Raw genomic sequence first — 55,511 nt, 5'->3', positions numbered from 1 at the left:
TCGCGCTTGCCGGCAACACGGCCATCCCCGCGGCCGTGCTGCGACGCCTCGCACTGCACCGCGACCGCGACGTCGCTGCGGCAGCACGCCACCAGTACGCGGGGCAGGGCGGCGTCAAGGGCGTCCTGGCCAAGCTGACTGGCGGCTGAGCGTTCAAGCGCCGGGTGGGCATGCGCCCGACGCTGAGACGGCTACCCGCCCGACGCGCTTGACGCCGAGGTCACCTGGGCCTTCAACTCGCCACGGGCGAGGCGCACGTGAAGCGGCGTGCCCACCGCGACGGTCGACGCGTCGCGCACGACCGCGCCCGCGTCGTCGCGGATCACGGCGTAGCCGCGGTCGAGCGTCGCCTGCGGGCTGAGCGCCCGCAGGCTCGCCGTGAGTTCACGCACTGCGGCATCGGCCGCGGTGAGGAGCCGCACGAGCGCCTCGCCTGAGGCGCGCCGCGTGCTCGTGAGGCGCTCGCGATGCGGATCGAGCATGCGCAGCGGATGCGCGAGCACAGGTCGGGTCAGGAATGCCTCGAGGCCTCGGCGCTCGCGCTCCACGCGGGCCGCGACCGCCGCTGCGGCGAGCGCGCGTGCACCCTCGAGCTCGCGGCGCTCCTGCGCGACGTCCGGCACGATGCGCTTGCCTGCGTCGGTGGGAGTGGAGGCGCGGTAGTCCGCCACCAGGTCCAGCAGCGGGGAGTCTCTCTCGTGCCCGATCGCGCTGACCACAGGCGTGTCCACTTCCGCGATGGCGCGCACCAGCTCCTCATCGCTGAATGCGAGCAGGTCCTCGAACGCGCCGCCGCCGCGGGCGACGACGATCACCTCGACCTCGGGCTTCGCGTCGAGCTCGCGCACGGCCGCGAGCACCTCCGGGACCGCGCGCGGGCCTTGCACTGTCACGCGACGGATCTCGAACCGCACCGCGGGCCAGCGCCGCTGAGCGTTCTCGACGACGTCGTGCTCCGCGTCGCCCTGGGTCGCGCACACGAGTCCCACCACGCGCGGCAGGAAGGGGAGCGGGACTTTGCGCGCCGGATCGAACAGTCCCTCGTCGGCGAGCGCGGCCTTGAGCAGCTCGATCCGCGCGAGCAGATCTCCCAGGCCCACCGTGCGCACCTCGCGGCCCTTCATCTGCAGCGAACCCGACTTGGTCCACCACTGCGGCTTGGCGTGCACCACCACCCGCGCGCCGTCCTCGAGGGGCGTGCCCAGCGCGTCGACTGCCGCGGCGGGCAGCGTCGCGCCCAGCGACATGTTCTCGTCGGTGTCCCGAAGTGTGAGGAACACCAGGTCCCGCCAGCGCTTGACCCCCAGCACTTGACCCTCGACCCACACGGGAGACATCCGAGCGATGTACTCGCCGATCTTGGGACTCAGATGCCGCACCGGCCACGGGCGATCGGCCGAGGTCTCGGCCGCCGTGCCGGGAAGTGTGACGGGTGCGCCTGCGCCACCGACGGCGTCCGCGGCGTCCCGGCCGGGAAGCGACGCGGCGCCTCGGTCGTTGTCCTCGTAGATGCCGTCACCGCCGCTCACGCCCACCAGCCTGCCACGTAGGATGTCAGCCATGCCCAGCACCGCCGAGAAGAAGGTCCTGCTCGCCGCTCCCCGCGGGTACTGCGCGGGCGTGGACCGCGCCGTGATCGCCGTCGAGAAGGCTCTCGAGCTCCACGGAGCGCCCATCTATGTGCGCAAGGAGATCGTGCACAACAAGTACGTCGTGGAGACGCTGTCCGAGCGTGGCGCGATCTTCGTCGAGGAGACGGACGAGGTGCCCGAGGGTGCGCGCGTCGTGTTCTCCGCTCACGGCGTCTCGCCTGCGGTGCGGGAGTCTGCCGATTCGCGCAACCTGCTGACGATCGACGCGACCTGCCCGCTCGTGACGAAGGTGCACAAGGAGGCCGTGCGCTTCGCGAAGTCGAATCAGACCATCCTGCTCATCGGCCACACGGGTCACGAGGAGGTCGAGGGCACTGCGGGCGAGGCTCCCGAGCACACGATCGTCGTGAACTCTCCCGAGGATGCGGACCTCATCGAGGTGCCTGACCCTGACAACGTCGTGTGGCTGTCGCAGACCACGCTCTCGGTCGACGAGACCATGGAGACGGTGCGCCGACTGCGCGAGCGCTTCCCGAACCTGCAGGACCCGCCGAGCGACGACATCTGCTACGCCACGCAGAACCGCCAGGTCGCGGTGAAGAAGATCGCGCCCCAGGCCGATCTGGTGATCGTGGTCGGCTCGGCGAACTCCTCCAACTCGGTCCGCCTCGTCGAGGTCGCTCTGCAGTCGGGTGCGGGAGCCTCCCACCGCATCGACCGCGCGACGGAGATCGACCCCGCCTGGTTCGACGGCGTCGCGACCGTAGGCGTCACCTCGGGCGCCTCGGTGCCGGAGATCCTGGTGCGCGACGTGCTGGACGCTCTCGCGACCCGCGGCTACGAGACGGTCGAGGAGGTCCGGACGGCGACGGAGGACCTCATGTTCTCGCTGCCACGCGAGATCCGTGCCGACCTCAAGGCCAAGGAGGCCGCCACGCGCGCCTGAAGCGTGTGCGTCACGCGTCTGAGTCAGGATCCGCCTCAGTCGTCCCGCCCTCCACGAGCTCCGGCGCGGTGAGCTGCCGTACCGTCCCCTCGACCTCGCGCGTCTCGAAGGCGTCGTCGAGCCGCTGCAGCGACGCGAACCTGCGGGCTTGCGGCAGGACGCTGCGCTCCATCGACCCGATCGTGCGGTTGTAGGCCTCTCCCGCTTGGTCGATCGCCTTGCCGACCTTCGCAAGGTGGTCGCCCATGGTCGAGAGCCGCTTGTACAGCTCCTGACCCGTGTCCAGGACCTCCTGCGCGTTCTGTGCGAGCGCCTCCGCCTTCCACGTGTGCGCGACGGTGCGCAACATCGCCACGAGCACGGTGGGTGTCGCGATGATCACTCCCTGGTCGTACGCGTCCGTCATCAGGTGCGGGTCGTGCTCGGTGGCGACCTGCAGGAAGGACTCCGCGGGAAGGAAGAGCACGGAGAAGTCCACGGCGGAGCCGAACTGCTCCCGGTAGGCCTTCGAGCTGAGCTCCTTGACGCGCTGCCTCACGTTCCGCACGTGGCGCTCGGCGTGCTCCTGCGCGTGGTCGGGGTCCGCATCCATGTCGAGCAGCGCGTCCAGCGGCGTCTTCGCGTCCACCACGATCCGGCGTCCGCCCGCGAGCGTGACGATCATGTCGGGACGCAGCCGTGCGCCCTCCGCGGTCGTGTCCGACGACTGCTCGTCGAAGTCGACGCCGTTGACGAGGCCGGCCACCTCGACGACGCGCCTGAGATGCAGCTCGCCCCAGCGCCCCCTCACCTCAGGGCGACGCAGCGCGCTGCGCAGGCTCTCGGTCTGCTTGCCCAGCTGCTCCGAGCTCTCGAGCATGCGCCGCACCTGCTCCGACAGCTGCGCCTGGGACTGGGCACGTGCGCGGTCCGCCTCCGTGGTCTGACGCCTCACCTCGTCGAGCGCCTTGGTCATCGGTTCGACGAGGCGCCGCACCGCCTGCTCGCGCTTGGCCGATTCGGCCTCCGCCGCAACCCTCTCCCGCGACAGTCGCTCCTCCGCGGCGGCGAGCAGCGTCCGCTGACTGCGGTCCAGCACCTCCGAGGACAGCGCCTGGAACTGCGCGCGCAGCGTCTCGTGATCCCCTCGCAACTGAGCCACGTATCTCTCGTGCTCGGCGCGAAGGTCCGTCTCGCGTCGGGCGGATGCGGCGACCTCCGATTCGAGGCGAGCGCGGACGCCTGAGGCGCGCGCCCCCACCACGAGCGCCGCGATGAGCGCGCCCAGCGCGGCGCCGACGAATGCTCCGATGACGATCTCCATGCGGCCACTGTGGCATCCGTCCCTGACATCCGCGTCTCAAGGCCGAGGATTCCTGCGCAAAGGTCCCAATAGCGCAGGATTTCCCGCATTCAGTGCCAGTTCGGTTACATTTAGGCCACGAAACATCGTGATTTCGCGATCTGTAACGCAGGCGTCACAGAAGGCTACCTACGATGTTCGGCACGCGGGGAGACACCCCGTGGCAAGCGTGCGCGCCCCGGCGGGGAACCACATCAGCGACACTGGGGCCGCGACACGATGATGGAAAGGAGTCGAGTATGAAGCTCGGCGCATGGAGTAAGGGTCTGGCGGTCGCCGCGGCGTCCACCCTGGCCCTGGCAGCTTGCTCTGCACAGTCTGCGATCGTGGAGAACACCGCGGTCACGGTGGCCTGGAACCAGCCGTTGTACTCGCTTAACTCGAGCACCTCGTCCGGTAACGCCACTGCGAACGCCGTCATCCTCTACATGACGCAGCAGAGCTTCAACTACTACAACGCGGACCAGGAGCTCATCGACAACACGGACTTCGGCACCATGGAGCTCGTCTCCGAGGAGCCGATGACGGTGTCGTACGACCTCGCCGACGGCGTCACCTGGTCGGACGGCGTCGCCGTCGACAACGCGGACCTCCTCCTCAACTGGGCAGCGCTGTCCGGTTACTTCAACGAGGGTGAGCCCGAGTACGACGAGGAGACCGGCGTCATCGTCCCGAACGACGCGCAGGTCTGGTTCGACTCGGTCGTGTACGGCACCGCCATCTCGAACACCGAGCTGCCCGAGATCACTGAGGACGGCACGTTCGAGCTCACCTACACCGAGCCCTCCATCGACTGGAAGCTCAACATGACCGGCGTGGGCGTCCCTGCCCACGTGGTCGCGCAGCGCGCGCTCGGCATCGAGGACGCGGACGAGGCCAAGCAGGCCGTCATCGACGCGATCATGAACTCGGACACCGAGACGCTGGTCAAGCTCGCCAACGTGTGGAACCTCGACTTCGACATCGTCGAGATGCCCGCCGAGGAGGACCTCAACCTGCTGGTCGGCAACGGCCCGTACGAGATCACGGACTTCGTCCAGGACGAGTACATCACCCTGTCCGCCCGCGAGGGCTTCACGGCCGGCCCCGCGCCGTCCGTCGAGACCATCACGGTTCGCTACGTCACCGACCCGCTGGCCTCCATCCAGGCCATCCAGAACGGTGAGATCTCCATCACCCAGCCGCAGGCCACCTCGGACATCCTCGAGGCTGCGCAGGCCCTGGGCGACTCGGTCGTCGTCGACACCGAGCCGGAGGCCGTGTACGAGCACATCGATCTCAACTTCGCCAACGGCGGCCCGTTCGACCCGGCCACCTACGGTGGCGACGCCGAGACCGCGAAGCTGGTCCGCCAGGCCTTCATCACGGCGATCGACGTCAACGAGGTCCTCGACAAGCTGATCGTCCCCCTCCAGGAGGACGCGAAGTGGAACCAGTCGCAGGTCTTCCTCCCCGGTGCCCCCGGCTACGAGGACTCGATCGCCAACAACGGCTCCGAGGTCTACGGCCAGGGCGACGCCGAGGCTGCCCTCGCGCTGCTCGAGCAGGCCGGTGTCGAGACGCCTGTCGACGTGAACATGCTGTACGCGTCGAACAACACGCGTCGCGTCAACGAGTTCACCCTGTACCAGGCTCAGCTCGCTGAGGCCGGCTTCAACCTGATCGACGGCGGCAACGAGTCGTGGGGCTCCCTCCTGGGCACCCCGGACTACGACGCGTGGTTCTTCGGCTGGCAGTCGACCTCGACGTCCCCGCTGGGCGCCGAGTCGATCTTCCGTTCGGACGGCGGCTCGAACTTCACGGGCTACGCCAACGACGCGGTGGACGCCGCGTACACCGAGCTGTCGACGACGTTCGATGAGGACCGCCAGATCGAGCTGCTTCAGCAGATCGACGCGGAGCTCTGGAACGACGCCTACGGCATCACCGTGTTCCAGTTCCCGGGTGTGACGGTGTACGACGCCGACATGACCGGTGTGTCGACGTCCCCGCTGTCGCCGACCATCTTCTGGAACTACTGGGAGTGGGGCGTTCCGGCCGCTGAGTAAGCCTCGGCGACCAGCGTTCTCCGGGACCCCGGCGAACGCAGGGCCCAGGGATGGGGCCGCCGCACGTTGTACCCTGACGTGCGGCGGTCCCATCCGCCGTCCCAGACCGGAAGCTCTATTACCCCTATGACCCGCTTCATCTTCAAGCGGCTCGGCATCGCCCTCGGCGTGCTCGCAGCCGCCACGTATCTCTTCTTCCTCCTCGCCGCCAACGCGGGCGACCCGCTGGATGATCTCCGCGCGTCACAGCAGAAGAACCGCGACGAGCTCATCGCAGCTCGCACCGCGGAGCTCAACCTCGACGTCGCCGTTCCCGTTCGGTATTTCTACTGGGCCAGCGACGCGATCCGCGGCGATCTCGGTACCGACTACCGCACGGGCCAGGAGGTGACCGACATGATCGCCACCGCCTCCGGCCAGACGCTCAAGCTGATCGGTTTCTCCTCTGTCGCCGCGATCGTCCTTGGCGTGATGATCGGTGTGATCTCCGCGCTGAGGCAATACACAGGCTTCGACTACGGCGTGACCGTGGTCAACTTCCTCCTCTACTCCCTTCCCTCCTTCTGGGTCGCGGTGCTCCTCAAGCAGTGGGGAGCGATCGGCTTCAACGACTTCCTCGCCGACCCAGTGATTCCACCGCTCGCGCTGCTCATCATCGGCGCGGGTCTTGCCGTCGTCGTCGGCGCGGCCGTGGGAGGCAAATGGAAGACGCGCCTCCTCGCGGGAGGTGCCTCAGGCGTCTTCGCGATGATCGTGCTGGGCGTCATGTCCGCGACCGGATGGTTCACCGACCCGAGCCTCGGCCCGATCGTGATCCTCGCGCTCGGCGCAGGATTCGCTGTCGCCGTGACGTTCCTTTCGGCTGGTCTCGGCAACCGAAGGGCGCTCTACACGACGCTCGTCATGGCCCTCGTGGGTGGCGTCGCGTGGTTCCCCATGCAGACCGCATTCGGGTACACCGACGGGCTCGTCGCCTTCCTCCAACTGCTCGCGTTCATCGCCGCCGGATACGTCGTCGGCCTGCTCTTCCGCGGCCCGGACAAGAAGGTCTCGGCTCGTGCGGGTGCGATCACCGGTGCGCTGGTCTACGGCCTGCTGTGGCTCGACTACCTGATGAGCTGGTGGCTGCCCTACAACGAGACCGCGGCCATCAACGGTCGTCCCATCGCCACGGTGGGCTCCTCCACGCCGCAGCTGTCCGGCAACACGAACTACTGGGTGGGCACGCTCGACACCTACACGCACATGATTCTGCCGATCATGGCGATCATCCTGATCTCGCTCGCCGGCTACACGCGCTACATGCGCGGATCGATGCTCGAGGTGATGAACCTCGACTACATCCGCACGGCGCGCGCCAAGGGTCTGCCCGAGCGCACGGTCGTGATGCGTCACGGGTTCCGCAACGCGCTGATCCCGCTCGCCACCATCATCCCGGTCGACCTCGCGAGCCTCATCGGCGGCGCGGTCATCACGGAGACGGTGTTCGGCTGGAACGGCATGGGCAAGCTGTTCGTGAACGCACTTCATGAGGCGAACACGAACGTGCTCATGGGCTACTTCCTGGTCACCGGCGTGCTGCTCGTCATCGGAAATATGATCGCGGACATCCTCTACGCGGTCCTCGACCCCCGGATCAGGGTGGACGCATGACAGACTCGAACAACACCGCGACCGCACCAGTGGTCGACGACACCGAGGGCCTCTCGATCGGCAAGATCGTCTGGGGCCGCTTCATCCGCCACAAGGCGGCCATGGTCTCGGCCGTCGTGCTCGCGATCACGGTCGTGATCGTCTTCACGTCGATCGGTGTGGCGGGCATTCCCGGCTGGTGGAAGTGGGGCCCGAACGACCGCGCGGACATCGTCAACCCCAAGGGTGCGCCCACGATGGGCTTCCAGGACGGCTCGTTCCAGATCGGCGACCACCCGTTCGGCCAGGACGAGATCGGACGCGACATCTTCGCCCGCGTGATGCAGGGCGCGCAGGTGTCCGTCCTCGTGATGGTCATCATGGGAGTCGTCGCCACCGCGCTCGGCGTCGCGATCGGCGCCTACGCCGGTTACTACCGAGGCTGGCTCGACAACGCGCTCATGCGCATGACCGAGGTCGTCATCGCCATCCCGACGCTGGTGGTCACCGCCGTCGTGGGGCGCATGCTCTCGGACAAGTCCATCGTGTTCGGGCCCATCTCCATCACCACCAAGGACCCCTGGGTGTTCGGCCTCGTGCTCGGACTGCTTCTCTGGCCCGGGCTCGCCCGTCTGGTGCGTGCCGAGTACCTGTCCTTGCGCGAGCGCGAGTTCGTGGACGCGGCGAAGGTGGCTGGCGCTGAGGACCGCTCGATCATGTTCCGGCACATCCTGCCGAACGCGATGGGCGTCATCATCGTCAACGCCACGCTGCTCATGGCTGCGGCCACGATCCTTGAGGCCGCACTGTCATTCCTCGGTTTCGGAATCCAGGCGCCGAACGTGTCGCTCGGAAAGCTCATCTCCGAGTACAGCACGTCGTTCCAGGTGCGCCCGTGGCTGTTCTGGTGGCCCGGCCTGTTCATCATCACCTTCGCGCTGACCATCAACCTGATCGGTGATGGACTGCGCGACGCCTTCGACCCGCGCCAGAAGCGCATCCCGAAGGCGCGCGAGTTCGCCAAGCGAGCCGCGACCAAGAAGGAGTCGGAGGTGGGTTCGTGAGCCCCCGTAGGAATTCCGGCGAGAAGCCGGCGGCATCGGACGTGACCCCCGCTGACGAGGCCGTTGTGGAGACCGAGCCGACCACCGCGTCGGACGCCCCCACGGACTACCCCGACGAGCTGCCGGTCGAGGGCATCGGACACAAGGTCAAGCCCGGTGACCTGGTGCTGGACGTGGACGACCTGCACGTCGACTTCTACGTCGAGGGCGAGTGGGTCCCGGCCGCGATCGAGCTGACCTATCAGGTCAAGGCGGGCGAGGTCCTCGCGATCGTCGGCGAGTCCGGCTCGGGCAAGACTCAGTCCTCGATGGCGATGCTCGGCCTGCTGCCGCGCAACGGTCGCCACTACGGCTCGGCCAAGCTCAACGGCACTGAGCTCGTGGGGATGTCGCAGCGTGCGCTGTCCAAGGTGCGCGGGCCTCAGGTCGGCGTCATCTTCCAGGAGCCGATGACCGCGATGAACCCGGTCTACACGGTGGGCTTCCAGATCGTCGAGACGCTGCGTCAGCACACCGACCTGAACCCGACGGACGCCAAGGCGCGTGCCATCGAGTTGCTCACCATGGTGGAGATCCCCGAGCCGGAGCGCCGCTTCGACTCGTACCCCCACCAGCTCTCGGGCGGTCAGCGCCAGCGCGCGATGATTGCACAGGCGCTGGCGTGCGACCCCGCGCTACTGTTCGCGGACGAGCCCACCACGGCGCTCGACGTGACGGTGCAGGCCGAGATCCTCGAACTCATCCGTGACCTCAAGCACCGCATCCACGCGGGCATCGTCCTCATCACGCACGACATGGGCGTGGTGGCGGACATGGCGGACCGCATCCTCGTCATGAAGGACGGCCGCCAGGTCGAGGAGGGCCTCACGGCCGAGATCTTCGCCAACCCGAAGCACGAGTACACGAAGGCTCTGCTGAGCGCGGTGCCTCACCTGGGTGCCTCGCTCAAGGACAAGGTTGACAACCGCATCCCGGAGACGGCCGACAAGGTGCTCGAGGCAAAGGGGCTCGTTATCGAGTACCCCAAGAACGGTTCGACGCCGGCCTTCCGCGCGGTGCACGGCATCGACCTCGAGATCCGCAAGGGCGAGATGGTCGCGCTCGTGGGCGAGTCGGGCTCCGGCAAGACGACCGTAGGCCGTTGCGCCGTCGGTCTGCTGCCCGTGCATGAAGGATCCCTCACGGTCAATGGCAAGGACATGCATGGCATCTCCCACCGTGACCTGGCGGACCTGCGCAAGTCGTTCTCGATCGTCTTCCAGGACCCGGGCTCGTCGCTCAACCCTCGCTGGCCCATCGGGCAGTCGGTGGGTGAGCCGCTGGTGCTCGCGGGCTGGAAGAAGGACAAGGTCACCGCTCGCGTCAACGAGCTGCTCGACCAGGTCGAGATCCCCCGCATGTACCGCAACCGCTACCCGCACGAGCTCTCGGGCGGTCAGCGTCAGCGCATCGGTATCGCGCGTGCGCTCGCGCTCGAGCCCAAGCTGCTCATCGCTGACGAGCCGACCTCGGCGCTCGATGTGTCGGTGCAGGCGCGCGTGCTCGAGATCTTCACGGACCTCCAGGCCGAGCACGGCTTCGGCTGCCTGTTCGTGAGCCACGACCTCGCGGTCGTGGAGCAGCTCTCGGACCGCATCGCGGTGATGCGCAACGGCGAGATCGTCGAGCAGGGCACCACCCGGCAGATCATCTCGAACCCGCAGCACGAGTACACGCAGAAGCTCATCGCCGCGGTTCCGGTTCCGGACCCGGCGGAGCAGGCGCGTCGTCGCGAGGCGGCTGGGGTCTGATGGGCGCAGGCGCCTAACGCGCGAGTTCAGCAATGTCGAGAGGCGGGGTCCGGGTCACACCGGGCCCCGCCTTCGTCGTCTCTGACCCTCCCGCCGCATCCCAGTAGTCATTCAGGGCTGATCGGAAGCCGTTCGCCGACTCTGATTGACTACCAGGGCGCGCGGTTACTCGTCGGCGAATGGTTCGAGCTCATCCAGCCCAGGGATGACCACACCCTCGGGCGGGTTCGGCGTCTTGTCGGCTGGCGCAGGCAGTGACGGTGGCGTGAGCCTGTCGCGTGCCTGCTGCTCGCGCATGGCCTGCATGCCCGGCACGAAGATTTCCTCCCACGTCATGCCGCAAGGCTAGCTGCAGCGTCGGGCGTGCGCCGTGTGAGGCGATCAGTGCTCGGACACGCACCATGGCGCCACTGTGGGCCTCACAGAATGCACACCGGACCTCCGGCGGGCGGCGCGCCCGGGCGCGCCGGTAGACTGTTCGCCCGTGGCTCTCACTATCGGAATCGTCGGACTGCCCAACGTGGGCAAGTCCACCCTGTTCAACGCTCTGACCCGCGCGGAGGTGCTCGCGGCGAACTATCCGTTCGCGACGATCGAACCCAACGTGGGAGTGGTGCCGCTGCCCGATGCGCGGCTCCGCAAGCTCGCGGAGATCTTCCACTCGGAGCGCGAGCTGCCGGCGACCGTGTCCTTCGTGGATATCGCAGGCATCGTCAAGGGTGCCTCCGAGGGCGAGGGTCTGGGGAACGCGTTCCTCGCGAACATCCGTGAGGCCGACGCGATCTGCCAGGTCACCCGCGCCTTCGCAGACGCGGACGTCACCCGGGTCGAGGGGTCGGTCGACGAGGCGGGCGACCTCGAGACCATCTCGACCGAGCTGATCCTCGCGGACCTCCAGACGATCGACAAGGTGGTTCCGAGGCTTGAGAAGGAGGTGCGCGCCAAGAAGGCGGCGCCTGAGTTCCTCGCTGCGGTGACGCAGGCGAAGGAGATCCTCGAGGCGGGACAGACGCTGTTCGCCGGCGCCGCGGCCGCCGGTCTTGATATCGCCGACCTCAAGGAGCTCAACCTCCTCACCACCAAGCCGTTCATCTACGTGTTCAACACGGACGATGCGGGCTTGCTGGACGAGGACAAGAAGGCGCAGCTCGAGGCGCTCGTCGCTCCCGCGAAGGCGATCTTCATGGACGCCAAGTTCGAGTCGGAGCTGATCGAGCTGGATGAGGACGAGGCCCGCGAGATGCTCGAGTCGACCGGCCAGACCGAGTCGGGGCTGGACCAGCTCGCACACATCGGCTTCGACACGCTCGGCCTGCAGACGTACCTCACCGCGGGCCCCAAGGAGGCGCGTGCGTGGACCATCCGCAAGGGCTGGACCGCGCCGCAGGCAGCCGGAGTCATCCACACCGACTTCGAGAAGGGCTTCATCAAGGCCGAGGTCGTCTCGTTCGACCACCTGGTCGAGGCTGGATCGATGGCTGAGGCGAAGGCCAAGGGCTGGGTCCGCATGGAGGGCAAGGACTACGTGATGCACGACGGCGACGTAGTCGAGTTCCGCTTCAACGTGTGAGTTTGACGCCCGGCTCGACGCATCATCCCTGGTGATAGCGTCGGCGACATGACTCACGACGCACCTGTGGATCTTGCTGACAAGTTCGCCCTCTTCGCTGAGCACTGGTCGCCCAAGCTGGTCGCACGCATCAATGACTACGACATCAAGATCGTGCGCATCCTCGGGGAGTTCGTGTGGCACACGCACGAGGACACCGACGAGCTGTTTCTTGTGCTGGAGGGGACCCTGACGATTCAGCTTCGTGATCGCGACGTGGTTCTTGAGCCGGGACAGCTCTTCGTGGTGCCTCGCGGGGTCGAGCACTGTCCCAAGGCCGAGGGCGAGGTCAAGGCGCTCCTGTTCGAGCCCGAAGGTGTCGTGAACACCGGCGACGCGGGTGGCGAGCTGACGGCGACAGTCGAGGAAGTCTGAGGTCTTCATGCACGACATCGTTGAGCGCTACCTCGAAGCACTGGCGAGCGCGGACGTGGATGCGGTTCTCGCGCTCTTCGCCCCCGAGGGCGTGGTGCACTCTCCGCTCTACGGCACGATGAGCGCGCGGGAGTTCTACCCGCTCCTGTTCGCAGACACCGCCGAGTCGCGCCTCACGCTTCGCCAGGTGTTTCGCGACGGCGACCGCGGAGTCGCTTTCTGGTTCGACTTCGACTGGACGCTACGCGATGGCACTCCCGCTCCGTTCTCGGTCGTGGATGTCGCCGAGCTCGACGTCGATGGCCGCATTGAGAGGTTGCACATCGTCTATGACACGGCGCCCCTGAGGGCTTCGTTCGACCATGCGACGGTCGCGAGACGGCAGTAGCGGAGTAGCGGGGCACGCGGGTGTGGCGAGCGCGCGTACGGTAGAGGGGATCACGATCAGGGGGAGAGTGACGCTCACATCATGCAGGTACCTGCACGCCGGTCGTCGACGGCGAAGTTCCTCGTGTCGATGGCCATTCTGTTCGGTTCACTCTGTTCGACGGTGATCGTGCCTGCGGTGGCGACCTATCCGTTCGGAGGCACGACAGACCTGCGGCTCGCCTGCGGGATGGGTCGTACTGAGAGCCCGCCGTCGATGGCGGTCTATGAGGCAGCGGGTCTGGACCCGGAAACTGCTTTCAGACACCTCGATGCGTCCCTCACCTCTGTGCTCGCCCGGGTCGACTGCATCTACAGGGACGAGTCGGGTGAGGTGTTCTGGACTGATCGGATGACGCTTGTGCCTGCGCCCCTGATGGCCACCATGTGGCTCACGGTCATCGCGTCTGCGGCAGCTGCGTGGAGGAGTCGCCCGAGGCGGTGGAGCGGTGTGGCCGACAAGACGGATCGCCGAGGAGACGCGCAAGGCCGCGCGGAGCGGCAGCGGGCGCTAGGGGCTGTGTGATGCGGCCCGTGAAGCGAGTGGGGGGTGCCCTGGGTGCGGTGGCGCTGAGCATTGCGGTGGCGGGCTGCACGATCCACCGGGGGCCGTCCGAGCCGGTGGGGACCGTGGTGACGCTTGAGGCGACTCCGTCCCCCTCACAGTCAGAGGCGATCCCCGGGAGCTCTGAGTGGGTTCCAGACGGCTACATCGATCTGGGCTACGGGCAGGCCGTCCCGATCGACAGCCTCGATGGCTGTGAGGCTCCCGCCGATCTGTTCATCGGTACGCGCGATGGTGAGGTGATCACCGAGATCCTCCTTCCCGAGAACCTCGTGGACACGGGTCCGAGGGAGTTCGCGATGGGCGAGGTGGGCTACGACGACGAGGGCCGCATCGCCACCTACACGGTTGCGCCCGGCGACGTGGAGGGCGTCATCGGCGAGAGGCTGTGCATCTTCAACGGGGGGATGATCCCGCATCTCAACGGTCATGCGGGGTGGCAACCGATCCAGCCCGGCGAGGTGCTGGTGATCAATCCCGACGCTGTGCCCGGCTTCGTCTACGAGGATCCGTACGACTGACCTCCAGGCCGTGACGTGACGCAGCGCGCCACCCGTGTCAGGGCCAGGCGAGCGAGCGCGAGCTGGTGTAGTCGCGAGTGGTGCCGTCGAGGGGATCGATGAAGCGCAGTCGGCGTGCCACGAGGCGAAGCGGCTCGGAGAAATCGGCCGACTCGACCTCCAGTACCTCGGGGTAGAGCGGGTCGCCGACGAGCGGAAGTCCCGCATCGGCCATCTGCACCCTGAGCTGATGCGTCTTGCCCGTCACCGGCGTGAGCCGATAGCGCGCCCACGGCCCGCGCGCCTCGAGCAGTTCGACGAGCGTCTCCGCGTTCGCCTCGCCCTCCACGAGTCGCGCCTGAAGCGAACCTTGTTCCTTGACGATGCGTCCCACGAGCCGGCGCGGAAACTCGAGCGACGGGTCGAACCGCGCGATCGCCTCGTAGGTCTTGGTGACGTCGCGAGACTGGAACACCCCGGCGTACGCACCTCGCACCTCCCGCCGCGTGGTGAATATGAGGACGCCCGCCGTGAGCCGGTCCAGCCGGTGCGCGGGAGCGAGCTCGGGGAGATCCAGGGCGAGCCGCAGGCGGACGAGAGCCGTCTCGCGCACGTGCGCTCCCCGGGGCGTGGTCGCCATGAAGGGGGGCTTATCGACCACAACGATGTTCTCGGTCCGATCGATCACGTCGATGGAGAACGGCACCGGCACCTCGGGCGCGACAGCCCGGTGGAACCACACGAACGCATGGGGGCGGTAGGGCTCGTCGCCGGTCCACGCGCTTCCGGAGGCATCGACGAACTCGCCCGCCGCGAGACGCGCCTCGACGTCAGCATGAGAGGGGAGCCTCTCGAGCAGGAACTCGCGCATCGTCGCCCACGGCGCGGGCTCGGGCGCGGTGTTCGGGGTGCGGATCCACGCGGCGTCGATCCCGTCGCGCTGCGGCAGCGGTGAGCGCGGCGGCATCAGCGACGTGTCTCCGACAGCGCGAGGGGCATGCAGAGCATCGTACGGAGCCGCTGTCAGTGGCGCGTCCTACAGTGGCCTCATGGCCACCTCGCGGCAGACGATCGACCACCTGCTTGAGCAGCTCGCGCCGCTCGATGTGCGCGCGAAGGCCATGTTCGGCGAGTACGGCTTCTACTGTGACGAGGTGTTCGTCGGGCTGGTGTGCGACGACACTGTCTATCTCAAGCCGACGCCCGCGACCGACGGCTTCATGACGGGCGCACCGTATCCGGGTGCGAAGCCGCATCCCATCGTCGATGCGGATCTGCTTGAGGACCCCGAGGCGTTGCAGCGCCTCGTTGCGGAGACGGCTGCCGCGCTCCCGCCGCCAAAGCAGAAGCGCTAGCGCCGGCGGGGTCCAGTGCTGGTCCTGAGGCTCTGGTCATCATGGCTGGAGGCGCTTACGGTGAGCGCATGAGCGCGCGCACCCTGATCACCTCCGGCGGACCCTGGGAAGAGCAGGTCGCGTACTCGCGCGCCGTGGTCCAGGGCGACTGGGCGTTCGTCTCCGGCACCACGGCGCCGGGCGATGGAATCGCTGCGCAGGCCGATGCGGCGCTCGCGAGGATCGCGGCGGCGCTCGAGGAAGGTGGCTTCACGATGGCGGAGGTGGTGCGCGTGCGCTACCTGGTGCAGGAGGTCGCCGAGTTCGAAGCCTGTTGGCCGGTGCTGCGCCGCTGGTTCGGCGAGGTGAGGCCGGCGGCCACCATGCAGCAGTGCGGTCTCATCGACCCGTCGCTGCGGATCGAGATCGAGGCGACTGCCTTCCGGGGCTGACATCGTCCAGGCACGGCAGCATGCCTACAGTGGCGCCATGGCCAAGTACATGATCTCGTTCCCCTCCGAGGCGATGGTGTTCCCCGAGGAGGACCTGCCACAGGTGGCGGAGGCGGCGCACCAGGTGATCCGCGACATCAAGGCGGCGGGTGCGTACGTGTTCGGGGGAGGGCTGGACGAGGGCACAGCGCCCGTGCGGGTGCAGGCTGACGGCATCGTCATCGACGGCGCGTACCCGCAGACGGCTCACCTGTGGGGTGGCTTCACGATCGTCGAGGTCGCTACGCGCGACGAGGCACTGCACTGGGCGCAGCAGATCGCTATCGCGTGCCGATGCGATCAGGAGCTGCGCGTGTTCCAGTACGACCCGGAGTCGTAGGGGCAGAGCACAGGCTCAGCGGACAGCGCGCCGCGCCAGATCGGCGATCGTCGCCTCCACGGTGGAGTTGATCGCCGTGAGTGCGTACGACGTCGGCCGCTTTGCCACCGCCCTTCTTCGCGCGTCGGGATTCTGCGACGACGCCGGCGCCCCGCTGAGGACGCCGGCGTCGGATGGCGCGGCGGAGGTCGAACCCCCGACTGCTACGCCGCGTCGCCCCCGTTCGCGAGTGAGCCGCGCAGACGCTCCCTGAGCGTGTTCAGCTCGCGATGGATCTCGTGGGGGACCTTCTCTCCGAAGGTCTCGAGGTAGCGCGCGGCGTCCTCGGACTCGGTGAGATGTGAGCGGGCGTCGACCCGCATGAGTTCGGCGTACTGGGACTCGGAGACGCCTGCGCCGTCGAGGTCGATGGCGCCGGGCGCTGGCAGCGTGCCGACGGGGGAGGTCACCCCGTCGGCCTCGCCGCTGAGGCGGCCCAGTATCCAGGCGAGCACGCGGATGTTGTCGCCGAATCCTGGCCACAGAAACTTCCCGTCGGCGCCCTTGCGGAACCAATTGACCTGGAACACGGCGGGGGGCCGCTGGCCCGCCTTGCGCACCGCGGCGCCGACGTCGAGCCAGTGCTGCCAGTAGTCGGCCATGTGGTAGCCGCAGAACGGCAGCATCGCGAAGGGGTCGCGGCGCAGCTGCCCCACGGTGCCCTCGGCCGCGGCCGTCTGCTCGGAAGAGATCGTCGCGCCCATGAACACGCCGTGCTCCCAGTCGCGGGCCTCCGTCACGAGCGGCACGTTGGTGGCGCGCCGTCCTCCGAAGATGATGGCGTCGAGCACCACGCCTTCCGGGTCCTCCCAGTCGTCGGAGATCGTGGGGCACTGGGCGGCGGCGACGGTGAAGCGCGCGTTCGGGTGGGCCGCGGGCCTGCCCGACGCGGGGGTCCAGTCCTCGCCCGTCCAGTCGGTGAGGTGCTCGGGCACCTCGTCGGTGAGGCCCTCCCACCAGACGTCGCGGTCGTCCGTGAGCGCCACGTTGGTGAAGACCGTGTTGCCCCACAGCGTCTTCACGGCGGTGAGGTTGGTGCTCTCGCCGGTGCCGGGCGCGACGCCGAAGAAGCCCGCCTCGGGGTTGATGGCGCGCAGCCGCCCATCGGGGCCGGGTGCGATCCACGCGATGTCGTCGCCGATGGTCTCGACCTTCCAGTCCGGCAGCGTCGGGGCGAGCATCGCGAAGTTGGTCTTGCCACATGCGGAGGGGAAGGCCGCGCCGACGTGGAACACGCGCCCCTGGGGGTCGGTGACCTTGAGCAGCAGCATGTGCTCGGCGAGCCACCCCTCGTCGCGGGCGATGACCGAGGCGATGCGCAGGGCGAAGGCCTTCTTGGCGAGGATCGCGTTGCCGCCGTACGCGGATCCGAAGGACCAGATCTCGCGCGTCTCGGGGAAGTGGCAGATGTACTTGGTCTCGTTGCAGGGCCAGGGCACGTCCTTCTGGCCGAGCGACAGCGGCGCTCCGACAGAGTGCACGGCCGGGACCCAGTGCGTGCCGGGGCCGATCTGCTTGAGCGCCGCGTCGCCCATGCGGGTCATGGTGCGCATGCTCGCGACCACGTAGGGCGAGTCGGTGACCTGCACACCCAGGCGCGCGAGCGGGCTGCCGACGGGGCCCATGGAGAACGGCACGACGTACATGGTGCGGCCGCGCATGACGCCGTCCATGAGCGCGGTGAGCGTCTCGCGCATCTCGCGCGGCTCCGCCCAGTTATTCGTGGGGCCGGCGTCCTCCTCGCGGTCGGAGCAGATGAAGGTGCGCGACTCGACACGGGCCACGTCAGAGGGGTCGGAGCGCACGAGGTAGCTGTCGGGGCGCTTGCGCGAGTCGAGCCGGATGGCAGTGCCGTCGGCGACCAGTCGGTTCATGAGTCCCTGAAGCTCCGCCTGCGAGCCGTCGCACCAGACGACGCGATCCGGGCGGGTCAGCGCGGCGATCTCCTCGACCCACGCGACGACGCGACGGTCGGCGTGCAGGGGGGCGCTCGCCGTGGCGAGGGTGGAGTGCGCGGTGGCGGTCATGGGGGACTCCCTCGGTACTTTGCGCGATTCTTGCTTCCTGGTTCGACGATAGGCATCGTTCCGATCATCTGGCGACGATTTCTGCGCGTAAGTTCTCGTGAAGTTTCTGTATGGTGAAGTCATGGCTGATCTTGCAACCCTCGGTCGCCGGGTGCGGCACTATCGCACCGCGGCCGGGCTCACTCTCGACCAGCTGGGTGGCGACGTCGGACTCGCGGCGAGCCAGCTGTCCCTCATCGAGAACGGCAGGCGCGAGCCGCGCCTGAGCCAGCTGGGAGACATCGCGCGCAGGCTGGGTGTGGAGGTCTCGGATCTGCTGGACTCGTCGCCGCCGGACGAGCGCTCGGCGCTGGAGATCGAGCTCGAGCGTGCGCAGGCGAGCCCCGCGTACCGCGAGCTGGGCCTGCCGTCGCTGCGGGCCGCCAAGTCGATGCCCGACGACACGCTGCGCACCCTCGTGGGGCTGCATCGCGAGCTGGACCGCCGCGCGCGTCAGGCCATCGCCACCCCGGAGGCCGCCCGCCGTGCCAACACGCGCCAGCGTCGGGCGATGCGGGAGGTCGACAACTACCTGCCCGAGATCGAGGCGATCGCCGACGAGGCGGTGGCCAGCGTCGGGCATGTTGGTGGTGCGCTGACGCACCGGTCGGTCGCGGAGATGGCGGAGCGACTCGGCCTGGAGATCGTGCACGTGGACGATCTGCCGCACTCGGCGCGTGCCGTCCTCGATCCCGACCGGGGCCGCATCTACATCCCGCCCGCCTCGATTCCCGGCGGGCACGGCCTGCGGTCGCTCGCCCTGCAGGCGATGGCGCACGTGGTGCTGGAGCATCGGGCGCCGGTCGACTATGCCGACTTCCTGCGACAGCGGCTCGAGGCGAGCTACTACGCGGCCGCGTGCCTCATGCCGCGCGGGCCGTCGGTGCAGTTCCTGCAGCGCGCCAAGGAGGAGCGGCGCATTGCCATCGAGGACTTCCGCGACGCATTCGGCGTCACTCACGAGGCGGCGGCGCTGCGGTTCACGAACCTTGCGACGTCGCACCTCGGCATCCGCCTGCACTTCGTGCGCGTCACGGGCGACGGCGCCGTGGAGAAGGTCTACGAGAACGACGACCTGCCGCTGCCGGTGGACGTCACGGGGTCCACGGAGGGCGAGATCGTGTGCCGGCACTGGAGCGCGCGCCGTGCATTCGCCCGGACCACGCGCACCACGGAGTACTACCAGTACACGGACACCCCGGTCGGCACGTTCTTCGAGTCGACGCAGACCGGCACGGGCCCGCTCGGCGACTACTCGATCACGCTCGGCGTGCCGTATGCGGAGTCGCGGTGGTTCCGCGGGCGAGAGACCTCGGAGCGCGCGGTGTCGCGCTGCCCTGAGCTCAGCTGCTGCCGCGCGCCCGATGCGGAGCATGCCGCGCGGTGGGAGGGGCGGGCCTGGGCGAGCGCCCGGGTGCATACGCACACCTTCTCGCCGCTGCCTCACGGCACCTATCCGGGAGTGGACGACCGGGAGCTGTACGAGTTCCTCGCCAGCCACGTCGACGACGAGGGCTGAGTCGCGCCGGCCCGACGCGGCGGCCGGGTCAGTGGTCGCGCGTCAGTCGCTCTGGCGTGCGCGGAACGCGGCCTGGGCGGCGCGGTTGGTGCAGGTCGTGGAGCAGTACTTGCGGGAGCGGTTGCGCGAGAGGTCGAGCACCACGCCGTCACAGTCGTCCATCTCGCAGCGGTCGAAGCGGCTCATCTCGTCCGCGCGGATGACGTCCGTCATCGCCATCGCGGTCTCCACGAGGATGCGCTCCGCGAGCGGGCGGTCGTCCGTGGTGGCGTGGATGTGCCAGTCGACATCTCCGTGACGTACGAGCCGGGGGAGGGCGCCCTGCTCGGCGAGGATCCCGTTCACGAGCGGGACCGCGCCGTCCCGTGTGGCCTTGAACAGCGCGTGCAGGCGGGGGCGGATTTCGCGGACCTGCTCCAGGTCGGCTGCGGTGGGGCGATCCCCGGTGTATTCGTGCGCGTCGAAGAACGTGTCGAGGTCGTCGAAGGTCGTCAGCGTGTCAGGCTCGAGCCACGAGTTCGCGAGGAACACGGCGGACTCGAGGGCCGCGATCGTGTCAGGAGTGAAAGGCACTTTGACACATTACCATCCAAGGTCTAGTGTCAGGAGTCATGCAGACGTTGACTCATGACGCGCCGGTGGGGCGCGTCGCCTCCGGCGTGGGCCTCGCGATCGTCTCCGCAGGGTCCTTCGGGATGTCCGGCCCGCTCGCGCGCGGGCTCATGGATCTCGGATGGACCGCCGGGGCCGCGACCCTCGTGCGCGTGAGCATCGCGGCCGCAGTGCTGCTCGTACCCGGCATCGTCGCGCTGCGCGGCGACTGGGGTGCGCTGCGTCGAGGTGCGCGGACGATCCTCGCCTACGGCGCCTTCGCCGTCGTCGGAGCTCAGCTGTGCTACTTCATGGCGGTCGGCACGCTCGACGTCAGCGTCGCCCTGCTCATCGAGTACCTCGCACCCGTCGCGGTGGTGCTGTGGATGTGGCTGCGCCACGGGCACCGCCCCGCGCGCGCCACGGTCGCCGGCGCCGCGCTCGCGGCGATGGGACTCGTGCTCCTGCTCGACGTGCTCGGCGGCGGCATCGTCAGCGCGAGCGGCATCGCGTGGGCGCTCGGCGCGATGATCGGCGCCTCGGTGTACTTCGTGATCTCCGGAGACACCGGCACCGGGCTGCCCCCGATCACGCTCGCCGCGGGCGGCCTGCTGGTCGCGGTCGTCGGGCTCGGAATCGCCGCCGCGACCGGCGTGCTCCCGGTCGAGCTTGCGATGGGAACCGTCGACTTCATCCCGTTCGACGCTCCCGTGTGGGCCGTGCTCGCCGCGCTGGGAGTCATCACCGCAGGCGTCAGCTACGTGACCGGCATCGCAGCGACGCGCCGCCTCGGCGCACGCCTCGCAAGCTTCATCGCGCTCAGCGAGGTGCTCGCCGCGACCCTCTTCGCATGGTTCCTGCTGGGACAGGCCCCCGGCCCGATGCAGATCGGCGGCGCCGCCCTCGTGCTCGCCGGCGTCGTGGTCGTCAAGCTCGGCGAGCGCGACGTCGTCCCGCCCGTCGCGGCCGAGGCGCCGGTGCTCGAGCCGAGCGTCGGCGAGCAGCTCGTCGCCGAGGCGCTCGGAGCCGACCCGGCCGTCGCGACGGACGCAGGCCAGACGACCGACAGCCCGCACACGATCGGCGCCTGACCCGGCCAGAGCGTCGGGCGGGCAAGGTTCAGACCTCGAGTGGCTCGTCGGGCTCGCCGAACGTCAGCCAGCCCTTGTCGATGCGGGCGGCGCGCGGCGTGACCCACGCGGTGTCGATCGGTCCGTAGATGTGAGGGAAGAGTTCGTCGTCGCCCTCGTAGCGCACCTCAGTACCGGCAGCGCGCACCGTGTCCTCGTCCATCACGAGCGCCACGAGTGGCTCGGCGACATCGGAGTAGAAGCGCTTCGCAGTGCCCGGCAACTGCATCCAGGTGGAGCAGTGGATGAAGCCTTCGGACTCGAGGGTCATGCCGCGCCCGGAGATCCGGTACTCCCCGGCGGCAAGCGCCGCGTCCCAGTCTGATGCGAGCGCAAGGTGAATGATGTCCATGCACCCAGCCTGCCACCGCGTCGGGCGTGTTCGGCTCTCCTGCCGCTAGAATGGAATGTCGGCCCAGGGAGGGACCGGCTCCCTCCCTTACGAAACGAGTTCTCGCATGCCCCTGCGCTCAGACCTGCGCAACGTCGCGATCGTCGCCCACGTCGACCACGGCAAGACCACCCTCGTGGACGCCATGCTCGTCCAGGGCGGCGCCTACGGCGACCACGCCCACGTCGAGGACCGCGCCATGGACTCCGGCGACCTGGAGCGCGAGAAGGGCATCACGATCCTCGCGAAGAACACCGCCATCCGCTACACCGGTGAGGCGGCCCCCGAGGGCGGCGCGACGATCAACGTGATCGACACCCCTGGTCACGCGGACTTCGGCGGCGAGGTCGAGCGCGGGCTGTCCATGGTGGACGGCGTCGTGCTCCTCGTCGACGCTTCGGAGGGTCCGCTCCCGCAGACTCGCTTCGTGCTGCGCAAGGCGCTCGCCGCGAAGCTTCCGGTCATCATCGTCGTCAACAAGGTCGACCGCCCCGACTCCCGCATCGACGAGGTCGTCGAGGAGACCCACGACCTGCTGCTGGGCCTCGCCTCCGACCTCGAGGACGAGGTTCCCGACCTCGACGTGGACGCGCTGCTCGAGGTCCCCGTGGTCTTCGCCTCCGCGAAGGCAGGCATCGCCTCGCTGACGCAGCCCGCCGACGGCTCGCTCCCCGAGGGCGACTCGGTCGAGCCGCTGTTCAAGGTCATCATGGAGCGCATCCCCGCGCCGTCCTACGAGGATGGCGCCCCCCTGCAGGCGCACGTCACCAACCTGGATGCCTCTCCCTTCCTCGGACGCCTCGCGCTGCTGCGCGTCTACAACGGTGAGATCCGCAAGGGCCAGCAGGTCGCGTGGGCCCGCCAGGACGGCACCCTCAAGCAGGTGAAGATCACCGAGCTGCTCGAGACCAAGGGCCTTGAGCGCGTCCCCGCCGAGAAGGCCTTCGCGGGCGACATCGTCGCGATCGCGGGCATCGAGGACATCACGATCGGCGAGACGATCACGGACCTCGAGGACCCGCGCCCCCTGCCGCTCATCACGGTGGACGACCCGGCGATCTCGATGACCATCGGAATCAACACCTCGCCGCTCGCCGGTCGCGTCAAAGGCGCCAAGGTCACCGCGCGCCAGGTCAAGGACCGCCTCGACAAGGAGATCATCGGAAACGTCTCCATCCGCGTGCTGCCCACCGAGCGTCCGGACGCGTGGGAGGTGCAGGGCCGCGGCGAGCTCGCGCTCGCGATCCTCGTCGAGCAGATGCGCCGCGAGGGCTTCGAGCTCACCGTCGGCAAGCCGCAGGTCGTCACCAAGGAGATCGACGGCAAGGTCCACGAGCCCATGGAGCACATGACGATCGACGTGCCCGAGGAGCACCTGGGCGCCGTCACGCAGCTCATGGCCTCGCGCAAGGGCCGCATGGAGTCCATGTCGAACCACGGCACCGGCTGGGTCCGCATGGAGTTCATGGTTCCCGCGCGCGGCCTCATCGGCTTCCGCTCGACGTTCCTCACCGACACGCGCGGCACGGGCATCGCCTCATCGATCGCGGCGGGCTACGAGCCGTGGGCCGGTCTGATCGAGTACCGCACCAACGGCTCGCTCGTCGCGGACCGCTCGGGTGCCGTCACCTCGAACGCGCTCATGGCGCTGCAGGACCGCGGCACCTTCTTCGTGGGCCCCACGGAGGAGGCGTACGAGGGCATGGTCGTCGGCGAGAACAACCGCAACGAGGACATGGACGTCAACATCGCCAAGGAGAAGAAGCTCAACAACATCCGGTCCTCGACCGGTGAGGAGCTCGAGCGTCTCGCCCCGCCGCGCCGTCTGACCCTCGAGGAGTGCCTCGAGTTCGCCCGTGAGGACGAGTGCGTCGAGGTGACGCCGGAGAACGTCCGCATCCGCAAGGTGATCCTGGACCAGACGGTGCGCGGCCGTGAGGCCTCGCGCGCCAAGCGCCAGAACGCCTGACGCCTCGCGACTCGCTCCACAGGGCGAACGGACCCACCAGGCATCGACCGTAGAGTGGACGCCATGACTCAGCGCATCCTCGGCCTGCTCGCGGTGCTCGCCCTGGGCGGCGTGGTCGGGCTCGTCGGCGTGCTGGCGCATCGTGCCTACCCGTGGTTCGGGCTCGTTGCCGTCCTGGTGCTGACCCTGGTGGCGGCGGTCTTCGTCCGCGCGTGGTCCAGCTGGCCGGCCCTGGGGGTCTTCACGGCGGGCCTCGCGATCGCGGTATCCGTGTTCGCCCAGGAGGGGCCGGGCGGCGGGCTGCTGCTCGTCGAGGACGCGCTCGGCTGGACGTATCTGGTCGGCGCTGCGGGAGCGGTCGTGCTCGCGGCGGTGATCCCCGCCAAGGTCCTCGTGGGAAGCCACGATGTCGCGTAGGCGCAGGCTCGAGCGCGAGATCGCTCAGGCGGAGCTCGCCGCACGTCGCAGGTCCGTATCCCATCGCAGGCTGCGGGCCAGCGCGGCCGCTCCCGCAACGTCCGGAGGGGACACGCCCGACGCTGGCTCGAGCCCGGTCGCGAGGCCCCGGCGCGCGCCGCGCACTATGGCGATGCCCCCCGTCGCGCCGGTGAAACGCCCCGCCGAGGCGACGCCTGACACCGGTGCCGCACGCGAGGATGACGGCGCGGTCGTCGTCCCGTTCGACGCAGGGCTCGAGACGGATGCGGTTGCGGTCGTCGAGCCTGACGTCGAGGACGTCGAGGACGTCGAGGACGTCGAGGACGTCGAGGGCGTCGAGGGCGTCGAGGGCGTCGATGACGAGGCGGAGCCGGATACGGAGCCTGAACCGGAGCCTGAGCCCGAACCGGAACCGGAAGCCGAACCCGAACCGGAGCCGGAAGCCGAACCCGAACCGGAGCCCGAGCCTGCCGAGAGCCGCTACGCGGAGCTCGGACGCCCCGACGAGGAGCCGTTGCCCGAGTTCCTCACGAACCGCCCTGCGCCGGAGCCTGAAAGGTCTTCGCGCGTCGGCCGGGTCCTGGTGCTCGTGCTCGTGATCCTGGGCCTCGCCTACGTGGCGGCGGCATCGCTGCTCGCGGATCTGGTGCCGCGCGGCGGTGAGGCGCTCGGCGTCGCCGTGGGAGGCATGTCGTCATCTGAGGCACTTGAGGCGCTCGATCCCGTGGCGGACGACGCGAACGCGAATGCGGTGGCGTTGAGCGCAGGTCTTGCCTCGCAGGTGGTGTACCCCGATGACCTGGGTCTGCAGGTGGACGCGGAGGCGACGGTGGCCCAGGTCACCGGTTTCACGCTCAGCCCGCTGCGACTGTGGGACCACATCGTCGGCATCGACGAGATCGAGCCGGTGCTGGAAGTGGCGGACGTCGCGCTCGACACGGCGACGCGCGACGCCGCGACGGTGCTGAGCCGCGAGGCCACGGATGCGCGCGTGACCGTCAAGGACGGGGCTGCGGTGGCGCATGAGGGTGCGATGTCCACGGTGGTGGACCCGACCTCGGCGCGTGACGCCATCCTCGCCGCGTGGCCCGCGGGCGAGATCGCCCTGCCGGTCTCGCACGAGTCGCCTGAGCTGACGGTGGATGATGCGCAGGCGTTCGCGGATGAGCTCAATGCTGGGGCGTTCGCGAGTTCCACGACCGTCACCGCAGAGGTCGGCGAGTATGAGATCTCCGGGGAGCAGATCGCGGATGCCGCCTCGGTGTCGGTGGTCGCCGGGGCCTATGAGCTGAGCCTCGATGGCGTGGAGCTCGCCGCGACGTTGATGGCGGACCACCCTGAGCTGGTCGTGGAGTCCAAGCCAGGGACGGTGTCGTTCGACGCGGCCCACCAGATCGTCATCGACGACGGCGAGCCGGGCACGGTGGTCGACGGGGAAGCACTGGGAGACGCGGTCGCGGATGCCGCGACGGGTGACCACTCCGCAGAGATTCCGTTCACGGTCGCCGAGCCCGTGATGCCGGCTGGCGCCGAAGACTTCCGCACGATCATCTCGTCGTTCGACACGCCGCTCACGAACGAGTACATCCGCACGCGCAACCTCACGACCGCGGCCGCGGACATCGCGGGCACGGTGCTCGCGCCGGGCGGTCAGTTCGACCTCTACAAGACGCTGTCGCCGATCACGGTCGAGGAGGGCTACGCCGATGCGCATGTGATCGTGGACGGCGTGCTGACCCAGGGCATCGGCGGTGGCCTGTCGCAGATGGCGACGACCACGTACAACGCGGCGTACTTCGCGGGCTACGACATCGAGCGCTTCCGTCCCCACAGCGTGTGGTTCCCTCGCTATCCGGCGGGACGCGAGTCCACGCTGTACGGGGACCAGATCAACGTCGAGTTCACGAACGACACTCCGTACGCGGTGATCTTCAACAGCTACGTCGAGAACGGGCGCCTGCACGTCGACCTGTGGTCCACGCCGTACTACACGGTCGAGACCCAGGCCTCGGACAGGACGAACTATCGGCAGCCGGGCGTGACTGAGGTGACGGCCGCGAACTGTGAGGCGAAGGGGCCCGGCCAGCCGGGCTTCACGATCACCAACTACCGCCAGGTGTTCCTGGAGGGCGAGCAGGTGAAGGATGAGAGCTTCCGCTGGACGTACAAGGCTGACAACGCGATCAAGTGCGTGTCTGAGGACGGCTGAGACCAGCGTCGGGCAGGCCCGAGTAGCCCGCAGGACCGCTGATACGGGCGGGGGCACCAGGGCTTTCCGGGCCCCATCCCGGCGGTATGATGCGAGTGACCTTCAAGCCCCTAGGGAGGAGCCTCGCCGTGACGTATGTCATCGCCTTGCCGTGTGTGGATGTCAAGGACAAGGCCTGCATCGACGAGTGTCCCGTGGACTGCATCTACGAGGGCGAGCGGTCGCTGTACATCCACCCGGACGAGTGCGTCGACTGCGGCGCCTGCGAGCCGGTGTGCCCGGTGGAGGCGATCTACTACGAGGACGACGTCCCCGACAAGTGGTCCGAGTACTACACCGCGAACGTGGAGTTCTTCTCCGAGATCGGCTCGCCGGGAGGCGCCGCGAAGATGGGTCAGATCGCTCACGATCACGACATCATCAAGGCGCTGCCGCCGCAGAACTGACCGATGGGGCTGTTCCCGGGCGCGCTGCCTGACTTCCCGTGGGATTCGCTCGTGCCGTATCGCGAGCGCGCGGCCGAGCACCCCGACGGGGTGGTTGACCTCTCGGTCGGCACGCCCGTCGATCCCACGCCCGCGGTCGTCCGGGAGGCGCTCATCGCCGCTGCGGACTCGCCCGGCTATCCGACGACCTGGGGGCCCGCCTCGCTGAGGGAGGCCGTGGCGGCCTGGTATGCCCGACGCCGTGGCGTGCCTGACGTGGATCCCGCCGCGGTCCTACCGACCGTCGGGTCCAAGGAGCTCGTCGCGCTGCTGCCCGCCCTTCTGGGGCTGGGCGAGGGCGACACCGTCGTGCACCCCGCAGCCGCGTACCCCACGTATGACGTCGGCGCCCGCCTCGCAGGGGCGACCCCGCGCCCGGCCGACGCCGTGGCCGAGTGGGAGGGGGACGCGTCGGTCCGGCTGGTGTGGGTGAACTCGCCGTCCAACCCGACCGGCGCGGTGGCCTCGCGCGAGCAGCTGCGCGAGATCGTGGAGGCGGCACGCGCGATCGGCGCCGTGGTCGCCTCGGACGAGTGCTACGCGGAGCTCGCGTGGAGCGAGCCGTACGCGAGCGCGGGAGTGCCCTCGATCCTGGATCCCGAGGTGTGCGGTGGCAGCCACGAGGGGCTGCTGTCGGTCTACTCGCTGTCGAAGCAGTCGAACCTCGCCGGCTACCGGGCAGCGTTCGTCGCGGGCGATCCCGCGCTGATCGCGCCGCTGGTCGAGGTGCGCAAGCACGCGGGACTGATCATGCCGGGCCCCGTGCAGGCGGCGATGGCGGCGGCGCTCGCTGATGACGCGCACGTGGACGCCCAGCGGGAGGTCTACCGTGCGCGCAGGGATGCGTTGCGGCCGGCCCTCGAGGCTGCGGGCTTCCACATCGACGCCTCGGACGCGGGCCTGTACCTGTGGTCTTCCCGCGACGAGGACTGCTGGGATAGCCTGGCCTTCCTCGCTGAGCGGGGCATCGTGGTGGCGCCGGGGGCGTTCTACGGTGAGGCCGCGCGGCGTCATGTGCGCGTCGCGCTGACTGCGACCGACGAGAGGGTCGCGGCCGCGGTTCACCGCCTCGCAAACGGTGGGTAAACTGGCCGTCAAGCGAACACCAGGGGCAGAGCAGCCCCACCGAGACGATGGCGCAGCCGCGCCGTCGGGAGGGAGCCGCATGGTCCACGTCGAGGAAGCGAAGCTGACGGTAGACGGAGTGACGCGCGACCTGGGAATCGAGCGCGCCTCCGTCGGCAACGACGGCATCGCCATCCCCACCCTGATGAAGGACACGGGCCTCGTCACGGTCGACCCCGGCTTCATGAACACCGCGTCGTGCTCCAGCTCCATCACGTACATCGACGGCGACGCGGGCATCCTGCGCTACCGCGGCTACCCCATCGAGCAGCTCGCGGAGCACTCCACGTTCCTCGAGGTCGCGCACCTGCTGATCCATGGGAACCTGCCCACAGAGGACCAGCTCGCAGCGCTGACCAACCGAGTCTCGCGCCACATGCACCTCCACGAGGGCATGAAGGCGTTCCTCAACGCTTTCCCGCGCGACGCGCACCCCATGGCCGTGCTGTCCGGTGCGCTGAGCGCGCTCAGCACGTTCTATCCCGAGTCGGTGGGGCGCGGCGAGTACGAGACCGAGCTCGCGACCGTGCAGCTGCTCGCGAAGACCGCCACGGTCATCGCGTACCTCCAGCGCCGCGGCCGCGGCGGCGATCTCATCGAGCCCCGCCGCGGAGGCGACTACGTCGGCGAGTTCCTGCGCATCGCGTTCTCGGACGGCACCGGCGAGGTCGACATCGACCCGGAGGTGCGCCGTGCCGTGGACCTGCTGCTGATCCTGCACGCGGACCACGAGCAGAACTGCTCGACGTCCACGGTGCGCATCGTCGGCTCGAGCCAGGCCAACATCTACGCCTCGGTGGCCGCCGGTGTGACAGCGCTGTCCGGGCCGCTGCACGGCGGTGCCAACGAGGCCGCGCTGCGCATGTTCGATCAGATCAAGGAGACGGGTGACACCGTCGAGCAGTTCGTCGCGAAGGTCAAGGACAAGGCCGAGGGTGCGCGCCTCATGGGCTTCGGCCACCGCGTCTACAAGTCGTACGACCCGCGCGGCGCCGTCGTGAAGGGCGTCGCCGACCGCGTGCTCGAGAAGCTCGGCGGTGACAACGAGACCTTCGACATGGCCAAGCGCCTCGAGGAGATCGCGCTCAGCGACGAGTACTTCATCGAGCGCAAGCTCTACCCGAACGTCGACTTCTACACGGGCCTGCTCTACTCGGCGATCGGCTTCCCTCACACCATGTTCACGCCGCTGTTCGCGCTCGGACGCATGCCAGGCTGGATCGCGCACTACCGCGAGATGATGGTGGACCCGGCGACCAAGATCGGCCGCCCGCGCCAGATCTACACGGGCGTCGTCGAGCGCGACTACGAGGACATCTCCACGCGCGAGGGCTGATTCCCGTCACTGCTTGCGGTCACTCGCGAGGCGATGCCGGAGCCTCGGCCGCGCGGATCTCGATGCGCACAGCTGCGCCGAGTTCGGGAACGCCTTCGGCGACCATCCCGTCCGCGACAGTCCAGGTGCTCTCTGAGGTCGTGACTGCGATCGCGCCGGTGGAGCTCGCTGTCGCCACCGCCCATGCGGCGAACTGATCTCGGGTCACCTCGGTGCCGTCGAGCGCGGTGACGTCGATCCGCTGCGCGTCCCCGATCCCCGTGACGGCCACCTGGTACATGCCCTCCCCGAAGTCCGCGGTCAGGCGCGCGAGGTACGCGGCGGGGGTCGAGGCGTCGGGCGTCGAGATGTCGCACGTGACGGCGGCGGGGCCGCCATACCCGCGCAGGCCCGTCGCCCACAGCCGTGCCTCCGGCTCGTGGTCGGCGTACGCCTCGGGGAAGCCACTGCGCTGGACGGCCTGCGCGGCCACCGTGATCTCGGCGTCCTCCCAGCCGCTCACCTTGACGAGGCCGGCGTAGAACGCGTCGGCCGCGTGCCAGGGATCCATGACCTCCTCGACCGTTCCCCAGCCCTGCGAGGGGCGCTGCTGGAACAGGCCCAGCGAGTCGCGGTCGCCGTAGTCGATGTTGCGCAGGCCGGACTCCTGGATGGCGGTCGCGATGCCGATCGTGGCCGCCCGCGCCCTCAGCCCCCTCGCGGCGGAGCGCGCGGCGATGAGCGCGGCGTTGTCGGCCTGCTCGGCCGTGAGCGTGTCGGACTCGCCGTCGAAGCTCACGGTGCACCGCTGAGTCGAGAGGCGGTCGCCGTGCCGTTCCCACAGCTCCGGCCCCCAGATCACTCCTGCGGTCGCCACCGCTGCGAAGATGAGGAACGCTGCGACGCCCCCGCCTCGCCGGCGGCGGCGCGCCATCAGTTGGCGTGCAGGGCCGCGTTGAGCTCCACGCCCTTGCCCTGACGCTGGACGGCCTCGAGCGCGCCCGTGACGGAGTTGCGGCGGAACAGGATGCCGTGCTGGCCGGCCAGGTCGCGCGCCTTCACGTAGATCGGGTTGCCCTCGTCGTCGGTCTGGCCCACGAGCAGCACCTTGGAGCCTGCGGTGACGTAGAGGCCGGCCTCGACGATGCAGTCGTCGCCCAGGGGGATGCCCAGGCCCGAGTTCGCGCCGAGCAGCGAACGCTCCCCGATCGAGATGACGTGCTTGCCGCCGCCGGAGAGGGTGCCCATGATGGAGGCGCCGCCGCCCACGTCGGACCCGTCACCCACGACCACGCCGGCGGAGATGCGTCCCTCGACCATGCTGACGCCGAGCGTGCCCGCATTGAAGTTCACGAAGCCCTCGTGCATGACCGTCGTCCCCTCCGCCAGGTGGGCGCCGAGGCGCACCCGGTCGGCATCGGCGATGCGCACGCCGGAGGGCACCACGTAGTCGACCATGCGCGGGAACTTGTCCACGCCGAACACGGTGACGTGCTTGCCCGTCGCACGCATGCGCGCACGCACGCCCTCGAAGTCGTCGACTGCGCATGGTCCCTCGGATGTCCACACCACATTGGTGAGAACGCCGAAGAGGCCCTCAAGGTTCACGCCGTGCGGCTGCACGAGGCGGTGGGACAGCAGGTGAAGGCGAAGGTACGCGTCGGGCACGCTCTCCGGCGCCGCGTCGATGTCGATCTCGGTGAACACGAGCTCGACGCTCACACCGCGGAACGTATCGCGACGCTCCGCAGCCTTGAGGTCCGCGGGGGCGGCGAGGTCGGTCGGCGCGTCGCCGAGCAGGGGCGCCGGGTACCAGGTGTCGAGCACCGTTCCCGCCGAGTCGATCGTGGCCAGTCCGTATCCGTATGCCGTGCGAGTCATGGCCACAAGACTACGGGGCGCGCGTTGCTAGCCTGGCGGCATGACCCTCGACCTCGCCCTCCCCGTGGAGGACCTCGCCAAGGCACTTATCGACATCCCGTCCGTCTCAGGCGACGAGCGCGAGATCGCGGATCAGGTGGAGGTTGCGCTGCGAGCGTGCGCGCACCTGGAGGTCACGCGCCTGGGCAACAACATCGTGGCCCGGACGACGCTGGGGCTCGCCGAGCGCGTCGTCGTCGCCGGGCACCTCGACACCGTGCCGATCGCCGGCAACGTCCCCGGCTGGTGGGACGAGGGCCGCTCCACGCTGTGGGGCAGGGGAGCAGTCGACATGAAGGCGGGCGTCGCCGTCCTGCTCTCGCTCGCGGCCTCGCTCGAGCGCCCGACGCGCGACGTCACCTGGGTCTTCTACGACCAGGAGGAAGTCGAGGAGACGCGCAACGGGCTCGGGTTCGTCTCGCGCGAGCGCCCGGACTTGCTCGAGGCCGACTTCGCGGTGCTCGGCGAGCCGACCGGGGGCGTGATCGAGGGCGGATGCAACGGCACGCTGCGCGTCGACGTGACAGTGCTCGGCAAGGCCGCGCACTCCGCGCGGTCGTGGAAGGGCATCGACGCGATCCACCGTCTCGCGCCACTGCTGCAGGCGCTCGCGGACTACGAGGCGGCGACCGTCGAGGTCGACGGGCTGAAGTATCGCGAGGGGCTCAACGCTGTGGGGATCACGGGCGGCATCGCAGGCAACGTCATCCCTGACCGCGCGACCGTGACCCTCAACTACCGCTTCAGTCCGTTCTGGACGCTCGAGCAGGCACAGGCCAACGTCGAGCGGTTCGTGAACGCGGCGCTCGCGGAGCCGCCGCCGAGCGACGAGGCGCCTGAGGTGTCGACGACCGGGTACGTGATCGAGTGGACGGATCTCGCACACGCGTGCCGGCCCGGGCTCGACGCGCCGCTCGCCCAGTCGTTCGCCGCCGCAGTCGAGGCCACCGGCGTGGAGCCGCCGCGTGCGAAGCTCGGCTGGACGGACGTCGCGCGCTTCGGAGCGCTCGGCATCCCCGCCGTGAACTACGGCCCCGGCGACCCGGAGCTCGCCCACGCCGACGACGAGCGCTGCCCCGTCGGCCAGATCCGCGACGTGCGTGCGGGCCTGGAGGCCTGGCTCACGTCCTGACGTACCACCGGCCCAGGCCGGCACCACGAGGAGGAACCATGTCCGAGTACCGCAAGGGTCCCGTGCTGCTGCGCGGACGCAACGTCCCCGAGTCGTCCACCTCTGGCCGTCTGCTGGGCGACCAGCACACGCCCGACTGGCTGCACGAGGATCCGTGGCGCGTGCTGCGGATCCAGTCGGAGTTCATCGAGGGTTTCGGCGCGCTCGCGGAGATCGGTCCCGCGATCACCGTGTTCGGCTCGGCGCGCTCCAAGCCGGGCGCGCCCGACTACGTGCAGGGGGAGCGCATCGGCGGCATGCTCGTCGACCGCGGCTACGCGGTGCTCACGGGCGGAGGGCCCGGCATCATGGAGGCGGCCAACAAGGGCGCATCCGATGCAGGAGGCGTGTCCGTGGGGCTCGGCATCGAGCTGCCCCACGAGCAGGGCGTCAACGAGTATGTGAACCTCGGCATCAACTTCCGCTACTTCTTCGCGCGCAAGACGATGTTCGTCAAGTACGCGCAGGGCTTCATCGCGCTGCCCGGCGGCTTCGGCACCATGGATGAGCTGTTCGAGGCGCTGACGCTCGTGCAGACCCGCACCATCCAGCGCTTCCCGATCGCGCTCGTGGGCCACGCCTACTGGGACGGGCTGATCGACTGGCTGCGCGACACCATGGCGACGGACGGCAAGATCGCCGAGACCGACCTCGACCTGCTGTTCGTCACCGACTCCGAGGAGGAGGCCGTCGCGCACGTGACCGAGGATCTGTCGGTAGCCATCGACTGAGGCGAGCCTTGCGGTCGCCCGCTCCAGCGTCGGGCGTGTGTGAGATTTGGGGCCGCTCGTGCGCGCCGCGTAGAATGTCTCCAGTGCCGCGCGCCGCGTGGCCGCACATCTGCCAAGGAGTTGCACACGATGGCCGCTATGAAGCCTCGCACCGGAGACGGCCCGATGGAGGTCGTGAAGGAGGGACGCGGCTACGTGCTGCGCATGCCTCTCGAGGGTGGCGGCCGCCTTGTGGTGGAGATCAACGCCGACGAGGTCCGCGAACTCGGCGAGGCCCTCAGCTCCGCCCTGCAGTGACCCTTGGGCCGCGCGTCAGCGCGCGGTCATCGCGACGCACAGTCCGTCGCCGGCGGTGAGCAGCACCGTCGTCAGGCTCTCGTCCTCGCGGATCGCCTTGAGCGTCATGCGCACCGCAGTCGTCTCCTCGTCCCGCTGGGCAGGATCTGGCACGCGCCCGTGCCACAGCGCGTTGTCGATCGCGACCATGCCGCCCGGACGGAGCAGTCGCAGCGCATGCTCCAGGTACATCGGGTACTCGACCTTGCGTGCATCGATCAGCACCAGGTCATAGCCGCCGTCGGTGAGCCGCGGCAGCACCTCGAGCGCGCGACCCGTGATCATGCGCGCCCGCTCCGGCGCGAAGCCCGCATCCGCAAGAGTCCTGCGCGCCGCCTTGTGGTGCTCCGCCTCGCGGTCGATCGTCGTGATCACTCCTGCGGGGTTCATGCCGCGCAGCAGATACGTCGTGGACACGCCGGCTCCCGTGCCGATCTCCACGACGTGGCGCGCATCCAGTGCGCGCGCGAGCACCTGCAAAGCCTGGCCCGCGCCCGGCAGGACGGGGACGCACCCGAGCTCGTCGGCGGCGTCGCGTGCCGACAGGATCACCCGGTCCTCGACCAGGAAGTCCTCGGCATACGCCCAGTTCGCTGCCTCGTTGCCCATGGCACCTCCTCTTCAGGGGCATCGTATCGGCAAGCAACCTGAGAGTTCCCGCAGAGAGGCCCCTGGACCGTGGCGCTCGTCTGGGGCCCATGGGAACATGGATGCAGTGCACGACGTTCACCGAGCGTGAAGGAGGCCGAGCGATGAGCACCACCGCGACACCTGCCGCGATGACGCCTGCCCCGACGGCGCTGCCTCCCGAACTTAGCTGGGAACGCATCGTCGAGGAGCATTCGGGACGGGTCTACCGCCTCGCGTACCACCTCACGGGCAATCAGCACGACGCCGAGGACTTGACCCAGGACGTGTTCGTGCGCGTCTTCAACTCGCTGTCGCAGTACAAGCCCGGCACGTTCGAGGGCTGGCTGCACCGCATCACCACCAACCTGTTCCTGGACCGCATGCGCCGCAAGAAGCGCATCCGCTTCGACTTCATGGCGGACGACGACGCAGGTGTTGCGACCTCGGACAGCTTCGACCGTCACGAGCGCTCGGGTCAGCCCGAGGACGCGTTCGATATGTCGCACCTGGGTGACGACATCGTGCAGGCGCTGGCCGAACTGCAGCCCGAGTACCGCGCCGCCGTCGTGCTCTCCGACATCGAGGGCCTCAGCTACGAGGAGATCGCCGCGACGCTCGGCATCAAGATGGGAACAGTGCGCTCCCGGCTGTCCCGCGCCCGCGCCAAGCTGCGCGAGTCGCTCGCGCACCGCGCCCCGGCGCGAGGCGACGCGTGACGTCCAAGCACCTCGGCCGCTCCGTCCACGATCTGCTGGACGGCCGCCTCGGCGCCTCCGCCTCCGCCGAGGCGATGGCGCACCTCGCCGAGTGCGAGGAGTGCGACGCGCGCTTCCGCGAACTGCGCGACGCGCGCGAGCGACTCAACAGCTCGGACGTCGGCATCGACATGGCCTTCGCGCAGGCGCTGCTCGACCGCGAGCGGATGGCCACGATCGCCGCCAACGAGGACCCGCACCACGCGCGTGCGGTCCGCCCCCCTGACCGCAGGCCGGTCTATCTCGTGCTGGGAAGCCTCGTCGCCATCGCAGGCGGAGTCGGCGTCGCGTATGCGGCGGGAGCACCCCAGACCGTCACCGTCGAGACCGCATCCGGGGAGACCCCCGGGGCCGCGGCGGTGGCCTACATCGGATCGCAAGAGGTCGCGTCCGATGCGCAGCTGAGTGCGTGGTCATGCCCTGACTGGCACGAGGCCGGACTCGATCCGGTCTATGCCGAGGTCAAGGAGATGCCCAACGGGACGGACCAGCTGTTCCTCGCCCTCGTCTCCGGACTCGATCGCGTGCTCGTCACCGAGCAGCACGGTCGGCTCGCCTCCGCATGGGGGGATGTGCCGACCGTCCAGCAGGGAGACCAGGTGTTCCATGTGATCCACGGGACCCCCACCAGCCTCGTCTGGGAGGCAGGGGACCTCGTGCTCACCGCGTCGTGCGACTGCGAGGTGTCCACCCTCGTGGACGTGGCCACGGCGTTCCCGGCAGACGACGAGCCAGGCGTCGTCGACCGCATCTCGGCAGGACTTGGCCAACTCGTCGATGAGATCATCGGCTCAGACTGAAAGAGATCCGTTCTCCCATGACCGACACCCCCCACACCCCTGACTCCGGCGTGCCCGCAGACGGCGAGGCCCAGGCCCCGTTCGCGCCGCCTTCGGGCTCCGTCCCCGTCACCGCCGGCGCGGTCGAGCGTCGCGAGGACGAGCCCGCCGCCGGCTCCGCCGCGGCGGAGACCGACCGTCCCGCGCCCTCCGCCGGCCACGACGTCGCTCACGACACCGAGCCGTTGCCCACCGCCTCGCCGTGGGACGCTCCCGCGTCGGGCGTTCCCGCCGACCAGGCCACGTCCGCCGAGCCGCCCGTCGCTCACGCCGCGCCGCCGGAGCAGTACGCGAGCGCGCCACAGGCGGCCGCCCCGCAGCCGCCCGTAGGGCGCGTGCGTACGAGCACGGTGGCGTTCATCGCCGCCGGCGCGCTCATCCTGGGCGGCGGCGCCGGCTTCGGAGGCGCCTACCTGTACTCGTCCCTCAATGATGACCAGGGCGGCTCATCTGCGAGCCTGCCCACGTCGTCGATCACGAACACGTCGTCGAACGCGAGCAGCGCGATCGACGTCGTCGACATCGCCGCGGCCGTGACTCCCTCGGTCGTGCAGCTCGAGGTGCTGAGCGGCGGCCAGGTCGCTTCCACGGGCTCAGGCTTCGTCATCCGCGAGGACGGCTACCTGCTCACCAACGCGCATGTCGTCGCGGACTCTGACGGCACCGTCAACGTCGTCATGTACGACGGCTCGGAGTACGAGGGCACCGTCGTCGGCACGTCCGTCGAGTACGACCTCGCGGTCGTCAAGATCGACCGCACCGGCCTGACCCCGCTGGTGCTCGCCGACTCCGACGAGGTCGTCGTGGGTGAGGGCGTGGTCGCGGTCGGTTCCCCGCTGGGGCTCGAGTCGACGGTCACGACCGGCATCGTCTCGGCGCTGCACCGCCCCGTCACCACCTCGGATTCGACCTCCACCGCGTTCATCGACGCGATCCAGACCGACGCGGCTATCAACCCCGGCAACTCCGGCGGCCCGCTGCTCAACGCGCAGGGCGAGGTCATCGGCATCAACTCCGCGATCGCGACGCTCTCCGGCGCGACCAGCGGCACAGGTTCCATCGGACTCGGCTTCGCGATCACGTCGAACCAGGCCCGCCGCACCGCGGAGGAGCTCATCGCCAACGGCGTCGCCACATACCCCGTGATCGGCGTGCTGCTCGACGGCAACTACACCGGCGAGGGCATCAAGGTCGCGGACGACGAGACCGGCGTCGTCGCGGGAGGCCCTGCGGATCTCGCGGGCATCCAGCCCGGCGACGTCATCACCGCGATCGACGGCCGACCCGTGACTCAGGTCGACGAGCTCGTGGTGGCCATCCGTGCGCTCGCGCCAGGCGACGACGTGACCCTGACCCTCAGCGACGGCGACACCGATCGCGATGTGGTCGTGACACTCGCCGCCTCGGACGACGTCACGTTCGCGGACGACGGCTCCACGGACGACGACGGCTCGGGCTCCGGCGGAGGCCGTCCCAACCCGCCTGGTTCCGAAGACGACGAGTAACACGACACAATAGGTCCGTGTTCGACATCAACAGCACGGAGCTGGTGATCCTCATCGTGGTCGCGGTGGTGGTCATCGGACCGGAGCGACTCCCGGAGTACCTGCGCCAGCTGCGCAGGCTCATCCGGCAGGGGCGCGACCTCGCGCTGCAGGGCAAGGAGGCCCTCAAGCGCGAGGTCGGCCCCGATGTCGACCTGCGCCAGTACGACCCCCGCCAGTACGACCCCCGCCGCATCGTGCGCGACGCGCTTGCCGAAGAGGACGAGCCTTCCCCGGCTCCGCGCCCCCGCGTATCCTCGGGCCCGGAGCCAGGCGCGACCGCGCCCTTCGACCCCGACGCGACGTAATCCTCGTGCCCGGCCGCTGCGTCGGGCTTGTGAGGGCTCCCGCATCGGACGCAGGCCCGACGCGTCGCCAGGCTTGGGCGAGTGGCGCACCCCTGACACAATGGCGGCATGAATCCGCGCGTGTTCTCGGCCATGCAGCCGACCTCAGACTCCCTCCAGCTCGGCAACTACCTGGGCGCGCTGGTGCAGTGGGTGAAGCTGCAGGACACGCACGACGCGATCTACTCGGTCGTGGACCTGCACGCGCTGACCGTCGCCCCCGAGCCCGCCGTCCTGCGCGAGCGCACGCGCCGCACCGCAGCCCAGTTCCTCGCGGCGGGCGTCGATCCCGAGCGCTCGCTGCTGTTCGTGCAGTCCCACGTGCCGCAGCACGCGGAGCTCGCGTGGATACTGTCCACCTTCACCGGCATGGGCGAGGCCGGGCGCATGACCCAGTTCAAGGACAAGTCCGCGAAGGTGGGGGAGTCGGGCACCAACGTCGGTCTCTTCACGTACCCCGTGCTGATGGCCGCGGACATCCTGCTGTACGGCACGAACCTCGTGCCCGTGGGCGAGGACCAGCGCCAGCACCTCGAGCTCTCACGGGACCTCGCGCAGCGCCTCAACGCGCGCCTCGGTGAGGGCACCGTCGTCGTGCCGGAGCCGCACATCGTCAAGGAGGTCGCCAAGATCCAGGACCTCCAAGAGCCGACCAAGAAGATGTCCAAGTCGGCCTCGAGCCCCAAGGGCCTGATCGAGATCCTCGAGGACCCCAAGAAGATCGCGAAGAACATCAAGTCCGCGACTACCGACACCGAGACGGTGATCCGCTACGACGAGGACGCCAAGCCCGGCATCTCGAACCTGCTGCGGATCTACTCTGCCTTCACGGGTCGCACCGTCGACGACATCGTCGCCGAGTACGAGGGGAAGATGTACGGCCACCTCAAGGTCGACCTCGCGGACATCGTCGTCGAAGCGTTGACGCCGGTGCACGACGCCGCGATGGAATGGATCGAGTCCCCCGAGCGGTTGGACTCAGTGCTGGCAGACGGCGCCGCGAAGGCCTCGCAGATCGCTCAGGGCACGCTCGAGCGCATCTACGATCGAGTGGGACTGCTGCCAGTGCTGCACCGCTGACAACCGTCGCGTCGATCGGAAGGGGGCTGACGTCATGACGGCATCCGAACGCGAGACCGACACGACCTCGCTCGCGATCGCGAAGGATGAGGTCGTCGCGCAGGCCAAAGAGGCCGCGGAGCGCGGCAAGCGACTCAAGACCTGGTGGGACGCGACCTCGTGGGGCAAGGGGCTCAAGCGATTCTCGCTCCAGAACGGCAACGTGCTGGCAGCGGGCGTCGCCTTCTTCTCGTTGGCTTCGGTCGCCGCCGGCCTGGTCGTGGCGACCACGATCGCTTCCCTGTTCCTCGCGGGCAACGACGAGCTCCGGAACTCGCTCGTCGACTACCTCGCCGAAGCAGTGCCGGGGATGATCGCCACGGGCGACTCGCCGGGCATCATCCAGCCCGATGACCTCGGCTCTGGCAGCGCGACGTCGATCGCGGGCATTGTCGGACTCGTCTCGTTCATCATCTTGATCAACACCGCGACCCGCTTCGTCACCGGACTGCGCACGAGCCTGCGCACCATGCTCGGCGAAGAGGCCGCCTCGCCCGTGCTCGGCAAGCTCCGCGACGTGGTCGCCCTCCTAGGGCTGCTGATCGTCGCGCTCGTGGGACTGGCGGTTCAGGTGACCGCCTCCGGAGCCGCGGAGTGGATCGGAGAGGCCCTGGGAATCGGGATCCCTGCGTGGTCGCTGCGGCTGATCGCGATCGGCGCCGGCGTGATCGCGGACATGCTGTACGTGGCCATGGCGATGACGTTGCTGGGCGGCACGCGGTGGTCCAAGCGACTGCTCGCGATCATCCTGGTCGCCGCGCTGGCGATCGGAGTGCTACGGCTCGGCGTGACCTTCGTCGTGAGCGGCGCAACCTCGGACGCCGTGCTCGCGCCGTTCGTGCCGATCATCACCCTGATGGTGTTCGTGCAGTACGTGAACCGCATCATTCTGATGTGCGCCGCGTGGCTCGGCGCGCATCACACGCCTCCCGAGGTGGGCAGGCTCGCGCTCGCTCCGGTGCCCGAGGATGTCGCACGGGTGGACGTCGTGAACGGACGCCGCGGGCGCCGCACGCTCGTCACGACGCGGCGCGCCACCGTCAGGCGCAAGCCTGGCAAGCTTCCGGTACGCGAATCGCACGTCTGAGCGACGCGCGCACCGGGCCAGGGCTCAGATCTCGCCGGTGTTGAGCACCTTCTTGACCTCGGAGATCGCCTTGGTGACCTCGATGCCGCGCGGGCAGGCCTCCGTGCAGTTGAACGCCGTGCGGCACTTCCACACGCCGGCCTTGTCGTTGAGGATCTCGAGGCGGTCCCACTGGCCCTCGTCGCGCGAGTCGAAGATGAACCGGTGGGCGCCCACGATCGCCTGCGGGCCGAAGTACTGGCCGTCGGTCCAGAACACGGGGCAGCTGGTGGTGCAGGCCGCGCACAGGATGCACTTGGTCGTGTCGTCGAAGCGCTGGCGCTCCTCGGGGGTCTGGAGCCGCTCGCGCTCGGGCGTGGGACCCGACGTCATGAGGAACGGCATGATCTCGCGGTAGGAGGCGAAGAACGGCTCCATGTCGACGATCAGGTCCTTCTCCACGGGCAGGCCCTTGATCGGCTCGACCATGATGGGCTTCGCAGGGTTGAGGTCCTTGAGGAGCGTCTTGCACGCAAGACGGTTGCGTGCGTTGATGCGCATCGCGTCCGAGCCGCACACGCCGTGCGCGCACGAACGCCTGAACGCGAGCGACCCGTCGATGTCCCACTTGATCTTGTGCAGGGCATCGAGCACGCGGTCAGTGGCGTGCGCCTGGATCGTGTGCTCCTCCCAGTACTCCTCGCCCGCGCCATGCTCGGAGGTGCCCTCCGGGTTCATTCGGCGGATGCGCAGGGTGACCTCGAAGGAGGCGACCTCTCCCGCGGCCGGGGCCTCAGCGGTGGCTGTCATGTCGTTCCTCCTCGTCAGTACTTGCGTTCCATGGGCTGATACTTCGTCACAACCACTGGCTTGTAGTCGAGGCGGAGCTGCTCGCCGCCGTAGACCATCGTGTGGCGCATGAAGTTCTCGTCATCGCGCGTGGGGAAGTCCTCGCGGTAGTGACCGCCGCGCGACTCCTTGCGGGCGAGCGCGCCCTCGACGACCACCTCGGCGAGGTCGAGCAGGAAGCCCAACTCGATCGCTTCGAGCAGGTCGGTGTTGTAGCGCTGGCCGCGGTCGTGAATGCCCACGGCCTCGTAGCGCTCCTTGAGCGCCGCGATGTCCGCCTTCGCGGCGCTGAGCGACGCCTCGTCGCGGAACACCTGGGCGTTCCGGTCCATCGTCTCCTGCAGCTCGCGACGCACCTGGGCGATCGACTCGGCGCCCGGGGTGCCGACGGTGTCCCGCAGGCGCTCGACCCAGGCGCGCAGGCGCCCCTCCGCGTCCTCGGGAAGCTCGGCCGCGGCCTCGGTCGCGAGGGCGTGCTCCGCTGCGGCGATGCCGGCGCGGCGGCCGAACACGTTGATGTCCAGCAGCGAGTTGGTGCCGAGTCGGTTGGCTCCGTGCACCGACACGCACGCGCACTCACCGGCGGCGTACAGGCCCTTGACCTTGTCCGTGTTGTTGCGCAGCACCTCGCCCTGGACGTTGGTGGGGATGCCGCCCATCGCGTAGTGCGCCGTGGGGTACACGGGCACAGGCTCGGTGTACGGCTCGACTCCCAGGTACGTGCGAGCGAACTCGGTGATGTCCGGCAGCTTCGCGTCGATGTGCGCGGGCTCCAGGTGGGTCAGGTCCAGCAGCACGTAGTCCTTGTGGGGTCCGCACCCGCGTCCCTCGCGCACCTCGTTGGCCATGGCGCGCGCGACCATGTCGCGCGGCGCAAGGTCCTTGATCGTGGGCGCGTAGCGCTCCATGAAGCGCTCGCCCTCGGAGTTGCGCAGGATGCCGCCCTCACCGCGCGCGGCCTCGGACAGCAGGATGCCCAGGCCGGCGAGGCCCGTCGGGTGGAACTGGAAGAACTCCATGTCCTCGAGAGGCAGCCCCGCGTTGTACGCGATCGCCATGCCGTCACCGGTGAGGGTGTGCGCGTTCGAGGTGGTCTTGAAGACCTTGCCGGCGCCGCCCGTCGCGAAGATGACGGACTTGGCGCGGAACGTGTGGATCTCGCCGGTGGCGAGCTCGTACGCGACGACTCCGGCGACGGAGACCTCCTCGCCCTCGGGCGTGGACTGCGGATCCTTGTCGAGCAGCAGGTCCAGCACGTAGAACTCGTTGAAGAACTCCACCTCCTGCTTGATGCACTGCTGGTACAGCGTCTGCAGGATCATGTGGCCGGTGCGGTCGGCCGAGTAGCACGCGCGGCGCACGGCGGCCTCGCCGTGGTTGCGCGTGTGGCCGCCGAAGCGCCGCTGGTCGACCTTGCCCTCTTCGGTGCGGTTGAAGGGCAGGCCCATCTTCTCGAGGTCAAGCACGGCGTCGATCGCCTCGTTGCACAGGATCTCGGCGGCGTCCTGGTCGACCAGGTAGTCGCCGCCCTTGATCGTGTCGAACGTGTGCCACTCGGCGTTGTCGTCCTCGACGTTGCTCAGGGCCGCGGCCATGCCGCCCTGGGCCGCGCCGGTGTGGGAGCGCGTCGGGTAGAGCTTCGTGAGGCACGCGGTGCGGGCCCGCTGCGAGCTCTCGAGGGCTGCGCGCATGCCAGCGCCACCGGCGCCGACGATGACGACGTCGTATTCGTGGAGGGTCATCGAACGTCCTTGCAGAAATCGGGGACACCGGACAGGAGGTCGCCAGAGGCGTCGAGCGGGCACGGGTCGAACGTGAAGATCACGAGCGAGCCGAGCACGATGACGACGACCACCGCGATACCGAGCAGCCACAGCAGGAATGTGCGCACCCGGGGACGGTGGGCGTAGTCGTTGATGAGCAGGCGCATGCCGTTGCCGCCGTGGATCATCGCCAGCACCAGCATGAGAAGGTCCCAGACCTTCCACAGCGGCGAGGCCCACTTGCCGGCGACGAACGCGAAGTCGATCTGCTGCACGCCGTCGCCCGTCATCAGGTTGACGAACAGATGGGTGAAGATCAGGACCAGCAGGAGGGCGCCGGAGAAGCGCATGAACAGCCAGGACCAGCGCTCGGCGTTGCGCCGCATGCGGCCGGAGCGGATGCGCTCGCGGGGGGTGCTCAGCTCGGGGGCGGTCATCAGGCACCTCCGAACACGTGCATGAGGTGGCGCGGCAGGAAGCCCGCCATCAGCACGACGAAGATGACCCACACGGCCCACGCCAGCTTGCGCTGGTGGCGCAGGGCCCACGTGGAGTTGTCGACGGCGATGATGCGCAGCCCGTTGAACGCGTGGAGGATGATCGCGGCGACCAGTCCTGCCTCGATCAGCCCGTAGATCGGCGTCTTATAGCTGTCGATGACCTCGTTGTATGCCTCGGGGGACACGCGCACGAGCGCGGTGTCGGTCACGTGGATGAGCAGGAAGAAGAAGATGGCCACGCCGGTCGCCCGGTGGACCAGCCACATCCACATGCCCTCGTGTCCCCTGTAGAGGGTCGGTGCGGGCGTCACGTAGGACTCCTTCGTCGTCTTCGGCGATGGGCTGTCGCATTGCATCTTAGTCTGGTCACTGTGAACGACTCGACCTCCTCGCCCGTGTCCCTGGACGACCTCGTCGTCGTGATCCCCGCGGGCGGTGTGGGCTCGCGGCTGTGGCCACTGTCGCAGCCGAGCAGGCCCAAATTTCTGCTCGATCTGCTTGGCACGGGGTCCACGCTGATCCAGGACACGGTCGCGCGCCTCCAGGCGCTCGCAGACGACGTCTACATCGTCACCGGCGCGCGCCATGCCGACGCGGTGGCCGGGCAGGTGCCGCAGTTGCCGGGTGACAGGATCGTCGGGGAGCCGAGCCCGCGTGACTCGATGGCGGCGATCGCGCTCGCGGCCGCGCTGATCGAGCAGCGGCGCGGCCCGGCGGTCATGGGCTCGTTCGCCGCGGATCACGTCATCACCGAGTCGGCGGCATTCGCCGAGGCGGTGCGCACTGCGGTCGCGGCGGCGCGGACGGGCAAGGTCGTGACGATCGGCATCACGCCGACCGAGCCCTCGAGCGCGTTCGGGTACATCCGCCAGGCGGGGGCTCTCGAGGGCGTCGACGGTGCGTTCGAGGTGGCCGAGTTCACCGAGAAGCCCGACGCGGAGACAGCCGCGCGCATGCTCGCCGACGGCGGCTACGTGTGGAATGCGGGCATGTTCGTGGTGGGCACCGACGTGCTCCTGGGTCACCTCGCGCACCAGCTCCCGTCGCTCGAGGCGGGCGTCCGCGAGATCGCTGCCGCCTGGGACACGGACGCGCGCGACGAGGTGCTGGCGCGCGTGTGGCCGACGCTCACCAAGATCGCGATCGACCACGCCATCGCGGAGCCGGTCGCCGCCGCGGGCGGTGTCGCCGTGGTGCCGGCGAGCCTCGGCTGGCACGACATCGGCGACTTCGATTCGCTCGCCTCGATGCTGACGCCCGATGCCCAGGGCGTGGTCGCCGTCGGGCGCGACCACGGCGTCGGGCTCGTGGGCGCCGAGAAGGCGCTCGTCGTGGGCGGCGACAGGCCTGTCGTGATCGTCGGTGTGGACGACGCCGTGGTGGTCCAGACGCAGGAGGCGCTGCTCGTGACGACCCGCGCCCAGTCGCAGCGGGTCAAGGACGCCGCCGCGTCGCTCGAAGCCGAGTGACGTCAGAGCGATCCTGACCGTGAGAATTGCGATGCGGCGCGTGCTGCGCACGCCCGGATCGTGACCATTTCGTTGCAATCGCGCAACTTCCAGGCGTGTTCTCGAAACACGAAGCGCGTATCGTGGAGCCGACGCACCAGCCTGGCGTCATTCAGGCTAGACACCCAGTGAGGAAACCACTCATGAAGAACACCCTGCGCATCGGCGCCGTCGCGGCCTCCGCCGCGATCGCCCTGGCCGCGTGCTCGGCTGCCCCGGAGGAGACCCCCTCGGAGACCGCTACCGAGACCGCCGAGGCCGTCGACTACAAGGCCTGCATGGTCTCGGACTCCGGAGGCTTCGACGACGCCTCGTTCAACCAGGCCGGCTACGAGGGCCTCCAGGCCGTCTCGAGCGACCTCGGCATCGAGATCGCCACCGCCGAGTCCGAGGGCGAGTCCGACTTCGCCCCGAACATCAACGAGATGATCAACCAGGGCTGCGACCTGACGATCACGGTCGGCTTCCTGCTCAGCCAGGCCACCGTCGACGCGGCGCTCGCCAACCCGGACTCGAGCTTCGCCATCATCGACGACCTCGCCGACAACGACTTCGACGGCACCACCGACGCCCCGAACATCAAGCCCATCACGTTCGACACCGACGAGGCCGCGTTCCTCGCGGGCTACGCGGCGGCTGCGGCCTCGCAGACCGGCGTCATCGGCACCTTCGGCGGCATCCAGATTCCGTCCGTCACCATCTTCATGGACGGCCTGCTCGCCGGCGTGAACTACTACAACGAGCAGAACGGCGCCGCCGTCACCGTGCTCGGCTGGGATGGCGAGACCGGTTCGTTCACCGGTGACTTCTCCGACACCACCAAGGGTCAGTCGACCGCTCAGGGCTTCATCGACCAGGGTGCGGACGTCATCCTCCCGGTCGCGGGCCCCGTGGGCCTCGGCGCCGCCGCCGCCGCCCAGGCAGCAGGCAACGTGTGGATCATCGGTGTGGACTCCGACTGGACGCTCACCGCTCCCGACTACTCGGACATCATCCTGACCTCGGTCATGAAGAACATGGGACCGGCCGTCTACGACGTCGTCAGCGGTTCCGTTGACGCCGAGTTCGACGTCACCCCGTACCTCGGCACGCTCGAGAACGAGGGCGTCGGCATCTCCGACATCGCGGATGGCGTGCTCGACGACGCCGTCATCGCCGAGATCGAGGAGATCCAGAACGGCATCATCGGCGGATCGATCTCCGTCACCCCGTAAGTCAGGCCCGGGCCAAGCGCCCGGAAGAGGGGCGCGCTGCGTGGACGCGGCGCGCCCCTCGTGCTTGACTGACATTTGCTGGGCTGGCAACGACTGCCGGACCCGATGAACCGCGAAAGGCACATGAGTGAGACTCGAACTGAGGGGAATCACCAAGCGCTTCGGCACCTTCACCGCGAACGACGCCATCGATCTGGTCGTCGAGCCCGGACAGGTGCACGCGCTGCTCGGCGAGAACGGCGCCGGCAAGTCCACGCTGATGAACGTGCTGTTCGGCCTCTATGACGCCGACGAGGGCGAGGTCCTGCTCGATGGAGAGCCGGCCGACTTCGAAGGCCCCGGAGACGCGATGGCCGCAGGCATCGGCATGGTGCACCAGCACTTCATGCTCGTGCCCCCGTTCACCGTCGCCGAGAACGTCATGCTCGGCCATGAGGAGGTGCGAGGTCCGGCGAAGCTGCTGGACCTCGACGCCGCGCGCGCGAAGGTCAAGGAGATCTCCGAGCGATTCAACTTCGCAGTCGACCCCGACGCCGTCGTCGAGGACCTGCCGGTCGGCGCGCAGCAGCGCGTCGAGATCATCAAGGCTCTATCCCGCGACGCCGAGGTGCTGATCCTCGACGAGCCCACCGCTGTGCTCACGCCGCAGGAGACCGACGAACTGCTCGCCATCGTCAAGGACCTGAGCAAGGCTGGAACCTCCGTCGTGCTCATCACCCACAAGCTCCGCGAGGTGCAGGCAGTGGCGGACACGATCACCGTGATCCGTCGCGGCAAGGTCGTGGGCCAGGCCGAGCCCACCGCCTCGCAGGAGGAACTCGCCTCTCTCATGGTCGGCCGCGACGTCTCGATGACGGTCGACAAGGACGCCGCCAAGCCTGGTGCGGTGATGCTCTCCGTGCGAGACCTCTCGGTCGTCGACGAGCTTGGCATCCCGCGACTCAAGCACGTGTCCTTCAACGTGAAGGCTGGGGAGATCCTCGCGATCGCCGGCGTGCAGGGCAACGGACAGACTGAGCTCACCGAGGCACTGCTCGGCTCACAGCCGGTCACCTCGGGCGACGCATTGCTCGATGGCGAGTTCATCACGGGCAAGCCCATCAAGGACGTGCTCATGGCGGGCCTGGGCTTCGTGCCGGAGGACCGCACCGAGGACGGGCTCGTCGCCTCGATGACCATCGCGAACAACCTCATCCTCGACCTGCACGACCAGCCGCCCTACGCGTCGGGCATGGCGCTCAAGCCGAGCGTCATCGACGAGGAGGCTGCCAAGCACGTCGAGCAGTTCGACATCCGCACGACCTCGACCGAGGCGACGGCCGGCTCGCTGTCCGGTGGAAACCAGCAGAAGGTCGTGCTCGCGCGCGAGCTGTCGCGACCCCTCAAGCTGCTCATCGCCTCGAACCCCACGCGCGGACTGGACGTGGGCTCGATCGAGTTCGTCCACAAGCGCATCATCGAGGAGCGCGACAACGGCACCGCGGTGCTCATCGTGAGCTCCGAGCTCGACGAGGTCGTCGCGCTCGCCGACCGCATCGCCGTGATGTACCACGGCGAGATCGTGGGCATCGTGCCGCCCGACACGGACCGTGACACCCTCGGCCTCATGATGGCCGGAGCCAAGCAGGAGGAGGCCGCGTGAGCGCCGAGCAGACGACCGCGAAGGCGGTCGAGGAGCAGGACGATCGCTCGGTCCTGAGGCAGATCGCGGAGAGCTCGGGGCTGGTCGTCGCGCTGGCCGTCGTCGCATCCATCGTCATCGGCGCGATCCTCGTCGTGCTCGCCTCGCCCGAGGTCGAGGAGGCGCTCGGCTACTTCTTCTCGCGGCCCGCCGACACGTTCGCAGCCGCATGGGAGGCGATCACCGGCGCCTACACCGCGATGTTCCGTGGCTCCGTGTGGAACTACAACGGCGACACGTTCGTGCAGCAGTTCCGTCCTCTGACGGAGTCGCTCACGATGGCCACGCCGCTGATCTTCGCTGGACTGGGCCTCGGCATCGGCTTCCGCGCAGGCCTGTTCAACATCGGTGCGCAGGGCCAGATCATCATGGGCGCCATGATCGGCGGCTGGGTCGGCTTCGCGTGGGACCTCCCGTGGGGCCTTCACCTCATCGTCGCGATCATCGCCTCGGTGCTTGGAGGCGCGCTGTGGGGATTCATCCCCGGCATCCTCAAGGCCAAGGCCGGCGCGCACGAGGTGATCGTCACGATCATGCTGAACTACGTCGCGGCGAACCTGATCGCGTACGCGCTCAGCACCGACGCGTTCCAGCTCGAGGGCTCTGACAACCCCAAGTCGCCGCCGATCGCCGAGACCGCGCAGTACCCGCTGATCCTCGGCGACTCCTTCCGTCTCAACCTGTCGTTCCTGCTCGCGATCGCCGCCGCGTTCGGCGTGTGGTGGCTCATGGAGCGCTCCACGTGGGGCTTCCGCTTCCGCGCCGTGGGCGCCAACGCTCGCGCCGCCCGCACCGCAGGCATGAACGTGCCGCTGTCGATCATCGGTGTCATGACTATCGCGGGAGCCCTCTCGGGCTTCGCCGGATCGTCGCAGATCCTCGGCACCGAGAGCTCCGGCCTCACCGCGGGCGTCGCGGGCAGTTTCGGGTTCGACGCGATCACCGTCGCACTGCTCGGGCGCTCGCGCCCGCTCGGCACGGTCATGGCCGCGATCCTCTTCGGTGGATTCAAGGCCTCCGGGCCTGCGCTGCAGGTGCAGGCGGGACTGCCGGTCGACATCGTGCTGGTCATCCAGTCGCTGATCGTGCTGTTCATCGCCGCGCCGCCGCTGGTGCGCTTCCTGTTCCGACTGCCCGCGCCGTCGCGCGAGAAGGTGGTGGCGGCATGACCGCGACGCTGACCGAGGCGCCCCAGGCGCAGCCCGCCGTCGACATCGAGGTGGCGCGCAGTTGGCGCACGCCCATCATCCTGGGCGTCGTCGGCCTGATCGCGTTCGTCCTCTTCGGTCTGATGACCGAGGGTGGCGGCGCGACCACCACGTTCGTCCTGTCGCGGCCGAACGACCTGTTCACCATTCCCGCGATCACCGTCCCGGCGCAGGCGACAGCCATCGCGCTCACGGTGATCGCGATCGCCCTCGCCGGCGTCTCAGCGTGGGGAGTGCAGAACCGCCGCAAGATCGGCATGTGGCTGCCCACCGTGTACGGCATCGCCCTCGTGCTCGCGGTACTCGTGTGGGCGGGCGCGGGGCGTACCGCCACGTCGATCCAGCTCACCGGGCTGCTGATCGGCACGGTCGTCCTCGCGACACCGCTGGTGTTCGGCTCGCTCGCCGGCACGCTGTGCGAGCGCTCCGGCATCGTCAACATCGCGATCGAGGGCCAACTGCTCGCCGGCGCCTTCCTCGCCGCGCTGGTCGCTGGCGCCGTCTCGTCGTCCACCGGTTCCGACTCGTTCGGCGCCTATGTGGGACTCGTCGCGGCACCGATCGCCGGTGCGCTGGTCGGCGCAGCGCTGAGCCTGTTCGCCGTGCGGTACTGGGTGGACCAGATCGTCGTCGGCGTCGTGCTCAACGTGCTCGTCGTGGGCCTCACGAGCTTCTTCTTCGGAACGCTCATGCGCGAGAACCCCGAGCTCAACCGGGCGATCGGACTGCCCGACCTGCCGATCCCGGTGCTGTCGCGCATCCCCGTGATCGGACCCGTGCTGTTCGACCAGAACATGCTGGTCTACCTCATGTACGCGATCGTGATCGTGCTGAACATCATGCTGTTCAAGTCCCGCTGGGGTCTGCGCGTGCGCTCCGTCGGCGAGCACCCCAAGGCGGCGGACACGGTGGGCATCAAGGTCAACCGGACGCGCGTGCGCAACACGATTCTCGGTGGCGCCGTCGCGGGTCTGGGCGGTGCGTTCTTCACCGTGGCGTCCGGTCTCGCGTTCAACAAGGAGATGACGGGCGGCAAGGGCTACATCGCGCTGGCCGCGATGATCCTCGGTCGCTGGAGCCCCAAGGGCGCGCTGGCCGCGGCTCTGCTGTTCGGCTTCGCCGACTCCCTGCGCGAGCAGTTCGGCATCATCGGCACGTCGATCCCGTCGCAGTTCCTGGCGATGCTTCCGTACCTCGCCACGATCTTCGCGGTCGCGGGTCTTGTGGGCCACGTGCGTCCCCCGGCCGCTGAGAACATCCCGTACAAGAAGTAGGGGTCCCGTGACAGAGATCGACTGGGAGGCGCTCCGGGCTGCCGCCCGCGAGGCATCGACCCGCGCGTACGTGCCGTACTCGAAGTACCCGGTGGGCGCCGCAGCGCTCACGGACACGGGTGCGATCGTGACGGGCGCGAACGTGGAGAACGCCAGCTACGGGCTCACGTTGTGCGCCGAGTGCGCGCTCGTGTCCAAGCTACACACGGATGCGCTCGGCAAGCGCCTCGTCGCGTTCGCGTGCGTGGACGCGGCGGGTGCTCCGCTGCAGCCGTGCGGGCGCTGCCGTCAGCTGCTATACGAGTTCGGCGGCGATTCGCTGCTCATCGACGGCCCTGACGGGACGCTCACGATGTCCGACATCCTTCCCTGGGCCTTCGGCCCGCAGCACCTCGAGGAGAGCTGATCCCCATGGCCGAGCGCCACGACGCCGTCGACGTCATCGTCACCAAGCGAGACGGCGGCACCCTCTCTGACGACCAGATCGACTGGGTCGTCGACGCCTACACGCGGGGCGTGGTCGCGGACGAGCAGATGAGCTCGCTCGCGATGGCGATCCTCCAGCGTGGGATGACGCGCGCGGAGATCGCGCGCTGGACGCAGGCGATGATCGCCACCGGCGAGCGCCTGGACTTCTCCGGGCTCAGCCGCCCCACGGCGGACAAGCACTCGACGGGAGGGGTGGGCGACAAGATCACGCTGCCCCTCGCTCCGCTGGTCGCGGCGTGCGGCGTCGCGGTCCCGCAGCTGTCCGGCCGGGGCCTGGGTCACACGGGAGGCACGCTCGACAAGCTCGAGTCGATCCCGGGCTGGCGCGCGGCGCTGTCGAACGAGGAGATGCTCGAGCAGCTCGAGACGGTCGGCGCGGTGATCTGTGCCGCAGGTTCCGGCCTCGCGCCCGCGGACAAGAAGCTCTACGCGCTGCGCGACGTCACCGGCACGGTCGAGGCGATCCCGCTGATCGCGAGCTCGATCATGTCCAAGAAGATCGCCGAGGGCACGGGCGTTCTCGTGCTGGACGTGAAGGTCGGCTCTGGCGCGTTCATGAAGGACCTCGAGTCCGCGCGTGAGCTGGCGCGCACCATGGTCGACCTCGGCACGGATGCGGGCGTGAAGACCTCGGCGCTGCTGACCGACATGTCGACGCCGCTGGGCCGGGGCATCGGCAATGCGCTCGAGGTGGAGGAGTCGCTCGAGGTGCTGGCCGGTGGGGGACCTGCCGACGTGGTCGAACTCACCGTTGCTCTGGCGCGCGAGATGATCGCCCAGGCGGGCATCACTGACGTCGACCCGGCGGATGCGCTCAAGGATGGCCGTGCGATGGACGCGTGGAACGCGATGATCCGCGCCCAGGACGGAGATCCGACTGCGCCCATGGCAGTGGCGGAGCATGTGGAAGAGGTCCGCGCGGACCGCGACGGCGTGATCACACGCATGGACGCGCTCGGCGTGGGCGTCGCCTCGTGGCGCCTGGGAGCGGGACGCGCGCGCAAGGAGGACCCGGTCCAGGACGGTGCAGGCATCTACCTGCATCGCACGCTCGGTGAGCACGTCAAGGCGGGCGACGTCATCGCGACGCTGCACACCGAGACCGAGGACCGCATGCCGCGCGGGCTGCAGGCCCTGCAGGAGGCGTGCGGCGGCGAGGGTGCCATCGAGATCGGCGACGCCGCAGACGCGCGTGCCATCGTGCTGGACCGGATCGGCACCGTCACGTCCTGATGGGCTGGACGCTCACGTCCGTCGCAGCCCGGGTGCTCGGCCCGCTGGGCTGGGGGAGACGCTGGGTGGCGCCGGATGCCGTCACGCACGCCCGAGCCCTCGCGGCGGATCCTCCGGCTGCGCCGGGCGGTGCGCCTGACCTGTCCGAGCGCACGTGGGAGCGGCGCCTCGCACAGGCGTCCCCCGCCGATCGCAAGGCGCTCGAGGCCGCCGCGGCTGAGGTCGGCTCTGATGCGCGGGTGATCCAGCGAGCCGCCGGCTCGGGGGCTCCCGTCGCCGCCGTCGCTGCGCTCGCAGCCGCATGGGCGAGCCTGCCGGGCGATGCGAAGGCTGCGGCGCGCGACCCGCTGGCCTCACCGTCGGGTCGTCGGGAGGAGGGGCCTGCCGCCGTGGGCGTGCTGACGCTGCGTCAGATCGACGAGACGACGTGCGGCGCCGCAGTCCTCGCGATGGTCGCGCTCACGACCGACCCGTTCGTCGCGGTGTGGCTCGCCACCGGGCGGATCTTCGCCGACCACCGGCCAGCAGCCGTCGCTGGCGTGCTCGGCGGCGACTGGAAGTCAGGCCCGCGCACCCTCGAGTCGCGGTGGGCCGCCCTCCAGCGCGCTGCATGCGGAGGCGAGGCGAGGCGCCCTGGGTCCGTTCGCGTGGCCGGGTTCGCTCGGCACGCCGCCGTGGGGCCTCGCGCGGATGGTGCGTCCGTTCGGCGTGAGGTACCGCGGCGCGTCGCTCGATGACCGCTCCGCCGAGGCCGCGGCCGCCTGGGTGGCCCACGCGTCGGCCGCGCTCGCGGACTCGCTCCCGGTGCCGCTGTACTCGGCAGGGGACTCGGCGCTGGGCCTCGACACCGCGGTGCCGAGGCACGTGATTCTGCTCGTGGCGCGCGTCGAGGACGGCTTCCTCGCGTATGAGCCGTCGCGCGGCGCCCTCATGCACCTGCCCGACGCCGCGTTCACCGGCCCGGGACCGCGTCGGGCTTCGCTCGGGCACTGGAGCCGCGTCGCGTGGCTGGTCCTGCCTTCGCCCGTCCACTGAGCGGGTACCTCTCCACTCGCGCCATTCCGCGCTGTGGCGCACTAGCCTGGTGTCATGACCCTCACCTCTGACGAGATCCGCGCCCTGCCCAAGGTCGTGCTGCATGACCACCTCGATGGCGGATTGCGCCCCGAGACCCTCATCGAGCTGGCGGCCGAGATCGGCTACGAGCTCCCCTACACCGACCCCGACATGCTGGCCAAGCACTTCGTGGCCAACGCGAACTCGGGCGACCTGGTGCGCTACCTCGAGGCGTTCGCGCACACCACTGCCGTGATGCAGACTGCCGCGCAGATCACCCGCGTGGCCCGCGAGGCGGTCGTGGATCACGCCCGCGACGGCGTCATCTACGTGGAGCTGCGCTACGCGCCCGAGCAGCATTGCGAGAAGGGCCTCTCGATGCAGGACGTCGTCGACGCCGTGCAGACAGGGCTCGAGGAGGGCGTCGCCGAGGCCGCCGAGGAAGGATTCGGCATCCGCGCCGCCGCGCTGCTGTGCGCGATGCGTCACCTCGACAAGTCGCTCGAGGTCGCAGAACTCGCCCTCGCCAACCGTGGCACGGGCTGCGTGGGCTTCGACATCGCCGGTCCCGAACTGGGCTTCCCGCCCGCCAAGCACGCGGCCGCGTTCGCGCTGCTGCGCGATGAGCTGTTCCCCGTGACGATCCACGCGGGCGAGGCGGACGGCGCGGGCTCGGTCTCGCAGGCGCTTGGCCTCGGTGCCGCGCGCCGCATCGGGCATGGCGTGCGCATCCACGAGGACATCGAGGGCTTCGGCACCGAGACCCCGGTGCTGGGCCACATCGCGCAGTACGCGCTGGACCAGCAGATTCCGCTCGAGATGTGCCCCACGTCCAACGTGCACACGGGCGCTGCGGAGTCGATCGCGAACCACCCGATGCACGAGCTGCGCGACCTCGGCTTCGCGATCACGATCAACACCGACGACAAGCTGGTCTCGGGTGTGGATATGGTGAGCGAGTTCGAGGAGCTCGTGGGCGCAGGCTGGACCACGGAGGACCTGTTCGAGGCGACGCTCGCTGCCGCCTGGGGCGCGTTCCTTCCCTACGACGAGCGGGCCGACCTGGCCGACCTTGTCGTCGAGGGCTACGGCATGGACGAATAGGCTGATCCCATGACACTTTCCCGTGCAGAGCTCGCCCAGTACGTCGACCACACGCTCCTGAAGCCTGAGTCGACTCCCGCCGATGTCGAGGCGCTGATCGCGGAGGCCGCCCAGCTCGGCGTCTTCTCGGTGTGCGTCTCGCCGTCGATGCTCCCCGTCAGCACGCCCGCAGGCGTCGCCGTCGCGACCGTGTGCGGCTTCCCCTCGGGCAAGCACCACTCGTTCGTGAAGGCGGCCGAGGCGGCGCTGAGCATCGAGCAGGGTGCCGATGAGGTGGACATGGTGATCGACATCGCCGCTGCGAACGAGGGACGCTTCGACGACGTGCAGTCGGACATCGCCGCAGTCCGTGGCGCCGTGCCCGAGGGCAAGATCCTCAAGGTCATCATCGAGTCCGCCGCGCTGAGCGACGAGGCGATCGTGGGGGCCTGCCGCGCCGCAGAGGCCGCGGGCGCCGACTTCGTGAAGACCTCGACCGGGTTCCACCCCGCTGGCGGTGCGTCCGTGCACGCGGTGAAGTTGATGGCCGACGCGGTCGGCGGTCGGCTGGGCGTCAAGGCCTCGGGCGGCATTCGCACGGCCGACGCGGCTCTCGCCATGATCGACGCGGGCGCCACTCGCTTGGGCCTGTCGGGTACGGCCGCCGTGCTCGATGGACTCGACGGCGCGGTCACCGAGACTGAGGGCGACGGCGGCTACTGAGCCATCACGCTCGATCTGCGCACGACCCCTCCCCGCGTCCGGGTGAGGGGTCGTGGCATGTCAGGCAGCTCCGGCATCGGGCATGCGACGATAGCCCGGTGACCGATCACCCTGCTGACGCCCACGACCTGCTGCGAGTGCGCGGCGCCCGCGAGAACAACCTCAAGGACGTCTCGCTCGACATTCCCAAGCGGCGCCTCACCGTCTTCACGGGTGTCTCGGGCTCCGGCAAATCTTCGCTGGTATTCGACACGATCGCCGCCGAGTCGCGGCGCATGATCAACGAGACCTACAGCTCGTTCATCCAGGGCTTCATGCCCAGCCAGCAGCGGCCAGACGTGGACCTGCTGGAGGGCCTCACGACAGCGATCATCGTGGACCAGGAGCCGATGGGCGCGAATGTGCGCTCCACCGTGGGCACCGCGACGGACGTGCACGCGATGCTGCGCATCCTGTTCTCGCGCCTGGGTCAGCCGCAGGTGGGGCCGCCGCAGGCGTTCAGTTTCAACGTCGCGAGCTCGTCGGGCTCGGGCTCAGCGACGGTGACGCGCAAGGACGGGACCACGGTGCGCGAGCACCGCGAGTACTCCGTCACGGGCGGCATGTGCGTGCGCTGCGAGGGCACTGGACGGGTGAGCGAGCTGGACCTCGCCCAGGTGTTCGACGACTCGAAGTCCCTTGCTGAGGGAGCGCTCACCATCCCCGGCTACACGGCCGACGGCTGGGCGGTCAGGATCTACACGGAATCGGGCTTCCTGGACCCGAATAAGGCCATCAAGGACTACTCCAAGCGCGAGCGGGACGACCTGCTCTACAAGGAGCCGACCAAGGTCAAGATGGCCGGCATCAACATGACCTACGAGGGCCTGATCCCCAAGATCACCAAGTCCATGCTGAGCAAGGACAAGGATGCGATGCAGTCACACATCAGGGCGTTCGTGGACCGCGCGGTGACGTTCCAGACCTGCCCCGACTGCGAGGGCACGCGCCTCAGCGAGCTCGCGCGCTCCTCTCGGATCGAGGGCAAGAACATCGCCGAGCTGGCCGCGATGCAGATCTCCGACCTCGCCGCGTGGATGCGCGACCTCGACGAGCCGTCGGTCGCGCCGCTGCTGGCGGGCCTGCGCGAGACCCTCGACTC

56 protein-coding genes (2 of these 56 running past the window's edge) are annotated in these 55,511 nt (G+C 69.1%); 42 read left to right on the top strand and 14 right to left on the bottom strand.

The window, feature by feature from the left end; genetic code table 11:
• A protein-coding gene (locus B7K21_RS08765) for a hypothetical protein (RefSeq protein WP_084075067.1) crosses the window boundary here: on the top strand, nucleotides 1–149 show its 3' end. It extends 283 nt beyond the left edge of the window; 149 of the gene's 432 nt are visible here — the last part of the coding sequence; its start codon lies off the left edge, out of view; its stop codon occupies nucleotides 147–149.
• 42 nt (nucleotides 150–191) lie between these two features.
• Here the strand turns inward: B7K21_RS08765 and xseA are convergent, their stop codons facing one another.
• The gene (xseA, locus tag B7K21_RS08760; RefSeq protein ID WP_084075463.1) at nucleotides 192–1,562 is read right to left on the bottom strand and encodes an exodeoxyribonuclease VII large subunit; all 1,371 of its coding nucleotides are present in this window, start codon (nucleotides 1,560–1,562) and stop codon (nucleotides 192–194) included.
• Here xseA and B7K21_RS08755 point away from each other — a divergent pair.
• Nucleotides 1,561–2,538 (top strand): 4-hydroxy-3-methylbut-2-enyl diphosphate reductase, encoded by a 978-nt coding sequence (locus B7K21_RS08755; protein WP_373994282.1) that lies wholly within the window; start codon nucleotides 1,561–1,563, stop codon nucleotides 2,536–2,538. The genes xseA and B7K21_RS08755 overlap by 2 nt on opposite strands.
• 10 nt (nucleotides 2,539–2,548) lie before the next feature.
• Here the strand turns inward: B7K21_RS08755 and rmuC are convergent, their stop codons facing one another.
• On the bottom strand, nucleotides 2,549–3,841 hold the full coding sequence (gene rmuC / locus B7K21_RS08750) for a DNA recombination protein RmuC (protein ID WP_084075065.1): 1,293 nt from the start codon (nucleotides 3,839–3,841) through the stop codon (nucleotides 2,549–2,551).
• Nucleotides 3,842–4,206: 365 nt separating this feature from the next.
• Between rmuC and B7K21_RS08745 the strand changes: the two genes are divergently transcribed.
• The 4 genes from B7K21_RS08745 to B7K21_RS08730 all read left to right on the top strand — a co-directional run bounded on the left by B7K21_RS08745 (nucleotide 4,207) and on the right by B7K21_RS08730 (nucleotide 10,414).
• Entirely contained in the window at nucleotides 4,207–5,928 is a 1,722-nt protein-coding gene (locus B7K21_RS08745; protein ID WP_159448461.1) for an ABC transporter family substrate-binding protein, read from the top strand.
• A gap of 126 nt (nucleotides 5,929–6,054) precedes the next feature.
• Nucleotides 6,055–7,581 carry an ABC transporter permease gene (locus B7K21_RS08740; protein ID WP_084075063.1) on the top strand — a complete coding sequence of 509 codons (1,527 nt, stop codon included), beginning with the start codon at nucleotides 6,055–6,057 and terminating at the stop codon, nucleotides 7,579–7,581.
• Nucleotides 7,578–8,624, top strand: a complete 1,047-nt coding sequence (locus tag B7K21_RS08735; protein WP_084075062.1) for an ABC transporter permease — start codon at nucleotides 7,578–7,580, stop codon at nucleotides 8,622–8,624. The genes B7K21_RS08740 and B7K21_RS08735 overlap by 4 nt, the downstream gene beginning before the upstream one ends.
• A 134-nt stretch (nucleotides 8,625–8,758) precedes the next feature.
• Complete coding sequence (locus tag B7K21_RS08730) at nucleotides 8,759–10,414, top strand: ABC transporter ATP-binding protein (RefSeq protein WP_084075462.1); 1,656 nt, start codon at nucleotides 8,759–8,761, stop codon at nucleotides 10,412–10,414.
• A gap of 165 nt (nucleotides 10,415–10,579) precedes the next feature.
• On the opposite strand, the gene B7K21_RS12595 is transcribed toward B7K21_RS08730, so the two are convergent.
• Complete coding sequence (locus B7K21_RS12595; protein WP_159448460.1) at nucleotides 10,580–10,750, bottom strand: hypothetical protein; 171 nt, start codon at nucleotides 10,748–10,750, stop codon at nucleotides 10,580–10,582.
• A gap of 148 nt (nucleotides 10,751–10,898) precedes the next feature.
• On the opposite strand from B7K21_RS12595, the gene ychF reads away from it, so the two are divergent.
• The 4 genes from ychF (at nucleotide 10,899) to B7K21_RS08705 (ending at nucleotide 13,910) form a co-directional block, all read left to right on the top strand.
• The gene (gene ychF, locus B7K21_RS08725) at nucleotides 10,899–11,984 is read left to right on the top strand and encodes a redox-regulated ATPase YchF (RefSeq protein ID WP_084075061.1); all 1,086 of its coding nucleotides are present in this window, start codon (nucleotides 10,899–10,901) and stop codon (nucleotides 11,982–11,984) included.
• Nucleotides 11,985–12,032: 48 nt separating this feature from the next.
• The gene (locus B7K21_RS08720; protein WP_084075060.1) at nucleotides 12,033–12,398 is read left to right on the top strand and encodes a cupin domain-containing protein; all 366 of its coding nucleotides are present in this window, start codon (nucleotides 12,033–12,035) and stop codon (nucleotides 12,396–12,398) included.
• A gap of 7 nt (nucleotides 12,399–12,405) precedes the next feature.
• A complete protein-coding gene (locus tag B7K21_RS08715; protein WP_084075059.1) occupies nucleotides 12,406–12,786 on the top strand; it encodes a nuclear transport factor 2 family protein in 381 nt (126 codons plus the stop codon).
• A 563-nt stretch (nucleotides 12,787–13,349) separates the two neighbouring features.
• A complete protein-coding gene (locus tag B7K21_RS08705) occupies nucleotides 13,350–13,910 on the top strand; it encodes a hypothetical protein (protein WP_084075057.1) in 561 nt (186 codons plus the stop codon).
• 37 nt (nucleotides 13,911–13,947) lie between these two features.
• Here B7K21_RS08705 and B7K21_RS08700 read toward each other — a convergent pair whose 3' ends face one another.
• Nucleotides 13,948–14,856 carry a pseudouridine synthase gene (locus B7K21_RS08700; protein ID WP_084075056.1) on the bottom strand — a complete coding sequence of 303 codons (909 nt, stop codon included), beginning with the start codon at nucleotides 14,854–14,856 and terminating at the stop codon, nucleotides 13,948–13,950.
• A gap of 82 nt (nucleotides 14,857–14,938) precedes the next feature.
• On the opposite strand from B7K21_RS08700, the gene B7K21_RS08695 reads away from it, so the two are divergent.
• The 3 genes from B7K21_RS08695 to B7K21_RS08685 all read left to right on the top strand — a co-directional run bounded on the left by B7K21_RS08695 (nucleotide 14,939) and on the right by B7K21_RS08685 (nucleotide 16,054).
• Nucleotides 14,939–15,244, top strand: coding sequence for a TfoX/Sxy family protein (locus tag B7K21_RS08695; RefSeq protein ID WP_084075055.1), 306 nt, complete (start codon nucleotides 14,939–14,941; stop codon nucleotides 15,242–15,244).
• Between the two features lie 68 nt (nucleotides 15,245–15,312).
• Nucleotides 15,313–15,675, top strand: a complete 363-nt coding sequence (locus B7K21_RS08690; RefSeq protein WP_084075461.1) for a Rid family hydrolase — start codon at nucleotides 15,313–15,315, stop codon at nucleotides 15,673–15,675.
• A 37-nt stretch (nucleotides 15,676–15,712) separates the two neighbouring features.
• Entirely contained in the window at nucleotides 15,713–16,054 is a 342-nt protein-coding gene (locus B7K21_RS08685; RefSeq protein ID WP_084075054.1) for a YciI family protein, read from the top strand.
• Nucleotides 16,055–16,257: 203 nt separating this feature from the next.
• On the opposite strand, the gene B7K21_RS08680 is transcribed toward B7K21_RS08685, so the two are convergent.
• Nucleotides 16,258–18,120, bottom strand: coding sequence for a phosphoenolpyruvate carboxykinase (GTP) (locus tag B7K21_RS08680; RefSeq protein ID WP_084075053.1), 1,863 nt, complete (start codon nucleotides 18,118–18,120; stop codon nucleotides 16,258–16,260).
• A 121-nt stretch (nucleotides 18,121–18,241) separates the two neighbouring features.
• On the opposite strand from B7K21_RS08680, the gene B7K21_RS08675 reads away from it, so the two are divergent.
• Entirely contained in the window at nucleotides 18,242–19,678 is a 1,437-nt protein-coding gene (locus B7K21_RS08675) for a helix-turn-helix transcriptional regulator (protein ID WP_084075052.1), read from the top strand.
• A gap of 42 nt (nucleotides 19,679–19,720) precedes the next feature.
• Here B7K21_RS08675 and B7K21_RS08670 read toward each other — a convergent pair whose 3' ends face one another.
• Nucleotides 19,721–20,251, bottom strand: coding sequence for an ABATE domain-containing protein (locus tag B7K21_RS08670; protein WP_084075051.1), 531 nt, complete (start codon nucleotides 20,249–20,251; stop codon nucleotides 19,721–19,723).
• A 38-nt stretch (nucleotides 20,252–20,289) separates the two neighbouring features.
• Between B7K21_RS08670 and B7K21_RS08665 the strand changes: the two genes are divergently transcribed.
• Nucleotides 20,290–21,360 carry a DMT family transporter gene (locus B7K21_RS08665; RefSeq protein ID WP_084075050.1) on the top strand — a complete coding sequence of 357 codons (1,071 nt, stop codon included), beginning with the start codon at nucleotides 20,290–20,292 and terminating at the stop codon, nucleotides 21,358–21,360.
• A 28-nt stretch (nucleotides 21,361–21,388) separates the two neighbouring features.
• Here the strand turns inward: B7K21_RS08665 and B7K21_RS08660 are convergent, their stop codons facing one another.
• Nucleotides 21,389–21,751, bottom strand: a complete 363-nt coding sequence (locus B7K21_RS08660) for a DUF952 domain-containing protein (protein WP_084075049.1) — start codon at nucleotides 21,749–21,751, stop codon at nucleotides 21,389–21,391.
• A gap of 106 nt (nucleotides 21,752–21,857) precedes the next feature.
• Between B7K21_RS08660 and typA the strand changes: the two genes are divergently transcribed.
• From typA to B7K21_RS08630, 6 genes are all read left to right on the top strand, one after another.
• Nucleotides 21,858–23,759, top strand: a complete 1,902-nt coding sequence (gene typA / locus B7K21_RS08655) for a translational GTPase TypA (RefSeq protein ID WP_084075048.1) — start codon at nucleotides 21,858–21,860, stop codon at nucleotides 23,757–23,759.
• Nucleotides 23,760–23,822: 63 nt separating this feature from the next.
• Nucleotides 23,823–24,176, top strand: coding sequence for a hypothetical protein (locus B7K21_RS08650; RefSeq protein ID WP_084075047.1), 354 nt, complete (start codon nucleotides 23,823–23,825; stop codon nucleotides 24,174–24,176).
• A gap of 172 nt (nucleotides 24,177–24,348) precedes the next feature.
• Entirely contained in the window at nucleotides 24,349–26,406 is a 2,058-nt protein-coding gene (locus B7K21_RS08645; protein ID WP_144016149.1) for a VanW family protein, read from the top strand.
• Nucleotides 26,407–26,534: 128 nt separating this feature from the next.
• Entirely contained in the window at nucleotides 26,535–26,852 is a 318-nt protein-coding gene (fdxA, locus tag B7K21_RS08640; RefSeq protein ID WP_084075045.1) for a ferredoxin, read from the top strand.
• 3 nt (nucleotides 26,853–26,855) lie between these two features.
• Nucleotides 26,856–27,977 (top strand): succinyldiaminopimelate transaminase, encoded by a 1,122-nt coding sequence (gene dapC, locus B7K21_RS08635; RefSeq protein ID WP_084075044.1) that lies wholly within the window; start codon nucleotides 26,856–26,858, stop codon nucleotides 27,975–27,977.
• Nucleotides 27,978–28,056: 79 nt separating this feature from the next.
• Nucleotides 28,057–29,352, top strand: coding sequence for a citrate synthase (locus B7K21_RS08630; protein ID WP_084075043.1), 1,296 nt, complete (start codon nucleotides 28,057–28,059; stop codon nucleotides 29,350–29,352).
• Between the two features lie 19 nt (nucleotides 29,353–29,371).
• On the opposite strand, the gene B7K21_RS08625 is transcribed toward B7K21_RS08630, so the two are convergent.
• Nucleotides 29,372–30,265: a hypothetical protein gene (locus B7K21_RS08625; protein ID WP_084075042.1), complete on the bottom strand. Its 894-nt coding sequence runs from the start codon at nucleotides 30,263–30,265 to the stop codon at nucleotides 29,372–29,374.
• Complete coding sequence (gene dapD / locus B7K21_RS08620) at nucleotides 30,265–31,212, bottom strand: 2,3,4,5-tetrahydropyridine-2,6-dicarboxylate N-succinyltransferase (protein ID WP_084075041.1); 948 nt, start codon at nucleotides 31,210–31,212, stop codon at nucleotides 30,265–30,267. Before dapD ends, B7K21_RS08625 begins: the two co-directional genes overlap by 1 nt.
• A gap of 40 nt (nucleotides 31,213–31,252) precedes the next feature.
• Here dapD and dapE point away from each other — a divergent pair, with 40 nt between their 5' ends.
• The 3 genes from dapE to B7K21_RS08605 all read left to right on the top strand — a co-directional run bounded on the left by dapE (nucleotide 31,253) and on the right by B7K21_RS08605 (nucleotide 33,450).
• Nucleotides 31,253–32,383 carry a succinyl-diaminopimelate desuccinylase gene (gene dapE / locus B7K21_RS08615; RefSeq protein ID WP_084075040.1) on the top strand — a complete coding sequence of 377 codons (1,131 nt, stop codon included), beginning with the start codon at nucleotides 31,253–31,255 and terminating at the stop codon, nucleotides 32,381–32,383.
• A gap of 38 nt (nucleotides 32,384–32,421) precedes the next feature.
• Nucleotides 32,422–33,153 (top strand): TIGR00730 family Rossman fold protein, encoded by a 732-nt coding sequence (locus B7K21_RS08610; protein WP_084075039.1) that lies wholly within the window; start codon nucleotides 32,422–32,424, stop codon nucleotides 33,151–33,153.
• Nucleotides 33,154–33,282: 129 nt separating this feature from the next.
• Nucleotides 33,283–33,450 carry a DUF3117 domain-containing protein gene (locus B7K21_RS08605; RefSeq protein ID WP_084075038.1) on the top strand — a complete coding sequence of 56 codons (168 nt, stop codon included), beginning with the start codon at nucleotides 33,283–33,285 and terminating at the stop codon, nucleotides 33,448–33,450.
• Nucleotides 33,451–33,465: 15 nt separating this feature from the next.
• Here the strand turns inward: B7K21_RS08605 and B7K21_RS08600 are convergent, their stop codons facing one another.
• On the bottom strand, nucleotides 33,466–34,098 hold the full coding sequence (locus B7K21_RS08600) for an O-methyltransferase (RefSeq protein ID WP_084075037.1): 633 nt from the start codon (nucleotides 34,096–34,098) through the stop codon (nucleotides 33,466–33,468).
• 143 nt (nucleotides 34,099–34,241) lie between these two features.
• Here B7K21_RS08600 and sigE point away from each other — a divergent pair, with 143 nt between their 5' ends.
• From sigE to B7K21_RS08570, 6 genes are all read left to right on the top strand, one after another.
• Nucleotides 34,242–34,835, top strand: a complete 594-nt coding sequence (gene sigE / locus B7K21_RS08595) for an RNA polymerase sigma factor SigE (RefSeq protein ID WP_084075460.1) — start codon at nucleotides 34,242–34,244, stop codon at nucleotides 34,833–34,835.
• Nucleotides 34,832–35,674, top strand: coding sequence for an anti-sigma factor (locus B7K21_RS08590; RefSeq protein ID WP_084075036.1), 843 nt, complete (start codon nucleotides 34,832–34,834; stop codon nucleotides 35,672–35,674). Before sigE ends, B7K21_RS08590 begins: the two co-directional genes overlap by 4 nt.
• A gap of 17 nt (nucleotides 35,675–35,691) precedes the next feature.
• Nucleotides 35,692–37,218, top strand: coding sequence for a S1C family serine protease (locus B7K21_RS08585; RefSeq protein ID WP_084075035.1), 1,527 nt, complete (start codon nucleotides 35,692–35,694; stop codon nucleotides 37,216–37,218).
• Between the two features lie 17 nt (nucleotides 37,219–37,235).
• Nucleotides 37,236–37,565, top strand: coding sequence for a twin-arginine translocase TatA/TatE family subunit (locus tag B7K21_RS08580; protein ID WP_084075034.1), 330 nt, complete (start codon nucleotides 37,236–37,238; stop codon nucleotides 37,563–37,565).
• 108 nt (nucleotides 37,566–37,673) lie between these two features.
• Nucleotides 37,674–38,684, top strand: coding sequence for a tryptophan--tRNA ligase (trpS, locus tag B7K21_RS08575; protein WP_084075033.1), 1,011 nt, complete (start codon nucleotides 37,674–37,676; stop codon nucleotides 38,682–38,684).
• A 34-nt stretch (nucleotides 38,685–38,718) separates the two neighbouring features.
• The gene (locus tag B7K21_RS08570) at nucleotides 38,719–39,810 is read left to right on the top strand and encodes a YihY/virulence factor BrkB family protein (RefSeq protein WP_084075032.1); all 1,092 of its coding nucleotides are present in this window, start codon (nucleotides 38,719–38,721) and stop codon (nucleotides 39,808–39,810) included.
• Nucleotides 39,811–39,834: 24 nt separating this feature from the next.
• Here B7K21_RS08570 and B7K21_RS08565 read toward each other — a convergent pair whose 3' ends face one another.
• Genes B7K21_RS08565 through sdhC form a run of 4 tightly spaced genes read right to left on the bottom strand, consistent with a single transcriptional unit; the run spans nucleotide 39,835 to nucleotide 43,257 of the window.
• A complete protein-coding gene (locus tag B7K21_RS08565) occupies nucleotides 39,835–40,599 on the bottom strand; it encodes a succinate dehydrogenase iron-sulfur subunit (RefSeq protein ID WP_084075031.1) in 765 nt (254 codons plus the stop codon).
• 14 nt (nucleotides 40,600–40,613) lie between these two features.
• The gene (gene sdhA, locus B7K21_RS08560) at nucleotides 40,614–42,380 is read right to left on the bottom strand and encodes a succinate dehydrogenase flavoprotein subunit (protein WP_084075030.1); all 1,767 of its coding nucleotides are present in this window, start codon (nucleotides 42,378–42,380) and stop codon (nucleotides 40,614–40,616) included.
• Nucleotides 42,377–42,838 carry a succinate dehydrogenase hydrophobic membrane anchor subunit gene (locus B7K21_RS08555; protein ID WP_084075029.1) on the bottom strand — a complete coding sequence of 154 codons (462 nt, stop codon included), beginning with the start codon at nucleotides 42,836–42,838 and terminating at the stop codon, nucleotides 42,377–42,379. Before B7K21_RS08555 ends, sdhA begins: the two co-directional genes overlap by 4 nt.
• Nucleotides 42,838–43,257 (bottom strand): succinate dehydrogenase, cytochrome b556 subunit, encoded by a 420-nt coding sequence (sdhC, locus tag B7K21_RS08550; RefSeq protein ID WP_084075028.1) that lies wholly within the window; start codon nucleotides 43,255–43,257, stop codon nucleotides 42,838–42,840. The genes B7K21_RS08555 and sdhC overlap by 1 nt, the downstream gene beginning before the upstream one ends.
• 15 nt (nucleotides 43,258–43,272) lie before the next feature.
• On the opposite strand from sdhC, the gene B7K21_RS08545 reads away from it, so the two are divergent.
• The 12 genes from B7K21_RS08545 to B7K21_RS08490 all read left to right on the top strand — a co-directional run.
• Nucleotides 43,273–44,370 (top strand): mannose-1-phosphate guanylyltransferase, encoded by a 1,098-nt coding sequence (locus B7K21_RS08545; protein WP_084075027.1) that lies wholly within the window; start codon nucleotides 43,273–43,275, stop codon nucleotides 44,368–44,370.
• A gap of 182 nt (nucleotides 44,371–44,552) precedes the next feature.
• Nucleotides 44,553–45,623 (top strand): BMP family protein, encoded by a 1,071-nt coding sequence (locus tag B7K21_RS08540; protein WP_084075026.1) that lies wholly within the window; start codon nucleotides 44,553–44,555, stop codon nucleotides 45,621–45,623.
• 127 nt (nucleotides 45,624–45,750) lie between these two features.
• The gene (locus tag B7K21_RS08535; RefSeq protein ID WP_084075025.1) at nucleotides 45,751–47,265 is read left to right on the top strand and encodes an ABC transporter ATP-binding protein; all 1,515 of its coding nucleotides are present in this window, start codon (nucleotides 45,751–45,753) and stop codon (nucleotides 47,263–47,265) included.
• Nucleotides 47,262–48,473 (top strand): ABC transporter permease, encoded by a 1,212-nt coding sequence (locus B7K21_RS08530; protein WP_084075024.1) that lies wholly within the window; start codon nucleotides 47,262–47,264, stop codon nucleotides 48,471–48,473. Before B7K21_RS08535 ends, B7K21_RS08530 begins: the two co-directional genes overlap by 4 nt.
• Entirely contained in the window at nucleotides 48,470–49,786 is a 1,317-nt protein-coding gene (locus B7K21_RS08525) for an ABC transporter permease (protein ID WP_084075023.1), read from the top strand. Before B7K21_RS08530 ends, B7K21_RS08525 begins: the two co-directional genes overlap by 4 nt.
• A gap of 7 nt (nucleotides 49,787–49,793) precedes the next feature.
• A complete protein-coding gene (locus B7K21_RS08520) occupies nucleotides 49,794–50,192 on the top strand; it encodes a cytidine deaminase (RefSeq protein ID WP_234989257.1) in 399 nt (132 codons plus the stop codon).
• A gap of 5 nt (nucleotides 50,193–50,197) precedes the next feature.
• Nucleotides 50,198–51,508 carry a thymidine phosphorylase gene (locus B7K21_RS08515; protein ID WP_084075022.1) on the top strand — a complete coding sequence of 437 codons (1,311 nt, stop codon included), beginning with the start codon at nucleotides 50,198–50,200 and terminating at the stop codon, nucleotides 51,506–51,508.
• Entirely contained in the window at nucleotides 51,508–52,245 is a 738-nt protein-coding gene (locus B7K21_RS08510; protein ID WP_084075021.1) for a hypothetical protein, read from the top strand. The genes B7K21_RS08515 and B7K21_RS08510 overlap by 1 nt, the downstream gene beginning before the upstream one ends.
• Entirely contained in the window at nucleotides 52,217–52,543 is a 327-nt protein-coding gene (locus B7K21_RS08505; protein WP_159448459.1) for a hypothetical protein, read from the top strand. The genes B7K21_RS08510 and B7K21_RS08505 overlap by 29 nt, the downstream gene beginning before the upstream one ends.
• Nucleotides 52,544–52,597: 54 nt before the next feature.
• Nucleotides 52,598–53,668 (top strand): adenosine deaminase, encoded by a 1,071-nt coding sequence (locus B7K21_RS08500; protein ID WP_084075019.1) that lies wholly within the window; start codon nucleotides 52,598–52,600, stop codon nucleotides 53,666–53,668.
• Nucleotides 53,669–53,677: 9 nt separating this feature from the next.
• Nucleotides 53,678–54,370, top strand: coding sequence for a deoxyribose-phosphate aldolase (gene deoC, locus B7K21_RS08495; protein ID WP_084075018.1), 693 nt, complete (start codon nucleotides 53,678–53,680; stop codon nucleotides 54,368–54,370).
• A 98-nt stretch (nucleotides 54,371–54,468) separates the two neighbouring features.
• A protein-coding gene (locus B7K21_RS08490) for an excinuclease ABC subunit UvrA (protein WP_084075017.1) crosses the window boundary here: on the top strand, nucleotides 54,469–55,511 show its 5' portion. Its footprint extends 1,312 nt past the window's final position; the window shows 1,043 of its 2,355 coding nt (coding positions 1–1,043); the start codon lies at nucleotides 54,469–54,471; its stop codon lies off the right edge, out of view.

Origin of the sequence: Demequina sp. NBRC 110052 (genome assembly GCF_002090075.1) — a bacterium.
Classification (GTDB): Bacteria; Actinomycetota; Actinomycetes; order Actinomycetales; family Demequinaceae; genus Demequina.
The sequence above is the reverse complement of the archived record's forward strand: the minus strand, read 5'-3'. Positions and strand labels throughout refer to the sequence as shown.

Excerpts from the sequence above, each read along its gene's own strand:
- B7K21_RS08510 (WP_084075021.1), top strand. The coding sequence starts at position 51,508 with ATGGGCTGGACGCTCACGTCCGTCGCAGCCCGGGTGCTCGGCCCGCTG.
- B7K21_RS08705 (WP_084075057.1), top strand. The coding sequence starts at position 13,350 with ATGCGGCCCGTGAAGCGAGTGGGGGGTGCCCTGGGTGCGGTGGCGCTG.
- typA (WP_084075048.1), top strand. The coding sequence starts at position 21,858 with ATGCCCCTGCGCTCAGACCTGCGCAACGTCGCGATCGTCGCCCACGTC.
- B7K21_RS08695 (WP_084075055.1), top strand. The coding sequence starts at position 14,939 with ATGGCCACCTCGCGGCAGACGATCGACCACCTGCTTGAGCAGCTCGCG.
- B7K21_RS08755 (WP_373994282.1), top strand. The coding sequence starts at position 1,561 with ATGCCCAGCACCGCCGAGAAGAAGGTCCTGCTCGCCGCTCCCCGCGGG.
- B7K21_RS08685 (WP_084075054.1), top strand. The coding sequence starts at position 15,713 with ATGGCCAAGTACATGATCTCGTTCCCCTCCGAGGCGATGGTGTTCCCC.
- B7K21_RS08735 (WP_084075062.1), top strand. The coding sequence starts at position 7,578 with ATGACAGACTCGAACAACACCGCGACCGCACCAGTGGTCGACGACACC.
- sdhC (WP_084075028.1), bottom strand. The coding sequence starts at position 43,257 with ATGCAATGCGACAGCCCATCGCCGAAGACGACGAAGGAGTCCTACGTG.
- dapE (WP_084075040.1), top strand. The coding sequence starts at position 31,253 with ATGACCCTCGACCTCGCCCTCCCCGTGGAGGACCTCGCCAAGGCACTT.
- B7K21_RS08645 (WP_144016149.1), top strand. The coding sequence starts at position 24,349 with ATGCCCCCCGTCGCGCCGGTGAAACGCCCCGCCGAGGCGACGCCTGAC.
- B7K21_RS08570 (WP_084075032.1), top strand. The coding sequence starts at position 38,719 with ATGACGGCATCCGAACGCGAGACCGACACGACCTCGCTCGCGATCGCG.
- trpS (WP_084075033.1), top strand. The coding sequence starts at position 37,674 with ATGAATCCGCGCGTGTTCTCGGCCATGCAGCCGACCTCAGACTCCCTC.
- B7K21_RS08650 (WP_084075047.1), top strand. The coding sequence starts at position 23,823 with ATGACTCAGCGCATCCTCGGCCTGCTCGCGGTGCTCGCCCTGGGCGGC.
- B7K21_RS08565 (WP_084075031.1), bottom strand. The coding sequence starts at position 40,599 with ATGACAGCCACCGCTGAGGCCCCGGCCGCGGGAGAGGTCGCCTCCTTC.
- B7K21_RS08515 (WP_084075022.1), top strand. The coding sequence starts at position 50,198 with ATGGCCGAGCGCCACGACGCCGTCGACGTCATCGTCACCAAGCGAGAC.
- rmuC (WP_084075065.1), bottom strand. The coding sequence starts at position 3,841 with ATGGAGATCGTCATCGGAGCATTCGTCGGCGCCGCGCTGGGCGCGCTC.
- B7K21_RS08690 (WP_084075461.1), top strand. The coding sequence starts at position 15,313 with ATGAGCGCGCGCACCCTGATCACCTCCGGCGGACCCTGGGAAGAGCAG.
- B7K21_RS08540 (WP_084075026.1), top strand. The coding sequence starts at position 44,553 with ATGAAGAACACCCTGCGCATCGGCGCCGTCGCGGCCTCCGCCGCGATC.
- B7K21_RS08625 (WP_084075042.1), bottom strand. The coding sequence starts at position 30,265 with ATGGCGCGCCGCCGCCGGCGAGGCGGGGGCGTCGCAGCGTTCCTCATC.
- dapC (WP_084075044.1), top strand. The coding sequence starts at position 26,856 with ATGGGGCTGTTCCCGGGCGCGCTGCCTGACTTCCCGTGGGATTCGCTC.
- deoC (WP_084075018.1), top strand. The coding sequence starts at position 53,678 with ATGACACTTTCCCGTGCAGAGCTCGCCCAGTACGTCGACCACACGCTC.
- B7K21_RS08720 (WP_084075060.1), top strand. The coding sequence starts at position 12,033 with ATGACTCACGACGCACCTGTGGATCTTGCTGACAAGTTCGCCCTCTTC.
- B7K21_RS08715 (WP_084075059.1), top strand. The coding sequence starts at position 12,406 with ATGCACGACATCGTTGAGCGCTACCTCGAAGCACTGGCGAGCGCGGAC.
- B7K21_RS08600 (WP_084075037.1), bottom strand. The coding sequence starts at position 34,098 with ATGGGCAACGAGGCAGCGAACTGGGCGTATGCCGAGGACTTCCTGGTC.
- B7K21_RS08610 (WP_084075039.1), top strand. The coding sequence starts at position 32,422 with ATGTCCGAGTACCGCAAGGGTCCCGTGCTGCTGCGCGGACGCAACGTC.
- B7K21_RS08525 (WP_084075023.1), top strand. The coding sequence starts at position 48,470 with ATGACCGCGACGCTGACCGAGGCGCCCCAGGCGCAGCCCGCCGTCGAC.
- B7K21_RS08680 (WP_084075053.1), bottom strand. The coding sequence starts at position 18,120 with ATGACCGCCACCGCGCACTCCACCCTCGCCACGGCGAGCGCCCCCCTG.
- B7K21_RS08675 (WP_084075052.1), top strand. The coding sequence starts at position 18,242 with ATGGCTGATCTTGCAACCCTCGGTCGCCGGGTGCGGCACTATCGCACC.
- B7K21_RS08700 (WP_084075056.1), bottom strand. The coding sequence starts at position 14,856 with ATGCCGCCGCGCTCACCGCTGCCGCAGCGCGACGGGATCGACGCCGCG.
- B7K21_RS08500 (WP_084075019.1), top strand. The coding sequence starts at position 52,598 with ATGACCCTCACCTCTGACGAGATCCGCGCCCTGCCCAAGGTCGTGCTG.
- B7K21_RS08605 (WP_084075038.1), top strand. The coding sequence starts at position 33,283 with ATGGCCGCTATGAAGCCTCGCACCGGAGACGGCCCGATGGAGGTCGTG.
- B7K21_RS08660 (WP_084075049.1), bottom strand. The coding sequence starts at position 21,751 with ATGGACATCATTCACCTTGCGCTCGCATCAGACTGGGACGCGGCGCTT.
- xseA (WP_084075463.1), bottom strand. The coding sequence starts at position 1,562 with ATGGCTGACATCCTACGTGGCAGGCTGGTGGGCGTGAGCGGCGGTGAC.
- dapD (WP_084075041.1), bottom strand. The coding sequence starts at position 31,212 with ATGACTCGCACGGCATACGGATACGGACTGGCCACGATCGACTCGGCG.
- B7K21_RS08555 (WP_084075029.1), bottom strand. The coding sequence starts at position 42,838 with ATGACCGCCCCCGAGCTGAGCACCCCCCGCGAGCGCATCCGCTCCGGC.
- sdhA (WP_084075030.1), bottom strand. The coding sequence starts at position 42,380 with ATGACCCTCCACGAATACGACGTCGTCATCGTCGGCGCCGGTGGCGCT.
- B7K21_RS08740 (WP_084075063.1), top strand. The coding sequence starts at position 6,055 with ATGACCCGCTTCATCTTCAAGCGGCTCGGCATCGCCCTCGGCGTGCTC.
- B7K21_RS12595 (WP_159448460.1), bottom strand. The coding sequence starts at position 10,750 with ATGACGTGGGAGGAAATCTTCGTGCCGGGCATGCAGGCCATGCGCGAG.
- sigE (WP_084075460.1), top strand. The coding sequence starts at position 34,242 with ATGAGCACCACCGCGACACCTGCCGCGATGACGCCTGCCCCGACGGCG.
- B7K21_RS08665 (WP_084075050.1), top strand. The coding sequence starts at position 20,290 with ATGCAGACGTTGACTCATGACGCGCCGGTGGGGCGCGTCGCCTCCGGC.
- B7K21_RS08585 (WP_084075035.1), top strand. The coding sequence starts at position 35,692 with ATGACCGACACCCCCCACACCCCTGACTCCGGCGTGCCCGCAGACGGC.
- B7K21_RS08630 (WP_084075043.1), top strand. The coding sequence starts at position 28,057 with ATGGTCCACGTCGAGGAAGCGAAGCTGACGGTAGACGGAGTGACGCGC.